This is a genomic window from Natronobacillus azotifigens, assembly GCF_026805325.1.
Taxonomy (GTDB): Bacteria; Bacillota; Bacilli; order Bacillales; family Amphibacillaceae; genus Natronobacillus; species Natronobacillus azotifigens.
On record NZ_JAPRAT010000013.1, the window covers coordinates 1 to 57,671 of the forward strand.

At 36.4% G+C, this 57,671-nt stretch carries 45 protein-coding genes and 2 pseudogenes (1 of these 47 running past the window's edge); 44 read left to right on the forward strand and 3 right to left on the reverse strand.

What is annotated here, in order from left to right:
• The first annotated feature begins 637 nt into the window (after nt 1–637).
• The 5 genes from OWO01_RS07830 to OWO01_RS07850 all read left to right on the forward strand — a co-directional run bounded on the left by OWO01_RS07830 (nt 638) and on the right by OWO01_RS07850 (nt 7,646).
• Entirely contained in the window at nt 638–2,890 is a 2,253-nt protein-coding gene (locus OWO01_RS07830) for a hypothetical protein (RefSeq protein ID WP_268779891.1), read from the forward strand.
• Nucleotides 2,891–2,894: 4 nt separating this feature from the next.
• Nucleotides 2,895–3,326 (forward strand): NUDIX hydrolase, encoded by a 432-nt coding sequence (locus tag OWO01_RS07835; protein WP_268779892.1) that lies wholly within the window; start codon nt 2,895–2,897, stop codon nt 3,324–3,326.
• 388 nt (nt 3,327–3,714) lie between these two features.
• On the forward strand, nt 3,715–4,821 hold the full coding sequence (locus tag OWO01_RS07840; RefSeq protein WP_268779955.1) for a glycerol dehydrogenase: 1,107 nt from the start codon (nt 3,715–3,717) through the stop codon (nt 4,819–4,821).
• 430 nt (nt 4,822–5,251) lie between these two features.
• Nucleotides 5,252–6,616, forward strand: coding sequence for an electron transport complex subunit RsxC (gene rsxC, locus OWO01_RS07845; RefSeq protein ID WP_268779893.1), 1,365 nt, complete (start codon nt 5,252–5,254; stop codon nt 6,614–6,616).
• 1 nt (nt 6,617) lies between these two features.
• The gene (locus tag OWO01_RS07850; RefSeq protein WP_268779894.1) at nt 6,618–7,646 is read left to right on the forward strand and encodes an RnfABCDGE type electron transport complex subunit D; all 1,029 of its coding nucleotides are present in this window, start codon (nt 6,618–6,620) and stop codon (nt 7,644–7,646) included.
• A 125-nt stretch (nt 7,647–7,771) separates the two neighbouring features.
• Here the strand turns inward: OWO01_RS07850 and OWO01_RS07855 are convergent, their stop codons facing one another.
• A complete protein-coding gene (locus tag OWO01_RS07855) occupies nt 7,772–8,488 on the reverse strand; it encodes a YebC/PmpR family DNA-binding transcriptional regulator (RefSeq protein WP_268779895.1) in 717 nt (238 codons plus the stop codon).
• A gap of 671 nt (nt 8,489–9,159) precedes the next feature.
• Here OWO01_RS07855 and OWO01_RS07860 point away from each other — a divergent pair.
• From OWO01_RS07860 to OWO01_RS08005, 30 genes and pseudogenes are all read left to right on the forward strand, one after another.
• Nucleotides 9,160–10,566, forward strand: a complete 1,407-nt coding sequence (locus OWO01_RS07860) for a murein hydrolase activator EnvC family protein (protein ID WP_268779896.1) — start codon at nt 9,160–9,162, stop codon at nt 10,564–10,566.
• 80 nt (nt 10,567–10,646) lie between these two features.
• On the forward strand, nt 10,647–11,354 hold the full coding sequence (locus tag OWO01_RS07865; protein WP_268779897.1) for a hypothetical protein: 708 nt from the start codon (nt 10,647–10,649) through the stop codon (nt 11,352–11,354).
• A 207-nt stretch (nt 11,355–11,561) separates the two neighbouring features.
• Nucleotides 11,562–11,993: pseudogene (tnpA, locus tag OWO01_RS07870) on the forward strand (IS200/IS605 family transposase).
• 675 nt (nt 11,994–12,668) lie between these two features.
• On the forward strand, nt 12,669–15,620 hold the full coding sequence (locus tag OWO01_RS07875) for a TcaA 3rd/4th domain-containing protein (protein WP_268779898.1): 2,952 nt from the start codon (nt 12,669–12,671) through the stop codon (nt 15,618–15,620).
• A gap of 165 nt (nt 15,621–15,785) precedes the next feature.
• Nucleotides 15,786–16,217 (forward strand): annotated as a pseudogene (gene tnpA, locus OWO01_RS07880) (IS200/IS605 family transposase).
• 578 nt (nt 16,218–16,795) lie between these two features.
• A complete protein-coding gene (locus OWO01_RS07885; protein WP_268779899.1) occupies nt 16,796–17,539 on the forward strand; it encodes a plasmid pRiA4b ORF-3 family protein in 744 nt (247 codons plus the stop codon).
• Between the two features lie 250 nt (nt 17,540–17,789).
• On the forward strand, nt 17,790–18,167 hold the full coding sequence (locus OWO01_RS07890) for an iron chaperone (RefSeq protein WP_268779900.1): 378 nt from the start codon (nt 17,790–17,792) through the stop codon (nt 18,165–18,167).
• 1,088 nt (nt 18,168–19,255) lie between these two features.
• Nucleotides 19,256–20,353 (forward strand): AAA family ATPase, encoded by a 1,098-nt coding sequence (locus OWO01_RS07895; protein WP_268779901.1) that lies wholly within the window; start codon nt 19,256–19,258, stop codon nt 20,351–20,353.
• A complete protein-coding gene (locus OWO01_RS07900) occupies nt 20,353–21,576 on the forward strand; it encodes a TadA family conjugal transfer-associated ATPase (RefSeq protein WP_268779902.1) in 1,224 nt (407 codons plus the stop codon). The genes OWO01_RS07895 and OWO01_RS07900 overlap by 1 nt, the downstream gene beginning before the upstream one ends.
• 16 nt (nt 21,577–21,592) lie before the next feature.
• On the forward strand, nt 21,593–22,489 hold the full coding sequence (locus tag OWO01_RS07905; protein ID WP_268779903.1) for a type II secretion system F family protein: 897 nt from the start codon (nt 21,593–21,595) through the stop codon (nt 22,487–22,489).
• Nucleotides 22,490–22,493: 4 nt separating this feature from the next.
• Complete coding sequence (locus OWO01_RS07910) at nt 22,494–23,354, forward strand: type II secretion system F family protein (RefSeq protein ID WP_268779904.1); 861 nt, start codon at nt 22,494–22,496, stop codon at nt 23,352–23,354.
• A 33-nt stretch (nt 23,355–23,387) separates the two neighbouring features.
• Complete coding sequence (locus tag OWO01_RS07915; RefSeq protein WP_268779905.1) at nt 23,388–23,576, forward strand: Flp1 family type IVb pilin; 189 nt, start codon at nt 23,388–23,390, stop codon at nt 23,574–23,576.
• Nucleotides 23,577–23,630: 54 nt separating this feature from the next.
• The gene (locus tag OWO01_RS07920; protein ID WP_268779906.1) at nt 23,631–24,239 is read left to right on the forward strand and encodes a TadE/TadG family type IV pilus assembly protein; all 609 of its coding nucleotides are present in this window, start codon (nt 23,631–23,633) and stop codon (nt 24,237–24,239) included.
• A 30-nt stretch (nt 24,240–24,269) separates the two neighbouring features.
• On the forward strand, nt 24,270–26,621 hold the full coding sequence (locus tag OWO01_RS07925) for a DUF5702 domain-containing protein (protein ID WP_268779907.1): 2,352 nt from the start codon (nt 24,270–24,272) through the stop codon (nt 26,619–26,621).
• Between the two features lie 19 nt (nt 26,622–26,640).
• On the forward strand, nt 26,641–27,231 hold the full coding sequence (locus OWO01_RS07930; protein ID WP_268779908.1) for a hypothetical protein: 591 nt from the start codon (nt 26,641–26,643) through the stop codon (nt 27,229–27,231).
• A 367-nt stretch (nt 27,232–27,598) separates the two neighbouring features.
• The gene (locus OWO01_RS07935; protein WP_268779909.1) at nt 27,599–27,853 is read left to right on the forward strand and encodes a hypothetical protein; all 255 of its coding nucleotides are present in this window, start codon (nt 27,599–27,601) and stop codon (nt 27,851–27,853) included.
• Nucleotides 27,854–27,872: 19 nt separating this feature from the next.
• Complete coding sequence (locus tag OWO01_RS07940; RefSeq protein WP_268779910.1) at nt 27,873–28,466, forward strand: hypothetical protein; 594 nt, start codon at nt 27,873–27,875, stop codon at nt 28,464–28,466.
• 284 nt (nt 28,467–28,750) lie between these two features.
• Nucleotides 28,751–28,966, forward strand: coding sequence for a hypothetical protein (locus OWO01_RS07945; RefSeq protein WP_268779911.1), 216 nt, complete (start codon nt 28,751–28,753; stop codon nt 28,964–28,966).
• A gap of 20 nt (nt 28,967–28,986) precedes the next feature.
• Nucleotides 28,987–29,580, forward strand: a complete 594-nt coding sequence (locus tag OWO01_RS07950; RefSeq protein ID WP_268779912.1) for a hypothetical protein — start codon at nt 28,987–28,989, stop codon at nt 29,578–29,580.
• 217 nt (nt 29,581–29,797) lie between these two features.
• Entirely contained in the window at nt 29,798–30,628 is an 831-nt protein-coding gene (locus tag OWO01_RS07955) for a hypothetical protein (RefSeq protein ID WP_268779913.1), read from the forward strand.
• Between the two features lie 303 nt (nt 30,629–30,931).
• Nucleotides 30,932–31,525: a TadE/TadG family type IV pilus assembly protein gene (locus OWO01_RS07960; RefSeq protein WP_268779914.1), complete on the forward strand. Its 594-nt coding sequence runs from the start codon at nt 30,932–30,934 to the stop codon at nt 31,523–31,525.
• An 11-nt stretch (nt 31,526–31,536) separates the two neighbouring features.
• Entirely contained in the window at nt 31,537–32,046 is a 510-nt protein-coding gene (locus OWO01_RS07965) for an A24 family peptidase (RefSeq protein ID WP_268779915.1), read from the forward strand.
• A gap of 37 nt (nt 32,047–32,083) precedes the next feature.
• The gene (locus tag OWO01_RS07970) at nt 32,084–33,619 is read left to right on the forward strand and encodes a DUF6382 domain-containing protein (protein WP_268779916.1); all 1,536 of its coding nucleotides are present in this window, start codon (nt 32,084–32,086) and stop codon (nt 33,617–33,619) included.
• A gap of 18 nt (nt 33,620–33,637) precedes the next feature.
• On the forward strand, nt 33,638–34,504 hold the full coding sequence (locus OWO01_RS07975; RefSeq protein ID WP_268779917.1) for a PP2C family protein-serine/threonine phosphatase: 867 nt from the start codon (nt 33,638–33,640) through the stop codon (nt 34,502–34,504).
• A gap of 25 nt (nt 34,505–34,529) precedes the next feature.
• Nucleotides 34,530–35,300 (forward strand): PP2C family protein-serine/threonine phosphatase, encoded by a 771-nt coding sequence (locus tag OWO01_RS07980; protein ID WP_268779918.1) that lies wholly within the window; start codon nt 34,530–34,532, stop codon nt 35,298–35,300.
• Nucleotides 35,294–37,234, forward strand: a complete 1,941-nt coding sequence (locus OWO01_RS07985; RefSeq protein WP_268779919.1) for a serine/threonine-protein kinase — start codon at nt 35,294–35,296, stop codon at nt 37,232–37,234. Before OWO01_RS07980 ends, OWO01_RS07985 begins: the two co-directional genes overlap by 7 nt.
• Before the next feature lie 52 nt (nt 37,235–37,286).
• Nucleotides 37,287–37,664 (forward strand): hypothetical protein, encoded by a 378-nt coding sequence (locus OWO01_RS07990; RefSeq protein WP_268779920.1) that lies wholly within the window; start codon nt 37,287–37,289, stop codon nt 37,662–37,664.
• Entirely contained in the window at nt 37,642–43,557 is a 5,916-nt protein-coding gene (locus OWO01_RS07995) for an Ig-like domain-containing protein (RefSeq protein ID WP_268779921.1), read from the forward strand. Before OWO01_RS07990 ends, OWO01_RS07995 begins: the two co-directional genes overlap by 23 nt.
• Before the next feature lie 928 nt (nt 43,558–44,485).
• Complete coding sequence (locus OWO01_RS08000; protein WP_268779922.1) at nt 44,486–44,800, forward strand: YbjQ family protein; 315 nt, start codon at nt 44,486–44,488, stop codon at nt 44,798–44,800.
• A gap of 281 nt (nt 44,801–45,081) precedes the next feature.
• Entirely contained in the window at nt 45,082–45,618 is a 537-nt protein-coding gene (locus OWO01_RS08005; protein ID WP_268779923.1) for a hypothetical protein, read from the forward strand.
• A 401-nt stretch (nt 45,619–46,019) separates the two neighbouring features.
• Here the strand turns inward: OWO01_RS08005 and dhaM are convergent, their stop codons facing one another.
• Both dhaM and dhaL read right to left on the reverse strand, forming a co-directional pair.
• Nucleotides 46,020–46,394 (reverse strand): dihydroxyacetone kinase phosphoryl donor subunit DhaM, encoded by a 375-nt coding sequence (gene dhaM / locus OWO01_RS08010; protein WP_268779924.1) that lies wholly within the window; start codon nt 46,392–46,394, stop codon nt 46,020–46,022.
• Nucleotides 46,387–46,974, reverse strand: coding sequence for a dihydroxyacetone kinase subunit DhaL (dhaL, locus tag OWO01_RS08015; protein ID WP_268779925.1), 588 nt, complete (start codon nt 46,972–46,974; stop codon nt 46,387–46,389). Before dhaL ends, dhaM begins: the two co-directional genes overlap by 8 nt.
• 220 nt (nt 46,975–47,194) lie before the next feature.
• Here dhaL and OWO01_RS08020 point away from each other — a divergent pair, with 220 nt between their 5' ends.
• From OWO01_RS08020 to OWO01_RS08060, 9 genes are all read left to right on the forward strand, one after another.
• Nucleotides 47,195–47,482: an alpha/beta hydrolase gene (locus OWO01_RS08020; RefSeq protein ID WP_268779926.1), complete on the forward strand. Its 288-nt coding sequence runs from the start codon at nt 47,195–47,197 to the stop codon at nt 47,480–47,482.
• Nucleotides 47,483–47,557: 75 nt separating this feature from the next.
• Entirely contained in the window at nt 47,558–48,250 is a 693-nt protein-coding gene (locus OWO01_RS08025) for a serine aminopeptidase domain-containing protein (protein WP_268779956.1), read from the forward strand.
• Between the two features lie 412 nt (nt 48,251–48,662).
• Nucleotides 48,663–49,832 carry a sugar ABC transporter substrate-binding protein gene (locus OWO01_RS08030; protein WP_268779927.1) on the forward strand — a complete coding sequence of 390 codons (1,170 nt, stop codon included), beginning with the start codon at nt 48,663–48,665 and terminating at the stop codon, nt 49,830–49,832.
• A 252-nt stretch (nt 49,833–50,084) separates the two neighbouring features.
• A complete protein-coding gene (locus OWO01_RS08035; RefSeq protein ID WP_268779928.1) occupies nt 50,085–51,605 on the forward strand; it encodes a sugar ABC transporter ATP-binding protein in 1,521 nt (506 codons plus the stop codon).
• 11 nt (nt 51,606–51,616) lie between these two features.
• On the forward strand, nt 51,617–52,792 hold the full coding sequence (locus tag OWO01_RS08040; protein ID WP_268779929.1) for a sugar ABC transporter permease: 1,176 nt from the start codon (nt 51,617–51,619) through the stop codon (nt 52,790–52,792).
• Nucleotides 52,793–53,086: 294 nt separating this feature from the next.
• Nucleotides 53,087–54,070, forward strand: coding sequence for a sugar ABC transporter substrate-binding protein (locus OWO01_RS08045; RefSeq protein ID WP_268779930.1), 984 nt, complete (start codon nt 53,087–53,089; stop codon nt 54,068–54,070).
• Nucleotides 54,057–55,505, forward strand: coding sequence for a sensor histidine kinase (locus OWO01_RS08050; RefSeq protein ID WP_268779931.1), 1,449 nt, complete (start codon nt 54,057–54,059; stop codon nt 55,503–55,505). Before OWO01_RS08045 ends, OWO01_RS08050 begins: the two co-directional genes overlap by 14 nt.
• The gene (locus tag OWO01_RS08055) at nt 55,498–57,033 is read left to right on the forward strand and encodes a response regulator (protein WP_268779932.1); all 1,536 of its coding nucleotides are present in this window, start codon (nt 55,498–55,500) and stop codon (nt 57,031–57,033) included. The genes OWO01_RS08050 and OWO01_RS08055 overlap by 8 nt, the downstream gene beginning before the upstream one ends.
• Before the next feature lie 276 nt (nt 57,034–57,309).
• A protein-coding gene (locus OWO01_RS08060) for a sugar ABC transporter substrate-binding protein (protein ID WP_268779933.1) crosses the window boundary here: on the forward strand, nt 57,310–57,671 show its beginning. The gene runs 703 nt beyond the window's last position; only the first 362 of its 1,065 coding nucleotides appear in the window; the start codon lies at nt 57,310–57,312; its stop codon lies off the right edge, out of view.

The following is a 57,671-nucleotide window of genomic DNA, read 5'->3' on the forward strand; positions in this document are numbered from 1 at the left end:
ATGGAGCGCTCTTCAACAGTCTGTGTTGAGGGGTGTTTTTGTTTGCTTGAAAGAGGAGGAAGGGTCGGTTCGATCCGATCATCTTAGCAAGATTGTATGTGATAGTTTAGGATATTTACTGTGTTTTCTGCATATAGTTTGGTAGGCCCAACTTGGAATGCAATCATGAATTGTTAGAAAAAAGGATATAAATGTGTTTGTTGTTTTGCTATGATAATGGTAGAAGATTATTTAACGAACATAAAATATGCCCTAACAATTTCCGTTCATTATTTTGGAAAGAGAATGGCTTTTCAAAGCAATTTTTTATCCCGGAGCAACCGTCCGTAAGACTCCCACTTCAAAACAACGAGAAAAGCAAGATGTTTAAGTGGGAGTAACGGACGCTAGCACCCCGAATGGTTCAACTAACAATCAGTGGGGGAATATCTAAAAACCCCCACTGATTGAAGTTTCACTTCATCTAGTAGGGCTCATAGCTAAGATTTTATATCTAAGTGCATCCAAAAATCATAACTATTTAAATAGCAGTAACGGACGCTATAATAACAATGGTTGGTTCATTATTTTGAGCTAACAATTTGGATAATAAAAGCGCAAATGATGAAAGTTTCACGTTACAGAGAGGATTTTAGAAATGAAGCAGTTTTTCAAAAAGCCATGGAGTTGGACAGCTCAACGGCTAGTGGCCAATTCAGAAAAAGATCGTACCTATACCATTTGTTGTATGGTTGTTTTTTTGTTGGTGACGACATCAGCTTCAATCATGGTAGCACTGGGCACTCCGACTGGTGCAACGAGTTATACCAATCTATTGGATATTGGTAGAGCTGTCGCAATCAATGGACTTTTATTTTTTATCACAACTATTTTGGTAGGGGTTTTGCTATCTTTTCTACCTTTTTCTACTCCTCGTCTTTTACTTGGCGGCTTAATTTATTCGATTGGTATTATTATTACGGTGTTAATTTATGATAAAAGCGGAAAACTCTTTTCCTTCCTTGTCGGGATAGGGGTTGGTTTAATAAGTCTTTTTATTGGACTTCTTTTTGCCATGCTTTTTTATAGAAACAAGAGAAGAATTGTTGTTTTTCTTATCCTTCCTATTATTCTAGTTATTACTATTTTTATAAGAATTCATGATAATGAGGGCAATAGATCACTTGACCAATCCGAGCTGGTTTTTGCTGACTATACGGAATCGATCTTGGGAGAAAATCCTGGTCAGGAAGGAGACTATTCTTATACATTTTTCACCTATGGAAGTGGGGAAGACAAGCATCGAGCAGAATTTGGTCGGGACGTTACGGTTCAAACGCCAACGGTAGACGCTTCTGATTTTGTCACAAGATGGGGAAACAAAAGAGAAGCGTTTTGGGGATTTGATCAGACAAATTTACCGGTTAATGGACGCACTTGGGTTCCGGAAGGGGTAGGACCTTTTCCTTTAATATTACTTGTCCATGGAAATCATATTATGGAACATTTTTCTACAGGTGGCTATGATTATTTAGGAGAACTACTTGCAAGTCGGGGGTTTCTTACCATATCAGTAGATCAGGATTTTATCAATTTTTCCAATGTATCAGGCATTCCTGATCATAATTATAAATTACGTGCATGGGTGTTGCTGCAGCATTTAGTTCAGCTTCAAGAACTGAATGAAACTCCCGGAAATGAATTTTTTCAGAAAATAGACTTTGATCGAGTAGGTCTTGTGGGACATTCGCGTGGTGGCCAGGCAGTATCGATGGTTGCCGATCATCAGCGATTTTTCAAGAATGTTCGCCTGCGAGAAGAATTAGCAACCATTAATATAGAAGGAGTTGTTGCTCTTGCTCCAACAGATAGAAGAGTGGATGGTAAAAAAGCAAACTTGAATAATGTATCTTATTTAGTCATTCAGGGAGCACGAGATGCTGATGTGAATGATTTTCGAGGGGACCATCAATTTTATCGTACAAATTTTTCTAAAGATGACCAAGGATTTAAGGCTTCGCTTTATATTGCAGATGCGAACCATAGTCAATTTAATTCGGAGTGGGGAAGGATGGATAATAGCTTACCAAGAGGAATATTTTTAAACAGGAAACAGACCATGGATCCTGAAGATCAGCGACGTATAGCAAAAGTGTATCTTTCAGCATTTTTTGAAAGTGTACTACATAATCGTGAAGGTTATGAACAGCTATTTCCTGATCATCAGTATGGGAAGGATTGGCTTCCGGAGACGACCTTCATTAGTAAATATCAGAATTCTAGCTACGTTCCGATTACAGAAGCTAAGCATGCTAGTGGAGAAGTGTTTGGTGGAAGCGAGGCTTTTGTGGAGACAAGTGGGTTTAGAGAAGTTGAAATCCTAAGACCAGAACAGAGAACAGGTAATAACCGCCCGGTAGATGCGGTTCTTCTGGAGTGGAAAGGAGACGCTACGTACACGATTAACTTGGCAGAAGGTTTTGAAAGTGAATTAGGATTGGAAAAGCCAGAACATCTTGTTGTCACGATGGCAAATGTGGCGGAGGACGGGAGTGTTCCTGCTGTTGAGATCGAGTTAGAATCGGTAGATGGTGGGGGTGGTGTAAGATCCTTAGAAGAAATTATGCCGATTCCACCTGTGATTGAAACTGAATTTACCCACTTTGGTTTATTCGATACTATTTTTCGAGAGGGCAAATATGAGAATTCATGGGAACCGGTATTTCAGACGTTTATGATCCCGATAGACTCTTTTTTTGAACCGAGCAGAGGAGAATTAGACTTAGCTCAGATTAACAAGATAAAATTACACTTCAGATCCGAATCAGGCAAAATGCTCTTAGAAGAAGTCGGTGCCTGTCACCGCCCGAATTATGTCGAACGTGGAGAACTCTCTATTAGTAAGAGGTGATAAAATGAAGATTAAATTCTTCAATATAGGTAAAATAAGTGAAAAGGACTTATCATTTGCTGTAATTAGTGCTAATTATAATGGGAAATGGGTTTATGTTAAGCATAAAGACCGAAATTCTTGGGAAATCCCTGGGGGGCATAGAGAACCTGGTGAGAGAATTGACGAAACAGCTAAAAGAGAATTATATGAAGAAACAGGATGCAAAAAAGTAGATTTAGTTCCCATTTGTGACTATTCAATGGACGACTCGATAAATGAAATTTTTGGAAGGTTATTCTTTGCGATTATAAAGGAAATGGGTCAATTACCATTATCCGAAGTGAGCGAAGTGAAACTTTTTGACAACCTCCCTAATAACCTTACTTATTTAGATGTTCAACCGAAATTATTTAAAACAACACTTTCTTTTATTAAGAATTGTGAGCGTATATAAAGTGAAACTTCAATCAGTGGAGTTTTTAGCTTTTCTCCACTAATTGTTAGCCCTAAAGAATGCCCCAAAGGCCCTTGAAACCTTTGGGGGCTAGCGTCTGTTAATCCACAATCCACTTAAATAACTTGATATTCTCGTTGCTTTGAAGTGAGAGTCTTACGGACGGTTGCTCCGAGATAAACGGGGTGTGATGCCACATGAATCATCCAATGAAGAGAGTATCTTGCACAGGATTGATGCTACATACTTTCTTCGGATATCAAACAGTGAGTTTTGTACTTATTTTCTCAATAATGGCGACTATGCTTATGTTTAGTCTTCTTCAGACTGGGTATACAGAAATCAACAATACCAATACTTTTTTTTACAAAACAAAGGAGGATGTTGAATTTTGGATAAGATCTATGGAAGCCCAAGTCGTTATGTTCAAGGGAAAGATTTATTGAAGCGTGCAGGCAAATACATTAAGCCATATGGCGAGAAATTACTCGTATTAGCTGATGAAACCGTTCAAGAAATTTGTGGCGATGATTTGATAAAGCAACTAGAAGAAGATGGGTTCGATATATCAAAGGTAACATTCAATGGTGAGTGTTCCATGAAAGAAATTGAAAGAGTTTCGAAGATTGGTGAAGAGGATGAAGTAGATGCTGTATTAGGGGTTGGTACAGGAAAAGCCCTCGATACGTCAAAAGCTGTCGCAGAGGAGCTAAGTGTTTATATGTTAATATTTAATACGTTAGCTTCCTCAGATGCACCGACTTCCGGTTTATCAGTTATTTATACAGAAGATGGAGAGGTAGAAAAATATCAATTTTATGATAAAAACCCTGATCTTGTGATGAACGATACGAAAATAATCTCTCAAGGACCTCCCCATATGTTAGCATCAGGTATTTCAGATGCATTAGCAACATTAATTGAAGCGCGCGCAACTAGAGAGGCCCATGGTGAGAACATGCATGGTGGAAAACCAACCATTGCAGGTTATGCGATTGCCGAGAAATGTGAAGAAACCTTATTCCAATACGGTATACAAGCATACGCAGCGAATAAAGAAAAAATCGTAACCCCTGCTTTAGAAGCTGTGGTAGAAGCGAACACATTATTAAGTGGACTAGGTTTTGAAAATGGAGGAATCGCAGGTGCACATGCGATTCATAATGGGTTGTCAGCGCTCCATGGTGATATTCATGACATGTCTCATGGTGAGAAGGTTGCCTATGGAATTGTTGCCCAGCTTATTTTGGAAAACCGTCCGATTGATGAGCTAGAACGTTATATCGATTTTATGCTTAAATTGGATCTACCAATTACAATGGAAGCACTACATTTGGATGAAGCTTCAGATGATGACTTGAGAAAAGTAGCTGAATTAGCCGTAGACCCTGATGATACAATGACGAACATGCCATTTAAGGCAACTGCTGATGATGTCGTAGATGCGATAAAAGCTGTTGATGTCTATGTGAAAGATTTTCAAAAAAGAAAGTAACCGGTGCCTGTCACCGCCCGGTTTTTGTCGAATGATGGAGAGTGTGTTGCGCTGGATTGGTGCAATATACTCTCTTTTTTGTATGGTAGTTTTCGAAGGTCGGACGCTTTTTTCCAGTTCTTTCTATGGCTATTTGAAGACAAAATGAGTAAGTGTTGCAATGTTTTCTGCAATGACTATGGTAATGTTTAGTCTTTTTTAGGTGTGGGTATACAAAAATCAACAATACTATTTTTCTAATCTAAAGCGACAAAAGAAGAACCGAAATATTACAAAATTTTTTTTGTATCCAATCATTTTGCGGTATTCAATTGGCGAAAATTGCCGAATTTAAACGAGGTGAGATTAGAAATTGAACTTTCTTTTTAAATAATACCCGATAAATCAATGAAATCTAGCATGTTATGAAACGGTAGAAAAACTCTTCCAAGTGGAAGAAGAATATTATAATTTTTATAGAAAGGAAGTGTTTGCTATTTTTCCAAAGTTAAAATGGAAAAGAGAAGGTGCATACACGGTAGAGAGAAAAGAAAGGACCGAGCATCGACAGATAGAAAACGCCTCTGTACCCTCTGAATTGGTTTATCCGTTAACGATGCATATTGGTAAACCAGCCACTCCAGTTGTTGATGTTGGAGACAAAGTAAAAATCGGTACGTTAATCGCTGAAAAAGCTGAGATGATTTCTGCCAATACGTATTCTTCCGTATCAGGAGAAGTCATCGAAATTGGAGACCATCCCACCATCCAAGGAAATTCTCCCTGTATTATTATAAAAAATGATTTTCAAGACGAATGGAACGCTCCACTTTTCGCTGAAGACGAGAAACTTAGTCCTGAGGAAAAGCTCGAAATAATCGACAAAGCAGGCATTGTTGGGATGGGTGGAGCAACGTTTCCGACAAGTGTGAAATTGTCACCCCCAAAAGACACATCAGTTGATACCCTTATTGTCAATGGTGCAGAATGTGAACCTTATACCACCGCTGATCATCGCTTGATGGTCGAATATGCGAAAGAATTAATCGAAGGGATTCGCATACTCCAAGAAATCCTTCCAGTGAAAAAAGTCTATATTGCAATTGAATCAAACGCTCATGAAAGTGTCGCGGTTATGAATAAAGAGATCGGGGAATCGGAAGCTATCGAAGTTAAGGAATTAGAGACGATTTATCCACAAGGCTCAGAAAAAGTACTAATTAAAAAATTGACGAATCGTGAAGTACCTCCTGGTAAACTACCAGCAGACGTTCAAACGTTAGTGATTAATGTAGGAACAACCTATGCGATTTATGAAGCGATTCATTTAGGAAAGCCACTAACGAAAAGGATTACAACAGTAAGTGGTGAACCCGTAAAAGAACCGAAAAATCTTTGGGTGCGAATTGGAACGCCGATGGAATCTTTGATTAAAGACTGTGGGGGGTTCCGATCAAAACCTGGAAAAATGATTCATGGTGGACCAATGATGGGGCGAACGATGAATTCTGGACTTGTTCCTGTAGGGAAAGGGACAACTACGGTAACATTTTTGGAAAAGAAAGAAGCTGAAATGGATGAGCGATCGCCATGTATTAAATGTTCAGAGTGTTTAAATGTTTGTCCTGTTAGCTTACAACCAATTATGATTAGCAATGCCTATGAAAAAGGAGATCTTAAGAAAGCAGAAAAATTGGGCGCGTTAGATTGTATCGATTGTGGTGCATGCTCTTATATTTGTCCATCGAAGATTCCAATACTAGAAAATATTCAAAAAGCTAAAAGAGAAATTAAAGCGGCGAAGGAGGGGGCTTAGGATGAGTGAAACGATAGATTTGTCCCAAGAACAATTAACAATGTCCAATATTCCTCACTTACGTCAAAAGAGAACTTCGGCTTGGATCATGAAACAAGTTATCATTGCGTTAATGTTTCCAACATTAGGAGCGTTGTACTTTTTTGGTTGGCGTGTCCTACTAATGATCGCGGTAGCTGTTGGTTCTTGTGTGTTATTTGAATATCTCTTTCAAAAACTGACCAAACGTCCAGTTAGAATTAATGATTATAGTGCCGTAGTAACTGGGCTACTGATTGCGTTAAGTTTACCAGTAAGTGCACCATTATGGACGATTGTATTAGGTAGCGGATTTGCGATTCTTGTAATTAAACAATTGTTTGGAGGGATTGGTCGAAACTGGTTTAACCCAGCGGTTGGTGCACGGATAATGCTGTCTGTATTTTTTGGTGAACAAGTTAGTATATGGGTGGAACCAGGTGCAGCGGCTGATGCGACAACTCAAGCAACTCCTTTAGGGATTTTGGCTAGTAATGGTGCAGAAGCGGTTTCTTCTGCAACTTATGCGGATGCTGAAATGCCAGCTTTGCTAGATATGTTTCTCGGAACAGGACTACCTGGTAATGTTGGAGAGACATCAAAGTTATTAATTCTGATCGCTTTTGGATACTTAGTTGTACGTCGAATCATTGACCCACACATTCCACTATTTTTTATTTTGCCAGTAGCGGTTATTCCGCTCGTAACAAGTGGATTTGATCTAGCTTTTATGATGGAACATGTATTGGGAGGAGCACTAATCTTTGCGGCTGTATTTATGATAACGGACTATAGTTCATCGCCCTTTTCCCCACTCGGAAAAATCGTTTTTGCGATTGGTGCAGGTATACTAACTGTCTTGTTCCGGTATTATTCCGATTATGCAGGAGGTGTAGGATTCGCCATCCTAATCATGAATGCAACCGTTCCATTATTAGATAAATACCTACAACCACGTATTTACGGACACAAACGGGTGCCTGTCACCGCCCGAATTTTGTCGAATGGTTAACCAAAAAGAAAGTATGTTGCGCTGATCGTGTGCAACATACTTTCTTTTCGTCTAATAGTTTAGAATGATTACCTGCCTACCCAACTAGATAAAATAGGCTTGCTATTTGCTTACAACTTGATATCTTAATCTAATTCTACGTTATGATAAACATTTTGCACGTCTTCTAATTCTTCTAGTGCATCGATCATTTTTTCGAATTTTGTTAAGTCCTCACCAGTTAAAGTAAGTTCATTTTGCGGTAACATCGTCAATTCAGCGACCGTAAATTCTTCAATACCTTGTTGTTTTAACGCTTCTTGTACAGCATGAAATTGATCATGTTCCGCATAAATAATAACGGCATTATCTTCTTCGATCAAATCACGAACATCAACGTCAGCTTCCATCAGCATTTCTAATATCTCATCGACTGACTGATTTTCCACACCAAGTACAGCAGTTGCGTCAAACATGTAGGAAGCTGAGCCACTAGTCCCCATGTTTCCCCCGTTTTTGTTAAAAGCAGTACGAACTTCGGCTGCAGTACGGTTGACGTTATTCGTTAACGTATCAACGATAACCATCGATCCGCTTGGTCCGAATCCTTCATAACGTAATACATCGAAGTTTTCTTCTTCTCCGCCTTTTGCCTTTTCAATCGCGCGATCAATAATGTGTTTTGGGACACTGTATGTTTTTGCGCGTTCCAAAACGAATTTCAATGCTTGATTCGATTCAGGATTTGGTTCTCCTTGTTTCGCCGCTACATAAATTTCACGACCAAATTTCGCATAAATGCGGCTAGTATTTTTGTCTTTGTTTGCTTTTTTTTCTTTAATATTGTTCCATTTACGTCCCATCATTCAAACTCACTTTCGATTTAGAATATGTATGATTGATTGCTCTTCTATTATACACCATTCTTCGCTAACTGAACTCCATTTTTAAATTCTACAAAAAATGTTGATGCGGAAAACTACAATAAAAGTCTATCAGTAACGGCGAACTAGGTTGTGAAAATTTTCCTTTTCTGTTGCAACTGTCCGTAAGACCCTTCCTTCAAAACATCGAGAAGATTAATGGTGTTTAAGTGGGAGCAACGGACACAAGTATATCGAAGGAAACATCAACCAGTATGGGGAAGATCACCCTGCTACAGATTGAAGTGTCGTTTTTTAAATCGTGACAGATAGTTAATATGTTGTAGCCTTTATTGGGTCGAAATCCCTATTCTATATTAAAAAATCATTACTATGGTGGGAAAATATAGGTTGAATTGAAATGGAACTGAAATAAAAAAACAGGTTTGTAGATGCTATAATAAGTCGAGGAAATCGAAAAAAGAAAGTTATTGTTAAAACAATACGAATGAACTCGAATACATTTAGTAAGCAAGGATCAGTTCAGTTTACTGAAACCCCCTAATATTAGCGACTTTCTCTAAAACTATCATCTTTTGATAATTGGAACTAAGCTTCACTATCGAAGTCTAGTTTCTGTAAATAACACCAACGAATAAAGGAGAAATATTATGCATATGAAGCGTTTAATGGCGTACATAGTTATGTTGATCGTAGTAGTTAGTTTCTTTTTTCCTTATGCAGTATCTGCCCAAAGCATTACCCAACTAGAAGAAGAGTTGGCTGAGTTAGAGGCTGAAAAAAATACGATTGATCGAAATGCTAGTAATGCTGAACAAAAATTAAAAGAAAATGAGCAGAGACAAGCAGAGGTTAATGCAGAAATCAATAACATTACTAACGAACTTGAAGTGACGGAAGCGAATTTAGTGGATAAACAAGTGGAGATTAATGAAACAAGTCAACAAATAGATTCGATTGAATCTTCTATTAGAAAAACAGAAATAGAGATTGAACTGACCGAGAAAGAGATTGTAGACCTTAATGCTGAAATTGATGATTTGATTACTCGTATTGCAGAACGCGATGATCTTATTAAAAATCGAATGCGTTCGATCCAGCAGAATGGTGGAGATGTGAACTATCTACAAGTTATTTTCGGATCACAAAGTTTTGGGGATTTTATCAATCGAGTAGCTGCCCTTACAACAATCATTGAACAAGATCAGTGGATTATTGAATCACAGCAAGCTGATCAAGTAGATTTAGAGAATATGCGTGTAGAGGTTGAAGAGAAACAGAACAAATTGATTGTCGACAAAGAAAATTTAGAAGATGACAAAAACGAATTAGATCGTCAACGAACGAACCTTGTTGCTCAGGAAAAAGAGCTTATTAATCTTCAAGACAGATTAAATGAACAAATGGATGAGCAGTCTAATTTATTGGTAACTTTGGAAGAAGAATTTGAAGAACTGGAAGACTATCAAGTAACTTTGGCCGACTTACAAGAAATCCAACGTCGGGAGGTAACAGCGCTCCAAAGAGCCATTGAGTTAGCAAGAGAACAAGAACGTGGAGGGCAGGGGATAGGTCAACTCTCCCAAGATAGATCAGGCGGAGGACGAGCTGTCTTGGCTTGGCCAGCTTCAACTAGAAGAGTAACTTCTCCTTATGGTTACCGAACTCATCCGATTAGTGGTCGTCAAAGCTTTCACAACGGTATAGATATTGCTGATCCAGGATATCAAGAAATTTATGCAGCTGAAGCAGGTGTTGTAACAGCTACTTTTACAGAATATGATGGAAGAATGAATGGCTATGGTGATGCAATAATGATCACCCATTATATCGATATGAATGGTGATGGGAATAGACAACAAGTTACCACCTTATATTCTCATTTGCGAAGTGGAACCACATTAGTACGAGCTGGCGATCAGGTTCAACGCGGTCAACAAATCGCTACGATGGGGAATACCGGTAATTCAACAGCGCAACATCTTGATTTTGAAGTTCATATCGGTACATGGAACGGAAGAGCAAATTCAGTAAACCCAATGGACTATTTAAATTAAGGTGCCTGTCACCGCCCGGTTTTTGTCGAATAATATACTATAAAGAAAGGTATGTTGCGCTAGATAAGTGCAGCATACTTATGGAAAGATGGTTTGAAGAGGTAGAAATTTTACGAAAATTTGCTGAAGAGCGCCCGAACTATGTCATGACATATTTAGATGATCATTTTGAACTTGGTGATCAGTTTGAATTGACTGTTACTTTTGAAGAGCAGGATAAAGGAACCATTCTTGTTAATGGACGAGATCTTTTTATGTATGAGGGAGTAAATTACGATTCCACTTGGAGTGGAGTTTATTTTGAGTCACTTCCGGTTGTTGTAGAAGCGGTGGCCAATGAAGGCTATCAATTTGTTGGCTGGGGTGATGACCAATTTCATGCAACTGAGGAAATTGTAATTAATCAAGATGTTTGGCTAAAACCGATCTTTGAAGCCTTAGAAACGGATCATTACCGTGAAGAACTTCCTAGTATTAGACAAGCAAGAATATTAAATTATATTCTTTCCTATATCCTTGCCTTTTTCGTTGGAGCGTTAGGTCTGTGGACAATTTGCTATTTTTCTTCAGAGAAAATAAATAAGTTTGTAAACTTGATAGTGGTCGTCACTCTTTTGGTAGCTACTATTTTATTGATCCCAGTAGTTACTAACATAGTAAATGTTGGATTTTCTACATTAACTAATGAAATTTCTTTTAGATTACTAATTTTTAGTTGTACATTAGGCGGAGCAATAGGTATGCGTCTACCTCAACACACAAAAGAAATTAGAGTATTCAAAGCATAAGGTGGCTGTCACCGCCCGGTTTTTGTCGAATTTATACTGTAAAGAAAGGTGTGTTGTACTGGATAAGTGCAGCATACCTTTTTTAAAAAAACACAAAACGATCTAGTTTAATTTCCAAAAGCGTGGTCAAACTCCACCGTCTTTAGACGGTATCCGCTTTTAGCCTTATCTTTTGATCTCCATACTTGAGATGCGAGGTGAAAAAGTATGGATGGATATAAAAAGAACAGTCATGAAGTGTATGATATTAAGTATCATGTGATCTGGGTAACCATATATCCATACAAGTTATTGCACGGCCAAATTGAGATAAGAACGAGAGAATTAATCAGGCAAGGTTGTGAAGAAAGAGGAATCACCATTTTGCAAGAAAGTGTGGGAAAAGAATATATTCATTTATTGTTATCATGTCCACCTAGCCTAGCCCCGAGTAAAATTTTGCAATACTTAAAAGGAAGGTCATCAAGACTGCTTCAAGATCAATTTCCATAATTGAAAAAGAAATATTGGGGTCAACATTTATGGGCAAGAGGTTATTTTTGTGCCTCGGTTGGCAGTGTTGATGAAGAAACGATTAGAAATTATATCGCAAATCAATCGAGTGAAGAAAAGAACGAAACATTTCGGATTGAAGAATGAGTTTAGTCCAATTAAAGGTTGCTTCAGCATCTGATCTTTAAGATGACTTCAGTCGTCGACATTCATGTCCAAATCCACCTGGCTAGGTGGTCGTTTAAGAAAAAAATACTATGAGACTGCTTTGAAAGAAACATAGAGTACAGAAGTGCTTGAATAAATTTATACTCGAGATTGACGTTTATCACGAAAAACTGTCCGTAAGACTCCCACTTTAAAACATCAACGGGGTTAATGGGGCTTATCCGTAAGAAAAATATAAAAGTATATTTCTGAGGTGTTTATCTTTGGAAATAGAAAAGGTAGCCATTTTTTCAATATCTATAATTCATGTAAAACATAGTAGGATATTGAAGGATCATGACTATTTATGGCGAATATATTAATACCAGTATCATTCAACCACTGATAGGATATGAATATTTGATGTTTTTTAATTGTGCCTAGTACTCAGTATTATTTAGTCTAAAGAATAATTGTCTTTGTTAGGAATAATATAGATTTTGGCCTACTTGTTTGATAGTTAAAATAAGATACCTATTTCTAGAATGTAATGCTAACATAACAAAACGGATTAAATGGCCAATGTTATTTTAATCAGTTGATTAATAGGAAATTAATGAACCTATTTGTATTTCTAAAATAAAAATTCAAACTGTATGTTCTAAAGGAGGAACTATGAGATATTTAAAATTTTTAATACTGGGTTTAATGTTTGTGACTCTAAGCTTTTCATTTACACAGACAACACATGCACAAAGCTGGAAAGATGCATATTTTCATGCGATTAAAGATCATAAAGAGCCCATGTTTATAAGTGATCATTATATCAGTCTTGTAGATTTAACTGGATCAGGTTCACCTGAATTATTAATGGGAGCAGATTATAGAACAATTAACTATATGCTAGAAGTTTTTACTTTTGACAATGGCAAGTTAGAACTTTTATCTATTTTAGGAGACGGACAAGGATCGGGCAGTAATGGTTATGCAGAGAACGAACATCTCTATGATATTGGTGGAACGCCTATGAACTGGCCAATTTACCAGCTGAAAAATGGTAATTTATTACTTGCTGATGGTGACTCAAGTTTAATTGCTGCTAGATTGGGATGGTATGAAATTGAAGTAAACATTCCTGAATTAACTAGTAGAGAACGGCTTTATTTTTCTGAATATGATGAGGGAGAGTATCGAGATCCAGAATACAGAATTGAGGGGGAGAATACTGATAGACGACAGGATTATGACAAGGCTTATGAGGCATTAATTGATACAACCATTAAAGAGTTGGATAAAGAGACCGAGAAGCTCGCTTACTTTATGTACGAAGAAGCATTTAGTGACGACAAAATCATTGAATTTTTGAATCGGTTTCAGAGTGATGTAACTATGAATCCAATCATTAATGAACAAGTGACCCAGCCTGATTCAACCCCAGTAAGTTTTGGAGAGGATTTAGGGTTTGATAATATTCTATATCAATGGGATAAAACTACTCGTGAATGGTTTGCCAATCAAATTCTTTACGCCGAACCGTTATGGGAATATGGTTTTCATGCAAAAAATAATTATTATACAGTAAATGAAGTCCCGTTCTTCATTGATGAAGGTAGAAGTGCGCCATTCTTGTTAGATATGAAAACACCGACCGAGTCTGACAGGAAAGCTTTAGGTGATGTTAATGTCACTTATAAACTTGAAAAAGACTACTTGGACGCATTTTTAGATGCATACCTTAATATAAATGTAGACTTAAATGAATACGAAGAAAATGAGTACTATACGTTTCTTGAACATGATGGACATTATTTTTTTGGGTCTGAGTTAGGAATAGGGTATCTCTATGTTCCCATTCCTTTTCTTGAAGCTGTCTACCAACCAAAAGAAGATATTTACTTGATTTATTTTAGCTCATATTACATGGCAGATTATCTGGAAGATTTTAATTTAAATCTTCTTAATGCTGGCTCTGTGTATGATCATGCGGATCCGAGTTCTGATCGACTAGAACATCATGGTTACATTATGTTTCAGTTGTTGGATGATGATGCAGCACATCCTATTCGATTACTAGAAACAAATAATCTTGATCATAGTCCTGATTTATCATTACTTGAACTGTCCAATGAGAACCCTTCCCTTGAGAACAAGCCTAAAAGTGACAGTGATGAATTTGCTACAATTAATGAGGAACCATTAAAGTCAACAACAGAAAATCTTGAGGAAACCACTCAACCAATAAAAATATCCTTACTAATACTATGTATTTTCATAATAATTTCTTTACCTATTTATGCTTATCTAAAGAAATCTTTAACTAAAGAGAACATTCCATATTATTTCCTTCATACCCCAAGTGGGAATGCGGTTTTGGTTTCTTCCGTTGTTACGGTTGGTGTCCTTCTATTTTACCCAGACCCAATTCAAACTATGAGCCAACCTGTAAATATAGATGAAGAAGATGAAACTTTGACACTCGAGACGATTCTATTAGATGAAGATATTGAAAGACTGGGTGCTTTTACTTATAGTGAATCAGGAAAACCTATTGATCGAGATATATTAGAAACATTTTTAAGGTTGATGTCATATGAAGATAGTCGTTACTTTCTATCTATCGCCTCAGAACCAACAAACATAGGTCCTTATCGTATTCAAATAGTAGGAGATGAAATTATCTTCTTAAATCACATTATTCAAATTGATGCTCCTTATCAGGGGGCTGAAATTTATATTAATGATAGTTATATAGAGACTATCGACGAAACAGGACATACTTATGTGGAATTTCTCGCCACGGGCAATGATAAGTTAACAATTAAGTATCAAGATCATGTGACTGGAAGCATTTTTGAAATTGAAGAGATTATTTCTGATATAGACATACAAGATGCAAATGGAGATGATTTGTTTTTTAGCACAGATAACTACTCAATCGAGTATATAAATGTGTCAACAGATTATAATGATGCAGTGTTGTTAGTGAATGACATTGATACAGGAATTACCTTTGAAGCACCAGAAGTGTTCGGCCCTGTATTGCTTGATGGTTCAACACATATAAGAGCAAAAAGAATGGAAAACGGTGAAGAAATTTTTACTGATCCACAATATTTAATTAAAGAAAAAACACATTATTTCTTATCATTTGGTCATGAAGCATTATTAATCGAAGCGAATAGTCAAGAGTTATTCGAAGCGGTCAATCAGCATGTAGCTGAGTGGATGCGAAGTTCTATAGAGCATGATGATCGTTATTTTACAAAGTTAGCACCGAGTTATCGTGCTGAATATCTCGAACGTGTAAATAAAAACTTTAATGATCAACGTGAATCGGGATATCGTTACGAAGGATACGTAGAGAAAGCAACATTTGATCAAGATTCGTTCAAAGTATATGAACACACAGATGAAAGAATTGTTGCTGCGATTGATGTGAAATTTACCTTCCAATCAAACTATTACACAGAGAATCAAAATCAAGATACCTATCCACTAACGGAGGCACATAGTATCTGGACATATGTTTTAGATTATGGAGTTGAAACTGAGGAATGGTTAATTTTGGGTCAGGAAGAGTTAGTTAATTGGAACCCTAGTTCGCCAAAAGATATGTATTTGAACTAGTTACGGTGCACATCGAAATATTTATCCCGAAGCAACCGCTCGTAACAACGAGAATATCAAGTTGTTTAATTTCCAAAAGCGTGGTCAAACTCCACCGTCTTTAGAGGGTATCCGCTTTTAGCCTTATCTTTTGATCTCCATACTTGAGATGCGAGGTGAAAAAGTATGGATGGATATAAAAAGAATAGTCATGCAGTGTATGATATTAAGTATCATGTGATCTGGGTAACCATATATCCATACAAGTTATTGCACGGCCAAATTGCGATAAGAACGAGAGAGTTAATCAGGCAAGGTTGTGAAGCAAGAGGAAACACCATTTTGCAAGGAAGTGTGGGCAAAGAACATATTCATTTATTGTTATCATGTCCACCTAGCCTAGCCCCGAGTAAAATTTTGCAATACTTAAAAGGAAGGTCATCAAGACTGCTTCAAGATCAATTTCCATAATTGAAAAAGAAATATTGGGGTCAACATTTATGGGCAAGAGGTTATTTTTGTGCCTCGGTTGGCAGTGTTGATGAAGAAACGATTAGAAATTATATCGCAAATCAATCGAGTGAAGAAAATAACGAAACATTTCGAATTGAAGAATGAGTTTAGTCCAATTAAAGGTTGCTTCAGCATCTGATCTTTAAGATGACTTCAGTCTTAGCAACGACTTTAGTCGTCAACATTCATGTCCAAATCCACCTGTTTGAGCAGGTGGTCGTTTAAGGAGTGACGGACGCTAGCAGCCCGAATGGTTCAACTAACAATCAGTGGGGGAATACCTAAAAACCCCCACTGATTGACGTTTCACTTTATGCATATAATTCAGAAGCATCAATAACACTGCTTTAAAAGAAAAAGAATAGGAAGAAATTAATTTTAAAAAAAGAAGTTATGTATGACTCAAAAAGAGGAATTTATTACGTAGAGCTATCTATTATGGAGAGAAAAGTCACAGATACACTTCTGACATCAACCAGGGGAAAAATCAATTGTAGGGAGAGCTTCTTGACAGCATCTGTATTACAGTGCATTGAAAATTCGAACTGATTTAGAAGGTGAACAATGTCTGGTACAATAGAATATATCGATAGAAGAATATTAAAATGAATGGAGATATGGGGCGCGAGAGCACTAGATCAGAATCAGATAAATTCATCAATTTCTAAATGGAGGTAATATCAGTGAAAGCATACATGATAAAAATTGAGCTAGAAGAATCCAATCCGCTGATATGGAGAAGAGTTGTCCTGCCAGCTGGAGCTACGTTTAAAAGGCTTCATGATGTAATTCAAAAAGTAACCAATTTTCAGAGTGGTTACCCGGATGAAGGTTATCACCTATATGAATTCAATTTAGCAGAGGTTAACAAGCTTGTTACGGACAATGAAGAAGCTTACCTTGAACATCAGCATTATAAAAAAAATAAAGCGCTATACGAAAAACGATTGAAAACCATTGATCCACAAATGCGGAAATTTGAGGAGCGTTATCAGGAAAGGTTGAAAATTGAAGTCAGAAAACCGACTAGTTTAAAGATTGACGATTATTTAGAAAAGTATAAGGAAATCCGATATACTTATGATTTAGGTGACGGTTGGCACTTCATTATCAAATTAGAGCAAATTGTTGACGATTATTATTTTGGATTCCCAACACTAATTGATGGTGCTGAAATTGCACCGCCAGAAGATGTTGGAGGTCTTTCTGGCTATTATGAATTTTTAGAAGCCTATCGTAATCCAAGACATCCAGATCATCAACAGATGAAAGCGTGGGCAGAGTCTATATATTTCAGAGCGTACGATCCTGCGCGAATTAATGAAATGTTGAAGTACGTTCAGTATAAGAAAACCGAATGGGACAAGATTAATCATGATAATTATACGATTATTGATGACAAGTATCGAAAAAAAACGAATGTATAGCAAGAACTATTTCGTGCATTTGTTTTTTAATTTTTTTCGGTGTAACCATTCGTAAAACTCTCGCTTCAAAATAACAAAAAATCAAAGTTGTTTGTGGTGAAGAAACGAACGCCAGCTCTCAATAGTTCAAGCGTCTTTAGGACTAGCAATCAGTACCGATTATATATTTGATTTATATTTTTACGCAGAATGTACACTCTATTCATGGGTGATAAGCATACTAGGAAGTGCATATAAAACAAAAGAAGGAGTGATCATCGTCGAAGAATTTCAAGATTTTATTGATCAGATAGATCATCCCGAACACAAGGAACGAATGGTGAACACACTAGATCACATCATTACTAATTTCCCAAGGCTAAAAAAAGAATTCAAATGGAACCAACCAATGTTTAGTGATCATGGTACGTTTATTATTGGTTTTAGCGTATCGAAGCAACATATGTCTGTTGCTCCTGAAGCTGTTGCTTTGGATCAGTTTGATGAATCGATTAAAAATGCTGGATATGAGAGAACAAAACAGATTTTTAAGATTAAATGGAAAGATGAGCTAGACTTAGGCTTAATCGATAAGATAATACAATACAATATAGAAGACAAAAAAGATATGACGAAGTTTTGGCGATAATTAGGTTGTTTTTCTAAAAGCTGTTCACGTACATAGTTTTCTTTAACATGGTTACGATAAAAAGTGTATTTGCTTTTTGCTTGTTGTCCCGGAGCAACCGTCCATATGACTCCCACCTTAGAAGAACGAGAACACCAAGTTGTTAAAGTGGGGGGAACGGACGCTAGCATCCCGAGTGGTTCAGCTAACAATCAGTGGGGGAATACCTAAAACCACCACTGATTGAAGTTTCACTTTATCAGAAGTGTACGATCTTGGATTAGTGATAAGCATGAACACAATATCGTAATGATGGGAGGGTATTCTATGTCTGAACATGATAAAGGTAAGCCGAATTTTCAACCAACCAATCCAGATAAAAAAATCCCACTTGAACAACAAAGAGGGAAAGCGAAATCTAATGCAAGAGGAAAGACGCGGTAGGTTTAGTCCTTAGTCATTGATTTCACAGTTAGCTAAAAGTATTTCAGCAATTTTTGCTTGTTTAAGAAATAGAAAAAGTATGTCGAGCGATTAAGCTCGATATGCTTTTTCTATTTTTTTTATCCCGCAGAAACCATACGTAAGATTCCCTCCTTCAAAACAATGAGAATATCAAGTTACTTCCACTTGTACTATTTTGAGAGTCTTGTTGTTTTGCAGATGAACACGATCGTTCTTGTATCAAAAAAATGTGCTATATTTGTCTAATTTTGACGAAAGTGAAAAACTATTGAATTTATATGGTAGTATAAGAAAGATGTTAATTTTTTTACAATTATAAAAACTGGAAATTAACCTCTTGCCGAACTGATAGGAAGGCCAACGACAATGAGCACGTAAGGGATAGTTTAGAGATGAAATTGTTATATTTTCTGAAAGCCTAAATAGTATGGATATTAAAATAAAGAAAGAGAATCAAGCAATTTAGTTGAATAACTAAAAATGAATGACTTATAAATCCTGGAGAAAGAAGTGAGTTTAATGGAAACAGATAAACAAGGTCAACGTATTGTGTTGCTTCTAGTAGTTCTAGGTGCAGTATTTATCCTCGGCGGCGCACTAATGGGTGTTGGAATTATTTAATTCAATGATTGGAGTGGAAAGTGATGGCTCAATTGAAGTTGATTGTTGCAGATCAAGACGAAAAATACATTCAACGCTTAGCTGCCTATCTAAGGAATCATAAAGAGTATAGTAAGCTGGATGTGAAGTATTTTTCGGATAAAGATGCGCTAGGAGAATACATCGGTGCATATCACGATATTGATGTGATTCTATCGGATCATTCATTTGACGAAGTTGTCGAATCGGGAAATCAAGGATTGACATTGCAGTTGGTGAATGAAATAAAAGATGAAATTAATGAAGAGTCGGTTATCTATAAGTATCAGCCGATTGGTAAAATGATGCAAGAAATTATTAATTACTATTATGCTCGAAATAAGAATATAGATAAGAAGTCAAATCAATTGAAAGATATGCGTATGATAACATGCTTATCTGCTTCTGGTGGTACAGGTAAAACAGTGCTTGCGTCTAACTTAGCTGCTTCCTTTGCTAGTAAAGGGTATCGAACCTTGTACTTAAGTTTAGAAATGATTCCTTCAACTTTACTAATGTTTAATAGTCAGCAACATACGAAACCTTGCCCGTTGTTTTACTATTTAAAAACAAAACCAAATGATTTAGAAGACAATCTGGAGGAACTGATCATGAGTGATCCTCATACCGGTATTCACTACTTCCCAATTTTACCGAGTGCAGAAGAGATGCTTGAGTTAGAGCCTGAAAACTTAACGAAGCTTATTGATGTACTAGCCAAGGTAAAGTTATTTGACTATGTCATTTTTGATTTGGACACAGCAATTATTAGCAAAATCGAGAGCTTATTTGATCGAAGCAATCGTATATTGTGGGTACTTAATAATGATCATTTTAGTTTCTATAAATCAAGAATACTATGTGAAGAATTAAAGAGAATGTATAAGAACCCTAATCTTACTGATCATGTCATGTTTATTCTTAATCGAAATATTAATGTCGGAGCTAAAGAACTTGAACAATATGACTTACCGATTGAACACAAATTACCATATATTCCTGATTGGAAGAATGTTGTGAAGCCGATAAGTTTATTAAAAAATACAGTGTTCGCAAAAGAAATTAGTAATCTGGTCACACGTTTAGAACGGGAGATTTTATAATGAGTCAGGAAGTATTGATCAAAGATTTAATTGAGCGAGTAAGAGAGGAATTAAATCAACGACAGGATATGACGGATAGTGAACTAAATGTTTATATTGAGACACTTGTACTTAATTCACTAGAAGAACATCCGATGACATCGAAGCAGATTAGTCAAACGGTTCAACGCATCTATAATGCCTTTAGAGGTTTGGATGTTTTGCAACCATTAATAGATGACAAAAGCATTACAGAAATTATGATCAATAGTGATCGAGAGATTTTTATTGAACAACACGGAAAAACGTCACAAGTTGATGTTGCATTTGAAAGTTCAGAGCGTTTAGAAGACATCATACAAATGATCGTTGGAAAAGTAAACCGAACTGTAAATGCCTCAAGTCCGATCGTTGATGCACGCTTAGAGGATGGTTCGCGAGTCAACATTGTTCTCCCACCGGTAGCTCTAAAAGGACCGACAATGACCATTCGTAAATTTCCTGAGCGTCCGTTAATGATTGATGACTTGATCCAGATGGGGGCGATAACTGAAGAAGTTGCTGATTTCCTACAAAAACTTGTCATCAGTAAATATAATATTTTTATTAGTGGCGGGACAGGTTCTGGTAAGACGACATTTTTAAATGTGTTATCAAACTTTATTCCGAAAGATGAGCGAATTATTACGATCGAAGACTCAGCTGAATTGCAAATAAAGAATATCGCTAACCTGGTTAGCTTAGAAACACGTAATGCGAACACGGAAGGTAAAGGGGAAATCACTATTCGTGATCTGATTAAATCCTCTTTACGAATGCGACCAGACCGAATCGTTGTTGGAGAGGTTCGTGGTAGTGAGGCGCTTGATATGTTACAGGCGATGAATACAGGTCATGACGGTTCTTTGTCAACGGGCCACGCCAACTCAACAAAGGATATGATAAGCCGTTTGGAGACAATGGTGTTAAGTGGAGTTGATTTTCCAATCAATGTCATTCGTCAACAAATCAGTTCAGCAATTGATGTAATGATTCACTTGTCCCGTTTGCGTGATCATTCTCGAAAAGTAGTTGAAATTTCAGAGATACGAGGATTTCAAGATAATAATGTGCAACTAATTCCGTTATATCGTTTTGAAGAAGAAGGTGTAAATGATTATGGAAAAATAATTGGTAGTTTGAAACCGACAAAATATCAACTCCAACAAACGGATAAACTAGAGTTTCGTGGATTATCAATATAGGAAGGGGTGATTTTATATGGAAATTATCATTATTGCTATTGCTGTTGTACTTATTTTAGGGATAATCTTTTTTATTCAAGACAGAAAGCAAAAGAAACAACTAACCGATGAAGAAAGAGAGGATCAACCAGTAAAACAACAAGAGGAAAGTCAGAAGGGAAAAGGTTTACTTGATTATTCAACGTATACTTATTCGATACAAGAATATGTGCTGACATTTGTTATGTCTGGTTCGTTATTAGCACTAATCAGTTATGTTTTCTATCGGAATATCATTCTATCCATCCTTTTTGTTAGTTTTGCTTTTTTCTATACGAAACTCAGAAAGAAAACACTGATTTTAAAAAGAAAACAAGAACTATCGAAACAATTTCAACAAGCACTTTATTCCTTATCTTCTTCACTTTCTGCCGGACGTTCGATTGAGAATGCACTGATAGAAGTCGTGAATGATCTGAATTTGCTCTATCCTGATCCTGACACGTTGATCATTAAGGAGTTGGGCTACATCAATAAGCGAGTCGCAAACCGTGAGCCTATCGAACGCCCTTTGCAAGATTTCGCTGATCGGGCTGATCTGGAGGATATTCGTAATTTCACAGATGTGTTTACGACATGTAAACGAACCGGAGGCGATCTAGTAGAAGTAATTCGTCGAACCTCACATATGATTGGTGATAAGGTAGAAATTGATCAAGAAATTTCGGTTATGATTGCGCAAAAGAAATTTGAATCGACTGCGATTAGCTTGGCACCAATCTTTATGGTTGCATTTTTAAGTTACTCTTCCCCTGATTATGTGGCTCCTCTTTATTCGTGGGCTGATCTGGGGCCTATCGTGATGACAATTTGTTTAGGGATTACATTTTTTTCATTTTGGATCTCAAGAAAAATCATGAATATAAAGGTGTGATGAAATGGTGCCTATAATTAGTGTCGGTATAATCGTAATTTTGTTGCTGATTAGGTTACTCGCAGGTAAGAAATATAATGACTTCCTAAAGCCATTTGATGGTACCTTTCAATTTGCGTTTATTGCGCCAGCATCGCTTTATATTATCGATGCTCTTCAGATTATGAAACGCTTTTCGAATAAGTTATCATCTGTCCAACGAAAAGTAGCTATTGTTTATCATGTGGAAACTAGTGTCCAGGGGTATACAAAAATGTTTATTGCAGAAATGATCTCAACAATTTACGCTATTTTTATCGTAATGGCAATCCTTAATTTGGCTCGACCTGAAGATTTTCGTTTTATAATTTTTGGCTTGATCGTAGCAATAATCATTCCATTGATTTGGTTTCGCAAACTTGATGACCGTGTGGAACGACGGCGGTTATCGATTATCTACGAATTACCGGAATTTTCAAATAAAGTAGCGTTGTTAGTGAACGCTGGTGAAACAGTTACGAAGGCAATTGTAGATTGCGCTCGCATGAAGGAGAATGAGGATCATCCCTTATATGAAGAACTAAATGATATGGCTTTGAAAATTCAAAATGGTGATTCTTTTAATAAAGCGATGGAAATATTCAGTAAACGATGTGGTATTCAGGAAGTTTCTTCGTTTACCACAACCATATTACTAAACTATCGTCGTGGTGGTGAACATTTATCCCTTGCATTAAGAGAAATCTCTCGAGAATTGTGGGAAAAACGTAAAATAATTGCGAAAACCCGTGGAGAAGAAGCTTCATCGAAACTAGTATTCCCTATGGTGCTAACTTTCGCTGCTATTCTAATTGTGATTGCCTATCCTGCTTTAAGGATGTTTTAATCAAATATAAAAAATACAAAGGAGTGTTTACAAATGAAGAAAGTAAAAGAACGATTCATTAGTTTTTGGAAGGAAGAAGAAGGTTTAGGGACACTTGAAATTTTGCTGATTATTGTAGTGTTAGTTGGTATTGCATTACTATTTGGCAGTACGATCCGTGGCTGGGTACAGAATCTCCTTAATAATATTGGTGAGAATATTCCGGAAGTGGAAGTTCCATAGGGGGAAAGTAATGTTATCAAGTGTTATGAAATGAAAGTTGAGGCGGGCTTGATGATGAAAAAACGTCTAAAGCGTTTGTGTAAAGAACAAAAAGGTATGTTTACCTTAGAGGCATCTCTTGTGTTTCCGATGATATTCATCATTACTATTGCACTCGTTCTTTATAGTCTTGTTATTTTTCAACAAGTGCAAATGCACCAGCAAGCACACTTGGTTGCTGATCGAATTGCTGCGTCTTATGACAATACAGCAAAAGATATTGCAACCGGTGAGTTTAGTATTAAAGAATATACAACAATGACGGATGACGGTTTATATTGGCGCACCAATCGAATTGGTGAGAGTTTCCTATCTTTTTTTGTATCGAGTTATGAAAGTGGCTTGTCAGCAAAAAAACGAGTAAGCGGTCAAGAATATGCGGAGTCACGTATCAAAAACGCTGATGTAGAAGTAGTGATTGAATCAAATATTGTTAACCCACAAATTGAGGTGACGATAACAAGTGACCTAAAAGTACCGTCCGTTGTCTTGAATCTATTTGGGGAACCAAATAATTCAGTAACGGCGGTAGCTAAGACAAAAGATCCGACAGAATTGATTCGATTGACGGATTTTGCGATGGATTATGGTCAACAAATCTTAAATCAATTTGGTGGAGAATAATCGGTGAGCGGCTGTTAAGGAGTGAGAAATTTGGGTTTTTTTCGTAGATTAAGAACTGATACAAAAGGTGCAGTATCTCTATTCTTTATTATCATTACTGCGATTGTGTTTGCATTCAATGCCATATTTATTGATTATGCAAGAATCTTAGCAGCCGAACATCGGATAGAGCATAGTGTGCAAAGTGCTGTGCGTTCCGCGTTGGCTGGTTATAACAATGATTTAAGAAGTTATGGATTATTCGGGATCGATCAAGATACAGCAGAAGAAATATTTGAAAAAGTGTTGTTCGGTAATATGACCTTACCTGATGATTTGAAAGAAGAATCTTTTCAATTTGTGCAACCTACGATTGATGATTTCAATGTAACGCTGTCAAGATCACTGACAAATCCTAATGTACTGGAACATCAAATTTTAGAAGAAATGAAGTATAAAGCCCCGGTTGAAATTACGAAACAGCTTATTGAACGGTTTTCATCCTTAACATTGGCGGTAGAAGCAGCTAATAATCTCGTGGATTTAACCGAAGGCATCGAAGAAGATTTTAATAAACGGGAACAGAAGATTGATGAGACAGTTGAAGAGCTTAGTGAAATCTTAGTAATTCTGAATGACTTAAAAGATAAATTTTCTGATGTATCGAGTGTTTCAGAATATGGAGAAATCAATAATTATAACCATATAGTTGAACATTATGCTACATATCAAGGTTGGCTCCTGTTCGATGGAGCATTCGATTGGTTGGTAGACAAAGCTCGTGATAGCATTTTGAACCAATTAAAAGCGTCTCTTGGAACACCAGTCACCGATAGTGTTTTTTCTGGAAATGAATTTTTGGAACTATACATTGATTTAGAAGATTTAAATGATATTGTATCTGAACTTGAAGCGTTGGCAACAGAAGAGGCAATCGAATTCTTAGAGGAAGAAATTCATGATTTGTTCGAGAGTATAAAGAACCAAGGCATAGGTCCGCTTGAAGAGTATCACAATGAATATCGTGACAATGCCAAAGCGTATCTCAGTGATATCATTGATGATTTTAAAGACATCGAAAGCAAACTTGATGATTCGATAGATCGATTAAAGAAAGCAAGAATAAACAATGAGAACATCAAACAAATCATTGAGGATGTTAAAGGCAGCAACGAAGGAAACTATAGTGATATGAAGGAAATTCAGGAGCAATCAGGAACGACTGACGATGAATTGGATAGTGTTACCGAATCTATTGGTGGCGTAATCGATCAAGTAGATGAATATCCATATGATGATAATTACTTTGAAAAATCACTGAGTAGTCTTGAAGCGTTAAAATCAAGAATCGTTAAACAGCATGATGAAATCGAAGAAATGAAAGATAACTTTGATACTGTCGGTAATTCTTTAGTAAATGCAGAGAGTATCAGGGAAGAAATTGAGAGTCTTGCAGAAAAAGTAGATGGTAAAAAAACGGACATAGAAGATCGGGATGGAAAAGACTTTAGTGCAGAAGAAGAAGAAGAAGTAGATGCTGATGGAGAACTAAAAGAATTGGATAACAAACTTGATAATCTATCAATTCTAGAAGACATAAAAAGTGAACAGGCGGATTATGACAAACTTGATGAATATGTGCAAAGTTATCTAGAAGAGGCATTAAGCGAAATGGAAGCAGAAGAATTTGAAACATCAAGTAATGCATTAAAAGCTGCCAAGAGTTCAATGTCACTTGTTAGTACAATGTTCAATGGAATAGGTGAAGCACTTACGAAATCTAGAAATAAACTCTATATAAATGAATACATTCTCATGCACTTTAACTCCACTGTCCCAGAAGGTGGCTTAACTAATTTAGAGAATTATAAGCTCGATAATCGAGAAGTTGAATATATTATTTATGGAAACACAACCCCTGGGATGAATTTCACAAATGCAATAGCTCAATTTACTGCATTTAAATTTGCATTGAATATTGTTGATGCGTTTGCAGATCCATTAATTTTAGCGCTTGGACATCCACTTGCAATTTTAAAACAAGTACTAGTTAGTGCTATAAAAGAAACCAGGTTGAATGTGTTAAATATATCCTCGGGAATTGATAGTAGTTTATTACCGATTATTTCGAAAGGATCGGATGTATTAGATCTGAGTTATCATGAATATTTAAGAATTTTTATGTTTATGAATCCACAAGATGATAACCGTTTATATCGAATTGCAGCAATGATTGACTATAAGGAAAAAGCCTTAAATTTAGTTGATCAAATGACGTATATTGATGCAGAAGTAAAGGCATCAGAATCATTAATTTTCATTTCCAACATCGCAGATATGTTTGATCAGGACATTGATAGTAAAAGGTATCATTTCAATAAAAAAGCAATCCATTCTTACTAAAGATGAAAGGAAGATTTAAATGAAAAAAATACTGTTAAGTATGATTTTATTATTCACAGTGATTGGTTGTAGTAATAACGATGGGGGGGCGTCATCTAATGGAAATGATGAATCAAACGGATCGAACCAAACAACTGAAAACGAAGAAGCTAGAGAATCATCAAATGATTTGGAATTAGAACCAGGGCATGAATCGCATTTAAAATTTGGTGAAAAAGGCGTTATTTATAGTGATGCTACGGGTGCACATTATACAATTCAACATCATAGCTATGAGTTTGTTAATGATAATGGAGATCCTGTGGAAGGTGAGGAAGAGCCAAGTTATATTTTAATCGAAGTTGAGTTTGAAAACTTATCTGATAAAGAATGGGAAGTACAGAGTTATTTGATTTCGAGACTATACTATAATAATGGGACTACAGCAAGAGAAACGAATCATACTGGTAGAAGTGAAGATTTTGAAGTCAAGCTATCTCCAGGTCAATCAATTACGACGACCCTTGAATATAAATACTACGCAGACTTTGGTGGCACAAGTTATATTGCAAAAAATGAAGATCACACAAATATTAGTAACGTTATTTTCTGGAATTTAGATCTTGAGTAGGAATAGGTTCACACTACATGTTATAGGGAAGAGTGTGAGGTTTGAAAGTGATTTTTAAAAGTTTAGATGGGGTTCTTATACAATCGTCAACCTCGTAAGTACAAGCAGACTAGAACGGACATGTGTTGGCTGGATGTTCTATATAGGCTATTCTGCATTTGAAAATCTTAATAACTCAAATCCTATTATTTCCAAGTGAATAAGTTGATGAACAGAGTAATAACTCTGTTCATCGTGAAGGTATATTTTATATACCAATATATCTTCACGATGAGCAGAAATGTCATCAGCATGAAACAATGAAAGAAAAATTGAGCATCACTTAGTTTAGATGACTCAATAGAGACTTCAGAAAAACACAATACATATGTTGAGATTGATTAAGCATTCCAACTTCCTCGAGTTTATGAACCCACAAGACGATAACTGTTTATATCGAATTGCTGCAATGATTGATTTAAAGGAAGAATCACTAAATTTAGTCGATCAAATGACGGATATTGATGCAGAAGCAAAGGCATCAGAAGCGTTAATCTTTATTCCAAACATAGCGGATATGTTTGACCAGAATATTAATAGTAAAAGGTATCAGTTTAGTAAAAAGGCTATACAATCCTATTAAAAGAGAAAGGGAGATTAAAATGAAAAAATTCTTATTAAGTCTAATTCTTATATTTGCGTTGATTGGTTGTAATGATGACGATGGAGCATCACCGACTGAAGATAATGGATCAGCAGAGACAAATGAAACAACAGAAAACGAAGAAAATGGCGAATCAACAAATGAATCAGAATTAGATCCAGGGCATGAATCATATTTACAATTTGGTGAGAAAGGAACTATTAAAAATAGTCAATCTGGTTCACATTATACAATTCAACACCATGGATATGAGTTTGTCGATGATGATGGTAATCCGGTTTCAAGTGGGAAAGAACCGACACATATTTTGATAGATGTAGAATTAGTAAATCTATCAGATGTCGATTGGGATGTAAGAAGTATATTGATTTCGAAATTGTACTATAAAAATGGTTTATCAGTAAATCGTTCTAACCGTACAGGTGAAAGTGAAGACCTTGATTATAATTTAGCACCAGGTGAATCAATTAACACGATTGTTGAATATCGGTATCATGCTGATTTTGATGGTATGGATTATATTGTGAAAAATTTAGAGTTTCAAAGCGTCAGCAACGTTGTCTACTGGGAAATTGATTTCGATTATGAATAGAACAGTGAGAATGATTGGTTTGATAACTTGCAAAAAAAGATAAATTGACATGCATCAAATGTATGTAATAAAAGAAATGCGCTCAATTTTATCAGGAATAGATCGTAAGATGAACGGAGTAGGAGTTACAACTCTGTTCATCGTGAAGGTATATTTTTATTAATAAATATGCCTTCACGATGAGCAGAAATGGCAGAACAACTGTTGCAAATGCAATACACCTGTTGAAATTCTAATAATAAAGAAATTTTATTAGAGCAGAAAATCTATGAATCTTCCTGTTTATGAACCCACAAGATGATAACCGCCTATATCGAATTGCATCCATGATTGATTTTAAGGGAAAATCACTAAATTTAGTCGATCAAATGACGTATATTGATGCAGAAGTAAAGGCATCAGAAGCGTTAATCTTTATTCCAAACATAGCGGATATGTTTGATCAGAATATAAATAATAAAAAATATCAGTTTAATAAAAAGGCTATACAATCTTATTAAAAGAGAAAAGGGAGATTAAAATGAAAAAATTCTTATTAAGTTTAATTCTTATATTTGCGTTGATTGGTTGTAATGATGACGATGGAGCATCACCGACTGAAGATAATGGATCAACAGAGACAAACGAAACAACCGAAAACGAAGAAAATGGCGAATCAACAAATGAATCAGAATTAGAGCCAGGCCATGAATCGCATTTACAATTTGGAGAAAAAGGTACAATAATCGATAACGGTGTGGGTGCACATTTTACAATTCAGCATCATGGTTATGAATTTGTAAATGAAGAAGGGGAACCGATTTTGGAAGAAGATGAACCAAGTTATATTTTAATCAATGTTGAAGTGGAAAACTTGTCAGATAAAGAATGGGAGGTGAAGAGTTTATTGATGTCCAGACTTCACTATGAAAATGGCATGATGCCTAGGGATGGTAATCGTACAGGAAAAAGTGAAGACCTCGAAGTAACCCTTGCTCCTGGAGAGTCGATCACTACAATTGTTGAATTTCCATATCGCTCTAACGCGGGTGGTATGGAATATATTTCTAAAAATGAAGATCAAAGAAGTTTTAGTAATGTTGTCTATTGGGAAATTGATTTCGATTATGAATAAGATATGACCCTATAATGCTGAGTTAAGTTAACATCTAGTAGAAGAAATGACCGCTAGAATTTTACTATATATGAAAAAATGTATGAACAGAAATGTCATCAGCATGAAACAACGAAAGAAAAATTGAGCATCACTTAGTTTAGATGACTCAACAGAGACTTAAGAAAAACACAATACATATGTCGAGATTGATAAGCATTACAGCTTCCACGAGTTTATGAACCCACAAGACGATAACCGGTTATATCGAATTGCAGCAATGATTGATTACAAGGAACAAAATCTTAATCTAGTCGATCAAATGACGTATATTGATGCAGAAGTAAAGGCATCAGAAGCGTTAATCTTTATTCCAAACATTGCGGATATGTTTGACCAGAATATAAATAATAAAAGATATCAGTTTAGTAAAAAAGGCTATACAATCCTATTAAAAAAGAAAAGGAAGATTAAAATGAAAAAATTCTTATTAAGTCTAATTCTTATATTTGCGTTGATTGGTTGTAATGATGACGATGGAGCATCACCGACTGAAGATAATGGATCAACAGAGACAAATGAAACAACAGAAAACGAAGAAAATGGTGAATCAACAAATGATTCGGAATTAGAACCAGGGCATGAATCATATTTACAATTTGGAGAAAAAGGTACAATAATCGATAACGGTGTGGGTGCACATTTTACAATTCAGCATCACGGTTGTGAATTTGTAAATAAAGAAGGGGAGCCTGTCGCGGAAGGGGAAGAACCTAGCTATATTTTAATTGAGGTTGCATTAGAAAACCTGTCTGAAAAGGAATGGGATGTTCAAGCTATGCTGAGGTCCACACTCTATTATAATAACGGAATGTCCAGTAGAGAAGGAAATTATACTGGTGGAAGTGAAGATCTTGACACCATAATTGAATCAGGAGATTCCATTCGAACAACTGTTGAATATCGATATCATGAGAATGGTGAAGGAATGCAGTATATATCTAAAAATGAAGAGTTTAAATCTAACTCCAACGTTGTGTACTGGGAAATTGATTTCGACTATGAATAAGATATGACCTTAGAATGCTGAGTTAAGTTAACATCGAGTAGAAGAAAGAAATAACCGCTAGAATTCTAGCATACATGAAAAAATAATTGGATGAGCAGAAATGGCATCAGCATAAAACAACGAAAGAACAATTGAGAATCACTTAGTTTAGGTGATTTAATAGAGTCTTCCAGAAATAAATGTACATATGCAGTGGTTAAGAAATATGTACCTGGGTGCCGAAGTAACGGCATCAGGATCGTTATACTGTACCTTGTGAGTAGACATTTAAAAAAGTTGATGAGGAGAAATGGAGGGATCTTGTTGAGACAACTATTTAAGAGAGAAACTGGAAGTATCACGCTTGAGGCTTCTATTGTTATGCCGATGTTTGTCCTCTTTGTTGTTTTTTTATTGTATATGATCCAATTTGCGATTGTGGATATTACGATAAATAAGGCACTTTCTGATGCTACAAAAGAAATCGCCACACAAATATATCCAGTCAAAGTAACTGCAGAAGGCATAACGAATTACGCGCAATCTAAATATGATGATATTCCAGAAGAATATCGAGAAAGCATAAATGATTCAAAGGAATTTGTAGAAGAACAAAATGCATATATAGAGGAGGTGCTTGGTGTTGATTTAATAGGTGAGGTAACGGATGGCGTAACCAACACCATTAATACTGCAATTCTTACCACGTTAGTAAGAAAATCCCTAGAAGATCAACAAATACCTTTTATTAATCCTGATGATCTAACTGTGATATCGGGTAGAATGCCTTTAGTTAATTCAGAGGAAGAATATGTAGAAATTATAGCATCTTATGAAATGAATATTCCTATCCCGTTTTTGGAAAAAAAATATGAGATGAGGAAGCGAGTCGTGGAACGAGCGTGGATAGGTAGCTAGGAGGTTGGCTGATGATAATTAATATTGTTCTTATTTTATTTTTATTTTTTGCATTTTATTTTGACGTGAAGTATAAGCAAATCCCAAATAAACTGAATGTATTGGGCGTAAGCATAGGTTTCATTTTATTTATTATTACAGATGGTTTGAGTGGGTTTGGATCAGCACTGTTAGGAATGCTTGTCGTCTTCTTAATTATGTTGCTGTTGTATGCATTTAAGGGCGTGGGAGCAGGAGATGTGAAGTTGTTCGCGGCAATTGGCGCAATCACGGGTATAGAAATGTCACTTTATATTTTATTTTATGCAGTGATTTTTGCAGGTATTATAGGTGTCTTTATTTTATTATTTAATTCACGATTATTAAAGCAAGTGATTGATACATTTAAGCATTGGTTCTTTTCGATTCTATTAAGAAAATCAAAAGACATAAATACTGATAAGCAAACAATGGTACGTTTTCCTTTTATGTATGCTGTATTGCCTGCAGCGATTTATGTCGTTTATTTATATCATCAGTAGAATAATAGAAACACATTATAGAAAGGCAGGAATACAAATGTCAACATTGTATAACGTGAAATATGACTTTGTAGAACAAGATGGTCATAGTTTAGTTATTTATCGAGAAGAAGGAATAAAAAGTAACCAAATCGATCATATTCAAGTAAACATGATTAAGGAAAATCAGATTGATCAATTAGCACCATTACATACAGAGGAATTCAATATGAAAGTCCGATTGTTTTATAAAACAGGTTCTAAACGCTTGTTACATGATCATTTACAGCATAATAAATTAACGATGAAAGAATTCTATCAGCTCTTAAACAAAATTATCACAACGCTTGCGATGAGTGATGAGTATATGTTGGATGCAGATCGATTTGTGCTAAATAGTTCATTTATTTTTGCAGACGATCATTACCGTCAGATTGGACTCGTTTATTTACCGATTGCTGACATCGAAAAAGATCCCCTTCATAAAGAGTTAAAAGAATTAATCTTCGAGTTGGTATCACATGTGTCAGAATTAACGGGAAACGGTGTCCAACAATTAACGACAATGCTTCAACAAGAAAACGTTAGCCTTGAACAAATGAAAAAAAAGATAGAAAACCTAATTGCTCAATTGGGCAATAATCAACCTCAATCACATAAGATGCATACAGAACAAGTGCGGGAAGTAGAACCAAACACTCCACCATACCAAGAGCAAGTGAGCACAAATCAGCAACAACGAAATAATAATGAACCAGTAATTCAACAACAAGCACCACCGTTAAAAAATACAAATCAAGCTCAACAACGACAACAAACTCAAAGAAAAAAACAAGTGCAAAACCGCGCAAAACCGCAAGCTAGTCAAACACAACCACCGGTTCAAGAGGAAGAAATCAAAAAGCCCACACCAGTTATCTTAGGTTGTATTGGTGCAATAGGTGTGATGTTTGCATTATGGATGTATTTAAATTTAGCTGTGGAGGGCGTCAATTTTATTGCAGCTGGTGTGGTGTTTCTAACCGTTGCGCTTGTTTACTATTTAGGTAAGGTAAAACCAACCAATGACCAAGCGAAAATTAACGCACAAACCATAGAAACAACTCCAAAAAATACAACGATTGAAGAAGGAATTCGATCCTCTAATGAAGATGTTGCACCACTTAACTATGCTCAAGCAGGACAAGTCAGCACAAAACAGTACTATGAAGATCTCAGTAATCAAACAACAATCTTAGGGCATGAAAACAGCGATATCCAGGAAGAAAATCAAACAGCGTTGCTTAATGAAGATGATAACGAACCAAAATATTGGTTCGAGAAAATAGCAATGAATAAAACGGAAACAATCGAATTGAATACATTCCCTTTTGTCATCGGGAGAGACAATAATGCTGTAGAGTATTTGGAAGACTCTGTGGGTGTATCAAGAAGACATATTGAAATAAATGATCAGTTTGAAGTGAAAGACTTAGGCTCTAAGAATGGTACGAAACTAAACGGTGAAAAACTTGTTGCTTATAAAACATACTCATTGCAACCCGAAGATAAGATAACGATCGGAAAAGTTGATTTTATTTTTAAACAGAAGTGATACAGGAGTTGATGTCGCTTGTTTCAATATGGAATAGCAACTGATAGAGGAAATGTAAAAATGGTAAATGAAGACCATGCCTTTTTAAGAGCATTTACAGACAAGACGGGATTGCAGTTATATCTAGCTATCGTTGCTGATGGTATGGGGGGGCATGCAAGAGGTGATTATGCAAGTCAATGGGTAATTCAACAACTGAACGAAAAAATTGAAGCAACACAGCAATATTTTTTTGCTGTGGAACATCCCTTCATTTATCTAGAGGAAGCATTAAAAAAATGGGTTCAGTCAATCAATACAAAGCTATATAGAACAGGAGTTAGATTGAAGCAGCAAATTGGTACAACTTTATCCGTATTGGTATTGTTTAAAGAACGATTTTTACTTATTCATGTTGGAGATAGCAGGATTTATCAACGCACCCGTTTCATGGTAAATTCCGCACAAGACACAATGCCACTATTTGAAGCGAAGGATGAAACAGACACATTGGTCTCACCGTATCTCTTAAAACAATTAACGGAAGATCATACCTGGGTTAGGGAAAAAGTGAAAAGAGGGGAATTAAGAAGAGATAAAGCAAGATTACATCCGAAAAGTAATTTGCTGGTAGATTGTATAGGGATCACTGATAAGGTGATGCCACACATGGAAGAAGGCCGATTTAGCATGGATGACATTTTTGTTCTTTGCACGGATGGGTTCTATGAAAACTTTACGGATGACCAGATCTTAGCTGATCTCACAGATAATGATCTTAATAGCCAAGCTGAATATTTGGTAAATAAGGCGAAAAGTGCTGGCACGAGAGATAACATTACCGTGCTCCTGATTAAACCTGGGGCGGATGGAAGAAAACGCAAGAAACGATCCATATTTAATTAAACACCAGTATTGTGGAGGTTAGACAATGTCTTATCATTCAAGCTACTACACTTCAAAAGGAAATAATAAAGTTGTGAATCAAGATAGTTTTCTAATTAAAGAAGGAACAAGAGAAGGGTATTCCATTGCTTTTTATGTTGTTTGTGATGGAATGGGAGGCCTTTCCAGCGGGGAACTAGCAAGTTCGACAACGATTCATTATTTATCACAATGGTTTGATCAATATGTCAACGATTGGATAGAAAAAGGAAGCCAACTGAATCTGTTGAAAAATGCATTGTTGGCAGAAATAGAAAAAATTAATCATCTAACAGTAACGTATGGACAAAAGCGTCATATACAGTTAGGTACAACACTTACTGCTATGTTTATTTGTGATGAAACCTATCTTATTGCACAAATTGGTGATAGTCGTGCTTATCAAATTACCCCTACATACAATCAATTGACCGAAGATCAAACATTTGTACAACGTGAGATTGACCGTGGTCGGCTAACAATCGACCAGGCCGAAAATCACCCTAAACGTCATGTGCTCCTGCAGTGTGTTGGTGCTGTTGAAACGATTGAAATTGCTGTGCGCTCAGGGGAATTGAATGGAACGGAGAGTTTCTTAATCTGTTCTGATGGCTTTTCAAATAAATTAAATCAAGATGATCTACCTTTACTCAAACAATCTATTTACGATCATGAGTCTGCAGCAAAAATAACGGACGAGTTAAGACAAAGAGGAGAAACGGATGATATTACGTTTATCTATGTTGATGTAAATGACCAAGGGGCGATCTCATGCTAAAACCCGGTACAGTGATTGATGGACGATATGAAATTCTAAAAGAAATAGGTCGAGGCGGGATGAGTATTGTTTATCTTGCCATGAACACACGACTGAACAAATCATTGGTCATTAAGGATATTCGTAAACGGTCAAGCAGTAATGATCAAATGTTGATTCAAAGCTTGAAAATAGAAGCGAATATGTTAAAGAAACTTGAACATCCTGCATTACCACGTATTTATGACATCATTGATTCAAAAGGCGATATTTATGTGGTGATGGACTATATAGAAGGCCAGTCATTAAAAGAAATTCTAAGTGAAGAAAAGAAGATTTCATCTGAACGTGTCATTGATTGGGCGATTCAAATCGCACAAGTATTGAATTACTTACATGGTCAACAGCCTAATCCTATAATTTATCGTGATATGAAACCAGATAATGTCATGTTAACACCAGATGGTAGTATACGATTAATTGATTTTGGAATCGCACGGGAATATAAAATAGAAAATGCATCGGATACGGTTAATTTAGGTACAAAAGGCTATGCAGCACCAGAACAAGAAGCAAATTTACAAACTGATGCTCGAACAGATATCTACAGTCTCGGAATTACGCTTTATCATCTTGTGACGGGTAAGTTTATTAATGAACCACCATTTGAATTAAGACCAATTCGAACGTGGGATCCAAGTTTACCAGAAGGTTTGGAACACATTATTGAAAAATGTACCGAACAAGAACCTAGTGATCGTTATCAGACTGCTGAGGAACTATTGTTTGACTTAATGAACATTGATAAATTGACAAAAGGATATCGTCTTTCATTAATTAAGAAATTGGCTGTATTTGTGGTTCCTCTTATGATGTTTTTTGTGTTTTCTTTTGTAAGTGTATCTGGATATCAAGGAATGCAACGGGAAAACTTTCAAAATTATATGGCAATCATGAATGAATCAAGACAAGCGTTGATTGAAGGTGATGACTCGCGTGCCATTGATATTTTAGAGGACGCGATTGACTTTGATGCAAGCAGATCAGATGCATACGTAGACTTGATAAATATATATATTAATCGTGATGAAACAGAAATAGGTCTTGGACGTATGGAGTCTTATATAAATAATCGCTATGGAAATGTTCATCGTAATGATGAAGTCTTGTATAAAGTGGGAATGACGTATTTTGATCATTTGCGAGATTATAATGTGGCGTTGAGGTATTTTCGAGAAGTTGATCCCGAGGTAATCGAAGATGTTACCTATTATCAGACCTTAGCTCTCACGATGGGAAGCTTAAATATCAATTATGAGGAGTTTTTCGAAGAATTGTTAGCTTTTGAAGCTTATAACGATAGTATCGGTAATAACACGAAAAAAGTTGAAAATTATTATGTATTAGCCAATGTTTTTATGTCCTATCGGTCACAAATCCCCGAAGGTGCGAATCACGCGATTCGGATTTTAGAAAAAGCTAAAAAAACGTTATCAATAATGGATGATGCAAGTTTAAACGTAGTCTATGAAGTGGGAATCATCAGACGTCTAGCTCGAGCGCATTATAGTTATGGTCTGCTTTCAGAGCAAACAGAAGCATCACATGCGGCTTTAGATCAGTCGATACATTATTATTCGGAGTTAATGTACATGCAAGATCAGGATCATTCTGATATACGCTTAACGATCGCAAATATCTATCGTCTGAAAGAAGAGTATCCTCAAGCCATTCAATATTATGAAGAAATCATTCAAACAGATGCTGATTATGTAGATGCATATACGCAGCTTGCTAATTTATATATCGACCTAGAACTAGAAAAAGATCCAGAATATCGAAACTTCCAACGGGTACTTCAAATCTATGAAGATGTAACTATTATAGATAAGGCAGATCAAGCAGATAATTATCAAAAACTACGTAATCGCATGAAACAATTATCGTTGTTATAAAGGAGGGTTTACTATCTATCAATTCATGTTTTATGGTGGGTTAGCCATTGCGTTGATCAATTTACTTATCGCAATCATTACCTTTGTTAAATTCAATATTAAAGCGACAATTTTAGATTTGATTGGCAAAAGATACAGCTCTCCTATTACAAAACAAACAAAATCACCAAATCGAATTGAAACTTCCGGGAAAATTGAGGTCAAAAAGGTTTTTGAAGATACAACTACAGATGAGTTAGTCAGTAAGGAAATTGCAGCAAGTGATGATACTGTTTTACTTCAAGATTCAACAACTCTACTTCAGGAACAGGTCGATGAAACAGCACTGTTGGTCGATGGTTTTATTTTGACGAAAAATATCGTGCATAAAACAACAATTAAATTTATTGGAGAAGAGGCCGAGTTATATGAAACAAATGAATCTATCTAATTACTTTCGTTGGTCAGTTGCAATAGGTATACTAGCTATTGGCTTGGTACTGGGGGTTAATGTATTCACTTCGCAACACTTGGATATATCCATCCGTTTTCAAGGAGAAGAGTGGAGGACAGTTGATGGCTATGTAAGTCAAGAATCATGGTATACCACGGAAAGTGAGCTTGAGTTTATTATTAATGTAGAATCATATATTGATACTAAAAATGAAATTACCGTTGATATGGATATAGAAGAATTATTTGTTTTAAGTTTCACTTTCAATGAGGAACCGTTGAGCGAAAATGAAATAATAATAGAACCTCTATTTAAGGATGATTATTTTATCGGTGAATATATTATCCATCTACCCAAACTAGAAACTGATGGGATCTTAAATGGTGAGCTGTTCATTCATGAAGAGAACCAGTTTGAAATTCCGACGACAGAAGAGATCGTTCGGTTTGAAGTCATTAAAGATACCGTTCAACCCGAAATATCATTTACTGGTATTGAGAATAATACTGTTATTTATGAGTTAGCAGATGACGAATTAACCCTAATGATTGATATTGAAGAAGTTAATTTCTCGGAGGAAAACACAACTGTTTTTGTGAATGAGATACAAGAAGAGGTGGTGTTTGAATCCATTGCAGAAGCTATTCACCGAACAAAACTCCATTTTTCAGAAGATGGTAGTTATGAAATAGAAGTTATCACAGAAGATCCTGTAGGACATATTGTCACTGAATCATTCGTTTTTCATATTAATCAACAACAGGTAAGTATTGAACAAATGCATCTTGATGGTGATGAACTAAGTGATCAGCACTATTTGAGTGGAGAGACTTTAACGTTTGAAGTGCATAGTGGTATTGCGATCGAAGAACTAGAAGTTAAGGTTCTTTTCAATGAGGAGCCGTATGAACCGGAGTTAGAAGTTAAGCAGATGGATGAAAAAAGCCAAGAAGTTATCATTGATTTTAACAAAACTGGTCATTATCAAATCGATGTAGAAGTGACCGATCGTTATAGCTTACGGTCGACTGTACATCAAGTACTAGATAGAGTGATAGATTTAGAAGCACCAAAACTTCGGATCTCAGATCAATACAGTCAAGAACTTAAATCAATTTATAAGGAGCCGATAAGTATCGAAGTGGAAATCACTGATGCTTACCTAGAAAATCATTCTATTGTACTCATGAAAGGCGAAAAAACGATAACAAGCACAATTGTCGAAGATACAGCTACCAAGCGTCTTGAACAATTTGAGTTAGAAGAAGATGGCGTCTATGAGTTAAAAGTTGAAGCAATCGATAAAGCAAATCAACAATCTTCTCATGAGCAGACATTTGTCATTGATCGTGAAGGATTGCATGTAGAGTTTGTAGATGATAATGGGGAAGCTCTTGTCTCTACTTATCTCGAACCTATAACCGTTTCGCTAGATGTGTTTGGGTTAACCCTCAATCATGAAAAAACCGTATTTAAACTGGAAAGATTTGATCAAGACGAAGCATTATGGGATCTTGTCATAGACCAAACGGATTTCGTTGAAAAAGAAAAAGGCTATCATTTAGAGAAATCATTATCAGATGGTAAATATCGAATGTTTTTTTATGCGGAAGATAAGTTATCACGTTCTCATGAAGAGAGTCATGAATTTATGATCGATTCTAAGGACCCAATTATTCATGTTAAGAAGTTTATTACCCATCCTGTTCAAAGTGAATGGATAAATGAAGTAACACTAAATAACTATGTGGAATTCTTTGTGGAAGATGAGTTTTTAGAGGCGGCTGATTTAGCGATTCGTTATTCATCTTCTGAGGATGAAGTGAGTGAAGAAATTGATGTTTTAACATTTGGTTCTTTTAATGATGAAGGCGAATTTGAGTTTGAGGAGAACTTTGTTTTTCATGAAGGCAAGTATACTTTCACGATTAATGCAATAGATCAAGTAGGCCGAGAAGCTGAAGAGGTAATAAAGGAGCTTGTGGTTGATGATACAGCCCCTGTCATTACGATAGAAGGTATAGAAGATGGTATGTACTACCAAGATTCACAACAAGCAACCGTTACTGTTGAAGAAGCAAATTATGATGAAGCAGAAGTAACGATTACACTGGAAGGAAAAGACGGACTAGGAAATTCGATTGAACGAGATGAGCCAGTACATTTTAAAATGGACCAATCAATGGTTGTTAAAACGGTTGATTTTCCAACTGAGGGTCGATATCAACTGATAATTGAAGCGATAGATAAAGCGGGAAATGATAGTGAACAACGGATGGAGATAGTAATTGATCAGAATGCTCCGTTGATCAGTGTAGACGGTGTGTCAGATAATCAACATTATAATCAAGATCGTCCATTTGAATTAGTAGTTGAAGATTTCTTTCTTGATGAAACGACGTTAACTGTCTTAAAGGATGATCAACCATATGATATAGGAGTATTGACTTCCAATCGTCCAAATAATGGTTTGCAGGAAGACCGTATCGCATATGATTTCACGGAGGAAGGGGATTATGAGGTTTTCATTGAAGCAACGGATCTAGCAGGTTATAAAACTGTAAAATCCCTTAAGTTTGTAATTGATAAAACGGCACCAGTAGTAACGTACAGTGGAATAGAACCAAGCAATTACTATGATAAGCCACAAACACTGATTATCGAAGTAATAGAACAGTATTATAAAGAAAATAATGTCCAGCTTAATGTGAAGCATAATGGTGAAGATATAACAGAGACACTAGAAAACTATACATTAAATGATAGTGAAGTAGCGACACTTACACATCTTTTTGAAGAAGATGGTTATTATGAAATTGCGTTAACGGCAGAAGATAAAGCGGGAAATAAAATAAGTCCAATTTCTTTCTTTTTTGAGATTGATCAGACGAATCCTGTTATTATTATTAATAACTTAGAAGATGGGAAACATTACAATTCAAACAGAACGATGTCTTTAGTTATGGAGGATCAACATATTACCTCTTACGATGTGAAAGTAGAAAAGGATAACAAGGCTTACGTATTACCAGAGCTGGAGGTTAGCCATTCAAATTATCAAGGATCAACTGCAATGCTTGATTATACATTTAAAGAAGAAGGAGTCTATCATATTGCTATTGAGGTGACTGATGCATCAGGAAACAAATCTGAGCGGACGAAAAGTTTTACTATTGATAAGACACCTCCAGTGATTAATAGTGACCCTTTGATAGAATCTTATATTACCTATTCAGACATTGTTGCAGCTACAATTAATCAATTGATTCCCATTGAAGTTGTAGAACGTCATATTGATCGTTTAGCTGTAACCGTTCGAAAGGAAACTTCAGGAGAGGTTACTACGCTTAGTGGGGATACAGTTGGACAATTTGTGAAAGATGGCAATCGTTATACGTACGAATTTAATCAGTCAATTTTTCAGGATGATGCAAACTATCAGGTGCGTGTACATGTTCAGGATATTGTTGGTCATGAGGTAGAAAAGTCGGTGAGTTTTACGGTTGATAACACAAAACCAGTAATTTCTCACAGTAGAGTGCCAGCATACAATAATTCTGATGTTATTCAAGAAATTGAGGTAAAAGAACTCAATTATAATACAAATAATGTTTCCATTGATGTTTTTAGAAAAAATACTAACGGGTCTTTTGTCCGTTATAACCATCCGTCGATAAGAGAATGGAAAAACAATGGTAAAGTGAGTAAACTATCATTACTATTTAATGAAGATGGTGATTATAGAGTAGTTACTAACGCAACGGATCGCGCTGGTAACACAGCAACAGAAAGAGTGTCGAACTTTACTGTTGACTACATTGCTCCTGTGCTTAGTTTTAGTGGCTTTGAAGATGGTTCCCATTACAATTCAACACGTCGTGTCGTTGTAAAACAAACAGATCAAAATATTGATTTAAACCGGACATCTTTAATTATTCAACGCCGGTTAGGGCCAAATGGTCGGTTTAAGGCGCTAAATTTTAATGAAAAATTTGTTCGTCAAGGTAATGATGCGATTTTAAATAAACGCTTTAACACAGATCTTGAGGGAACTTTCCGATTATTATTTAGCGCGACCGATCGAGCAGGCAATCAAGCCCTGCCGATTAATCAGACGTTTACGATTGACAAAACCCCCCCTGTCTTAACAGCGTCAGGAGTTGAAGATGGATCCTATTACTCTTCACCAAGACGTGTGACATTTGGTGTAGACGAGGTCAATTTTGATACGAATCATGTAGGTTTCCATGTGACCAAAAATGGTTCTGAATACACCGCAACAGTTGAAGGAGATACGAATGGAAGTTGGAGAAATAGAAGTCGCCAATCTCGTTTGAATTATACGTTCGATACTGATGGAACATACACGATTAAAATGGATGCAAAAGATAAAGCGAACAACCAAGCTATACCTGTAAACAAGACATTTACTATTGATCAGACTGCTCCATCAATAGCAATTACAGGTGTAGAAGAGGATAGCTACAATAATACGAATGTTAATGTGAATGTTACAATTGAAGATGTGAACTTCGATAAAAATACTATTTCCGTAACCAAAGACGGCCAACCTTACAATGTAGGCACATTCCAAGTGGAAAATAGGCAGTATCAAAATTCGATTGCGCGATTGAATTACCTTTTTTCTGAAGAAGGTAATTATACGATAACGGTTCAATCCATCGATCTTTCTGGAAATCGAGCAGAAGAGAATATCTCTTTTGTCATTGATAAGACACCGCCTGTTATCACACCGAAAATGGATCAACAGACAGTGATAGAAGATGGAGTATATATAAATAAAATCTTCACACCGATATTTGAATTAGATTTACCTGAGGATGACACGATTGATTATGTGTCTTTAAATGGCGGACCAAATATTGCGGGAAGAATTCCAGCTGCCACGAGTGAAGGAGTATATAACTATGAGGTTATTGCTTCAGACCGCGCTGGAAATACAACAACCTTAAATATAGGATTCACAATTGATACAACCCGTCCAGAATTAACGATTTCTGGGGTGGTTGATGGTTTCTTTAATAATCGAATATCACCAATAGTTACTTATGATGATATTCATTTGGATGAAGAGAATTCATTCGTTACATTAAATAACCAACCATTTACAAACGGCACTACCATTAGTGAGGAAGGACATTATCAATTAAAGGCACATATTCGAGACTTAGCTAATAATGTTTCCGAGCGGACAATCATTTTTACGGTGGATAAAACGGCACCTCGCATTCAGTTTGTAGAAGCTATTAATGATCAATACTTTAATCATGCATTGATCCCTGAATTTATAATAGAAGATATGACTGGATATGAAATCATTGAATTAACACTGAATGGAGAACCATACAACATCGGTGATGAAATAAGCGAGGATGGGAAATATGTCCTTTATTTTGAAGCAATTGATCAAGCAGGGAATTTAAAGCAACTAACAATCGAATTTATTATTGATACAAAACCACCACACATTATTTTTGATGGTATTGAGGACAATCAACGCTTCACGGAGTCGGTGAATTTATCGATTAGTCTTGAAGACTATCAGGACATGATTAAATTTGTAAGTGTTAATGGTGAAGATTTTGTCGGTGAAATTATGGAAACGGAATTTGGTCAAGAAGTTATGATAGAGTTTACAGACATTTCACCATATGAGGTTGAAGTTCTTGCCGCTGATATGGCTGGAAATGAAACAGTTCAGACATTAAACTTTGAAATTACAGAGAAGAGCATATTTGTCAGAGTATCAGAAAACACACCATTACTCTATTCATTAATGGGCGGAACTGTTTTCCTCCTAGTTGGTGGCGGATATGTTTTTATCAAGTCAAGAAAAAAACCCGTTGATGCACCGAGAGAAGAGGAATAACTTACGTAAGAATGAATAGTTTCATCCCATAAAGAATCTCCTCCGCTTATAGAAATCGGAGGAGATTCTTCTTTTGACACGAACTAATACTTGCTTACGTTCATCCATTTTCGAATGATAAAAAGAAAACGGACAAATAACTTGCAGATTTTCACAATCCGTTAAAGACAGTTCCACACCTATAGTATTTGTCGAATCATTTAGTGGGAATATGAACAAAAGAGCCGATCAAAAGTGATCTACTTATGTCAAAGAAACATACGAAATTGCATCATAATCCTGAGAAAAAAGCAAAAGATGAGACGACCATCAATGATTAATTGTTTCCCCAGAAGCTTGATATTAGTGAAAACACGTAAAAGAAGACTACTGCAGAAAGAATTATTAAAAGTACGTCGAGATAAAGAAGGTGTTCAAATACGAAAGAAGATGCCTTGAGAGAGTATGCAGGTGGATATTTTGTGATCCTCTCCAAAGAAGTAAATGCCCCCCTCAAAGCACTTTCTCTCTATCAGGTAAATCCAGTATAGATAGTTGAGTTTCAGCAGGATACAGGTTTCATCTAAATTATTGTTAAAGGACAAGCGTTTTGTCGAATTTACCATATTCATTTACCTATCTTATATCGAAAAGAAGATGCTAGAAACCAACCTGTTTGAGCAATGCACTGTTCAAGGATTAGAAAGACGCGGTAGGTTTAGTCCTTAGTCATTGATTTCACAGTTAGCTAAAAGTATTTATTAAATTTTTGCTTGTTTAAGAAATAGAAAAAGTACGTCGAGCGATTAAACTGACATGCTTTTTTTCATTTTTAAGATACTTTTTAAAACATAGTGCTTCTCTTTTAAACATAAGATATGGTGTATTCTGGAATATAGTCATATAATATATATGTTTATATAAGACGAAGAAAAGAGGAGAAGAGAGAATGATTATTGTAACGACAGATTTTGTTCCAGGTAAAGAAATTAAAGAATTCAAGGGTTTGGTTAGGGGTAGTACCGTTCAGTCCAAACATATTGGTAGAGATATTACCTCGTCATTTAAGACAATCGTCGGAGGAGAAATTAAAGCTTACACGGAAATGCTAGACGATGCTAGAAAAAAAGCACTAGAACGAATGACGGCAGAAGCGGAAAGTCTGGGAGCAAATGCCATCATTGCGATGCGATTAGAATCATCTACCGTAATGGGAGCAGCATCAGAAATCATCGCATACGGCACCGCAGTAACAGTAGAATAACCGGTGCCTGTCACCGCCCGAATTATGTCGAATCGGGGGAAGCCCTACATTGTAGGGTTTTTTGTGTTGGGTAAGTTGGGTTATTCCTGTGACCTAGGCAATTAGAGGCGATATCAAATACTATACTTATACTTTCATGTTTCGTTTTGTAGCAATTGTATTACTATTAAATCGAGTGAAAACATGTAGGTGATATTAGAAAAAAGTTATTGTGTATGTTAACTTAAAAATGAACCACTTCAATAGAACTTAAACATTTCAAGAAGGGAAGATCAGTTATAATGGTATTCAGCTATAAAAACTTTCGCGGAGATACGTATTATTTACATTCTACACAAACAAAAAAAGGCAATCCAAGATACCATTTTGCAAAGAAAATAGATGAATCAACCAGTGAAGACAAGTTCCCCAAAGGATACGAAGTCTATGAAGAACCCAACGGCAAAGTATATGCGAGGAAAAAAACGAAAGCAATGTTAAATCCGGCAGAGATTAGCATAATAAGTGATGGTATGAAAAAATATAGTGAGGTTAGTGATTTTAAACTAGATATAAAAAAGAACATTGTATCTATTTATGCAAATGAAAGTACCGAGGAAGAATCACTTATCCCACTTTCATTGAAACATAAGTATTATGAGGCGAAAATGCGGTTTATTCTAATTGACGAAGAAGCACGGACTTTTGTGGTTGAAAGATTTTGCTATTTAGGGAGCGTTGATGATTGGATTGACTTAGATTGCTCTGATGACTTAAGCGAGTTAGTAAAGGAGTATGTACAACATATTGGAAAAGAGTCATTCTATGAATTGATGTAGTATGAAGAAAAATTAAATGCAGAAGCAGGAGAATTATTCCCTGCTTCCTTAATTCTTACCGCCATCGTAAAAGATAACGTTCAATTTGAGCAAATAGTGTCATAACAATTGTTACGATAAAGCCGATGAACATCGGTGCCTGGCACCACCCGAATTATGTCGAAATGAGCGCGAATTTTTGGTGGATTGAAAAGGAAGTACAGTTGTTGACGTGTCAACATTTGTACTTCCTTTTATCCTGTAATAACCGTTCGTATGACTTCCGCTTCAAAACAACAAGAAAATCAAAGTTGTTTACTGGGGAGAAACGGACGCTAGTACTTCGAAGACTTCAACGAATAATCAGTGGTGCAACACCTAAAAATCCCTATTGATTGAAGTTTCCCCGTGCTCAACATTTCTTATTTAATTTTGAGTGGTGTTAGTTGTTTATCAATTGCCTCTTTTTCATTGCCACCATTAATGAGCACACTAGCAGTAAATGCTCCTTCAATAAAGGCGCAATCAACAATTTCAATGGACTTGTCACACATCTCACTAACCATTTCTAAGGTCATTTTAGCACTTCCTAAATCATAAAAGGCATAAATGTGATCTGCTTCGTTTTCTTCGACAGCTTGCATGATTTTATCAAAACTTGAACCAATATTACCTTCATCTGTACCACCAGCATATGTCAGCGGTGTATTCGTGGCACTTTCTTTTAATAGTTTGTAGACCCCAAAGGCGAGTTCTTCCACATGTGATGCTAACAGAACTCCAAATGGCTTACTCATTCACATCAACCTCCTCTAAAAGCGCGAAGAAAAGATAACTACTTGAAACGGAACCAGGATCTAGATGTCCAATTGAACCTTCATTTAAATAAGACGCTCGCCCTTTCGTTGCTTTTAATTCTTTCGTTGCTTCAACCGATTCATTAATGACATCTTTGGTTAATTTTTTCTCCTGTAATGCCTTCACTACAGGGGCCCACATATCGGCCATCGTTTTCTCATCCGCATCTGCCTTGCTGCGTTTTTTGACGCCATCAAGTCCTGCCGCAAGAACGGTAGGTAACTCTTCTGTATCGATCACCTTTGCCATTTCTAAGAATGCGGTACCGTACAATGGTCCTGATGCTCCACCAACTTTACTAACCATTGCCATTGCAGCTTTTTTCAAGATCTCACTGGCAGGTGTATGATTCTCATTTTTTATCGCTTCTTCAACTGCATGAACACCTCGGGCCATATTCGATCCATGATCCCCGTCACCAATCGCTTGATCTAAGTCATTTAAATCTTGCTTCTTTTCCTGGATTTTTGCGCTGAAATTAAGCAACCAAGCGCGTGTTTGTTTACCTGTTAATTTCATTCATATTCCTCCTCATAGTTTTCCCTCAAGAGCCGAGGCAAAAGAACCTATCTCTATAATAAGATAAAAGCGCTTCAATTTAAACGGATATTCTTTTAGAGCTGTCAGAAATACAACGTATTTTACTATTCAAATGATAAACAATTAAGCTAAAATACAAATAAGTGATCAAATGGAAACAATCATTAATTCAAAATTTAAGCTGAAGGAGTGGTTTACGATGTTAAACGAATGGATCACATCAGCAGACGGTACACTGATTTATCTCTACTATTATGATGTAAAAAATCCAAAAGCAGTCTTACAATTTGCTCATGGAATGGGAGAACATGCGGGCCGATATCATGATTTTTTCACATTTTTACAGTCAAAAGGGATAAGGGTTGTTGCTAATGATCATCGGGGACATGGTAAAACCGGTGAAAAAATGGGTGTGATGGGGTTTTATCCCGGAGCAACCGTCCGTAAGACTCCCACTTCAAAACAAGGAGAATCACAAGTTGTTTAAGTGGGAGTAACGGACGCTACCACCCCGAATGGTTCAACTAACAATCAGTGGGGGGATATCTAAAAACCCCCACTGATTGAAGTTTCACTTTATGCGGAAAAAGCAGGTTTTGAAACCGCGGTTGATGACTTGCGGTTGATTCATAATCTTCTCCAGCAGGATCACCCTTATGTTCCTCATATTATGATGGGACATAGTATGGGGTCTTTTCTTGTTCGTCGGTACATGCAAAAATACTCTGATGATAAGCAAGCGGTGATTTTATCTGGAACAGGTTATCATCGAGGATTGGTTGGTAAAGCTGGCATGATGCTTGCAAAACTTGAAACGATTATCTTCAGTCCAACACATAAAAGTAAGTTGATGAATAAGTTGAGCTTTGGACAATATCAGAAACATTTTCAGTCTGGAAGCTGGCTTAGTCGCGATAAAGCAGAAGTTTCCCTATACAATGAAGACCCATTTAGTGGTTTTATTTCTACAAGCCAGTTTTTTGTTGATCTATTATCTGGTATTGACACGTTGCATAAACCGTCAGAATTAAAGAAAGTAAATACAAATACCCCCATGCTTTTTATTAGTGGCGCTGAAGATCCTGTAGGCAACTTTACTAACGGAGTAAAGAAAGCGATTCGTGACTATGAACAAGTTGGCGTTAAAACAATCGATGTGATTTTCTATGAAGACGCTAGACACGAACTGACCTTTGAGAAAAATCGCGATGAGGTCATTAATGATATCTATAACTGGATCAAAACGGTTTACTAGCAGATTAAGCGGTGCCTGTCACCGCCCGAATTATGTCGAATGGTAGAGGGAGCTAACATTTTGAATCCTTCAAAGGCTTAATCAGCGATTGGTGTGAATAAATCAGTGAAATACACCCTAAATACCCTAAAGCACCAATCAACTGATAGAAGTTTAACATGATGCTAACTTTTCCTTCAACCAAGTTCTTCTCTAGACATCCTCCTTATTTATCCTCGAAATCCTAAACATGCCCTGTAACATTTCTCCATCTAAGTAACAGTTCAAATACTAAGAATAATCGCAACTTTTTCCTCACGTTAATTTTTTACCCTTCATGTTAAAAATTCACCCGTGAATGCGCTTTCTTGTGTAAGCGTATTCAAATATACTCAAGTTGTAAGACAAAACAAGTTTCGAGAGGGGTTATACCATGTTAAAAAGAAGTAAATTTTTATGGGTATTATTAATTGGAGCATTTGTAGGTTTTCTACTTGTAGGTTGTACAGAGGATCCAACATCTAGTGACGGAAACGATAACAATAATACAGGGGAAACGACAGATGAAGGCGGTAATGGTTCAGGAGAGATTAACGTAGGGATTGTTCTTCCTACACGTGACGAGCCACGTTGGGTTCAAGATGAGCAACGATTTAGAGATGCACTTGCTGATTCGGATTATACAACGGAAATTTTATTCAGCCAAGGTTCATCCGCTAACGAACTACAAAACGTTCAAACACTTATTAACCGTGGTATTGACGTATTAATTATAAGCCCGCATGATGGCGATGCTGCTGGTGCCGCTGCTAGAGCAGCAAGTGATGAAGGTATTACAGTAATCTCTTATGATCGCTTAATTACAAATACAGATGCGGTAGATTATTATGTAACATTTGATAGCTTTGCAGTAGGAGAAGCGCAAGGGCAATACTTAATTGACCATGCAGAAGGTACTGGAGTTCCATTATATCTATATGCCGGTGCTTCTTCAGATAACAATGCGTTCTTATTCTTTGAAGGTGCGTGGTCTGTATTACAACCAAAAATTGAAGATGGTACATTTGTGATTGCGAACTCAAGTGCTGCCGAAGAATTATCGGATAAAAATGAATTATCTCGCGATGAATTAGGACGTATTTTAGGTCAAGTTACAACAAACTGGGATCCAAATGAAGCGATCAATAGAGCGCAAACACACCTTACATCAGCATCTGAAGATTTAAAGGGTGATGTTTCGATTCTAGCACCAAACGATGGTACAGCACGTTCAATCGCTGATATCTTTGGTGGCGATAATGAGATCACAAGCTATGTCATTACTGGTCAAGATGCAGAGATGGCATCGATCCAATACATTATTGATGGTAAACAATCCATGACGGTATTCAAAGATGTACGTCTTTTAGTTGAAGATGCAATGGGAATGGCCGTTTCCATTCTTGATGGTAATACACCAGAAACAACTGGATCTTATGATAATGGTTCTGTTGATGTAGCAGCAATGCAATCAGAGGTTATCGTAGTGGATCAAGAAAGTGTTCAGGAAGAATTAATTGATTCTGGCTATTATGATGCAAGTGATTTTACTGGTTTAGAATAAACAAAAAAAACGGAAGTGGCTACGAAATAGTGATCTTTGTTCCGAAGCAACCGTCCGTATGACTACCACTTCAAAATAACTAGAAAATTAAAGTTGTTTAAGTTGGGGTAACGGACGCTAGTATCTGAATGGTTCAAGAGTTTTAAGCCATCCTTTTGGACTATCAATCAGTGGGGAATTATTTGAAACCCCCACTGATTCACTGTATCACTATTTCGTCCATTTCTAGTGTGCAATGAAGGTGGAGTGATTATGGCGAAAACAATATTAGAAATGCATAATATCACGAAAACATTTCCCGGTGTAAAGGCATTAAGCAATGTTAATTTTAAGGTTGAAGAAGGTGAGATTCACTTTCTCGTTGGAGAAAATGGAGCGGGTAAATCAACCTTGATGAAAGTACTTAGCGGGGTATACCCATATGGGGAATATGATGGCGACATTGTGTATCAAGGTAAGGTGCAACAATTTAATAAGATTAATGATAGTGTTGATGTTGGGATTGCAATCATTTACCAAGAACTTGCACTCTTCCCAGATTTACCGGTTTATGAAAATATCTATTTGGGCAATGAGGTTAAACAGAATGGTGTGATTAATTGGAATCAAACCATCGTCAAAGCGAAAGAAATGTTAAAGAAGGTAAATCTAAAAGTAAATCCTGAGGTTTTAATTAAAGATTTAGGTGTAGGGAAACAACAATTAATTGAAATTGCAAAGGCATTAAGTAAAGATGTGAAATTGTTGATTTTAGATGAGCCCACAGCTGCTTTAAATGAAGACGATAGTGAAAATCTATTGGAGTTAATAAAGGAACTAAAGAAACAAGGAATTACGTGTATCATGATTTCTCACAAGTTAAAAGAAGTTGTCGCAATTGCGGACAAAGCGACGGTCTTGCGTGATGGGGAAACGATTTGTACCCTTGATGCGAAAAAAGGAGAAATTAATGAACGAACGATTATTAAAAACATGGTTGGTCGTGAAATGAACAATATTTACCCGGAGCGGGAAAATAAGAAAATCGGCGATACCATATTAGAGTTGCACAATTGGTCAGCATATGATTCCCAACTTGGTCGTCATGTGGTGAAGGATGCCAATTTGCATTTACGAAAAGGGGAAATAATCGGTATTGCTGGATTGATGGGAGCTGGAAGAACAGAACTCGCCCTCAGTATGTTTGGTAATCCGAAACAATATAAATTAACTGGTGATTTAATCGTTAATCAACAAAAGAGAAACTTTAAACACACAAGTGATGCGATTAAGGAAGGCATGGCTTATGTGACCGAAGATCGGAAAGGTAATGGTCTATTTTTACTTCAAAATATTACGAATAATGTCTCTGCAGCTAAATTAAAAGGGATCGCCAATAGCGGGATCATTAATGATAACGAGGAAATAAAAGTTGCCGAACACTACAAAAAATCGCTCCACATTAAAGCTTCTTCGATTGAACAAATGGTAGGAAAGTTAAGTGGTGGAAATCAACAAAAAGTATCTTTAGGAAAGTGGTTGTTTGCAGGCCCAAATATATTAATCCTTGACGAACCAACACGGGGGATCGATGTTGGTGCAAAGTTCGAAATCTATTCTGTGATGAATGAATTGATTGATCAAGGCTTAAGTATTATCATGATTTCTTCTGAATTAGGTGAAGTTCTAGGAATGAGTGATCGTGTCTACGTTATGGCCGAAGGAGAAATCAAAGGTGAACTAAGCGGTGAAGAGGCGGACCAAGAAAAGATTATGGAACTTGCAACACAATAGGAGGCAGAATGATGAAAATTTTGAATGAAGCAAGTACATTAATAAAAGAAAATATACGTGATTATGGGATGTATATCGCTTTATTTGTGATCATGGTGACCTTTAACATGATGACAAATGGTGTGTTTATGTCTTCAAGAAATATTAGTAACTTACTAGATTCAGCAGGCTATATTGCTGTCCTTGCAGTTGGGATGACGCTCGTTATTGTGATTCGTCATATTGACTTATCGGTCGGTTATGTGGCCGGTTTTTTAGGGGCAATTGCAGCAATCTTATTGATGCAGCAAGGTTTACCAGTTTATATCGTTATTCCGATCATTTTGCTTTTAGGGATTGTGATTGGTTTAATGAATGGCTTCTTGATTGCTCAGTTGGGTATTCCCGCTTTCGTTGCTTCACTAGCAGGGATGTTGATTTTTCGAGGGGCTCTTTTGCAAGTAACAGAAGGTACCGGAACGATTATTGTGCAAAATGCTGCTTTTAACGCATTAGGAAATGGGTTTATCCCATCTCTAGGTCAAATCTTAGATCGTCATCTATTGACCTTGATTGTTGGTGGAATCGGTATAATATTCTATATTTATAGTGAATTAAGAACACGACATGACAAAATGAAATATAATTTTGAAGTAGTTTCGATAGGGATACTTGCTTTAAAGTTGGCGTTCGTATCAACTATTATTGGTTACATTACCTGGGTTCTTGCTGGCTATAATGGCTTTTCATGGACATTGATGATTGTCTTGTTTGTTACGATTGTTTATCACTTCATCTCCAATAGAACAGTACTTGGTCGTCAAATTTACGCTGTCGGTAGTAATCCCGAAGCAGCACATTTAAGTGGTATTAACGTAAAAAAAGTTACCTACTTAGTCATGGCGTCCATGTCGATGTTGGCTGCCTTATCTGGTATTCTTTATACCGCGCGTTTACAGTCTGCAACAACAACTGCAGGTATGTTGTTTGAGCTAGACGCGATTGCTGCAGCATATGTTGGTGGTGTGTCTTCTGCTGGTGGTGTTGGTAAAGTTACTGGTGCAATCATTGGTGCGATTGTTATGGCATCCCTAACAAATGGAATGAACTTATTAGGTGTAGGTATCTCGTATCAATATATGATTCGCGGTGGTGTATTAGCAGGCGCGGTAATCTTTGATGTATTGACACGAAAAAAAGGTAAATAGTAGAGGCGAGGAGTCGGTGGATTCCTCCCTCTTTTTGTAGTTTAGTAAGAGCTGAAGTTAACCGTTCATATGATTTCCTAACCAAAGCGGCAAGAAATGAATTGTTTAAAGGTACTACACCGGAAGCATCAATTGGTGGGAGAAATGTTTAATGTCACCCAGATGTAATGGGGCTGACCTTTTTTTAAAAAACATTAATCAACAAGTTCTTAACCAAATGTGAAGCGTTTACAGACTTGTAGGAATAGATATGGTAGAATATTTGTATTCTAGTGGAGTGAGGAGCTTATTATGATGAAAAAATATTTAACTACGATGTTTATGATTGTTTTTATCGGATTAATTTATTTTACAATAAGCTCATTTGCACGTGTACTAACTTTTGAATGGGAAGAACCCGCTCCGTTGAACAACATGGCAGAAGAAAAACGTCTTGTTTTGATAACTCAAGATATGGATACTCCGTTCTGGGGTTCCGTTGCTAGTGGGGCTAGGGCTCAAGCGGAAAGAGAAGGTGCAACAATTGAAGTACTTGGAAATTATGGACAAAACGATGACGATTTTTTGCAAAATTTAGAACTAGCGATTCATGCTAAAGTTGATGGCGTGATCATTCAAGGCCTTGATACAGAAGCGTTTAAAGAACTAACAAAAATTAAAGCGGCTTTTTATAGCATTCCGGTTATTACTATCGCTCAGGATGTACCCATGGAAGAGAGTTTACGTCGAACCTACGTTGGATCGAATCAATATGAAGCTGGACGACTATTAGCAGAACAAATGATACAGGACTTGAATGATCAAGCAGAAATTGTCCTCTTCTATGATAAGACCCTACCTTTTTTTCAGCGGGAGCGAATTCGAGGAATTGAATCTGTTCTATCAGCTTATGAGGATATTCATGTGATAATGGCAGAAACACCGAATCAAACAGATGGAATTATAGAGACTACACAACACGTGTTAAATCAATATCCATCGCTCGAAGCGGTCATCTCTGTTGATGCTAGTTTAACCGGAGGTGTGGTACAGGAGATTAGTCGGAGACGACAAGTAGATTCTGTTGGGATCTATACTTTTGATGAACATCAAGAGATTGCCCCTTTATTAGAAGCAGGGAAAATCAATGCACTCGTTAAGCAAGCACCAGAAGAGATGGGCAGATTAAGTGTGCAATTAATCTTTGAATGGTTGAATGGTGAAACCGTACCACTTGATTTTAACGGCTATCATACATCGATTGAGATCGTTATAGGAGAAAAAAATGCGCTCGATTAAACAAAAAGTACTGACACTAGCAGTGGTTGTCGTTTTGATTTTGCTGATCATTTGGACGTCACTTGCTTTTTCTAGTCGGCAAACCCAAAAACAATATAATGTTATTCTTGAGCGTTATTTGGTATTAAACGAAGTTAATACAGCAAGCCAACAAGTGATTACAGAATTAAACAATTTTCTAACAAATACAGAGGATGAACAAATACCCCGACTTAATCAATCGTTGCGTACGTTAACTTCTTTGGAAGATCAAATATTGACATTAGGTCACCAAGAGAATCAATATCAACTTAACAATTATCTTCATTTAATGGATAGTTTAGTTGAATCCGTTGAGCGAGCAATCAGCCTTCAACATCAACAGGATTTTGATCAAGCGCGCATTGAATTTACAGATGCGACACGGATTCAGAATTATATTTCAGATACGACCTTGTTTTTGCTTGATCAAGAATTAAGAACGTATGATAGTTTTTACCGAAGTATTATTGAACAATCTCGTGAATTAAATCAGTTTGGTATTTGGTTGCTATTGTTGTTAATATTCACAATGATCGTCGTCACGTATTTGTTTCAACGAAGTATTACCCATCCGATTCATCAATTAACAGAAGCAGCTAACGCACTTTCGCGAGGTGAACTCGACCAAGAGGTAAAGGTTGACGCGAATGATGAACTTGCTTTTTTAGCAAAAACATTTAATCGTATGCGGCTAAATATTAATCAATTAATTACGGAAATTCAACAAACAGCGCAACTCGAAAAGGAACTTCAAGAAAACAAACTATTATTACAAGAAAGTCAATTCAGAAGTTTACAAAGTCAGATTAACCCGCACTTTTTATTTAATACCTTAAATACAGTATCAAAGAAAGCATATTTGGAAGGGGCAATGGAGACAAGTGATTTGTTAGTTAATATTGCAGACTTATTGCGTTATAACTTAAAAAAGTTGGACCGTTCTGTTACGTTACGTGATGAACTCCGTTTGTTGAGACAATATATCGATATCCAAAAAGCTCGCTTTACGGATCGATTGATTTATGAAGAGTTGGTCGACGAAACGTTATTAGATACACCGATCCCTGCTCTTACCTTACAACCAATCATTGAAAATGCAGTAATTCATGCAGTAGAGCCATATGCTAGAGGCGGAACAGTGGCGCTCCGAATTTTTCAAGAAGGAAACAATGTTAGGGTGGAAATCAAAGATGATGGACCTGGAATGAGTGACGAGAAACAAACAGCATTATTGGAAGGGGAAATTGTTCCGAAAGAAGGTCATTCAACGGGGATTGGTTTTACTAATGTTATTAAACGGCTGCGCTTGTTTTTGAAAAAAGAAAATGTTGTCTATATTGATAGCAAAGAAATGGTGGGTACGAAGATTAGTTTATTATTGCCGCTGAACAAAGGGGGAGATAGTGATGATTAAACTGATGATTGTTGATGATGAAGAAGTGGAACGTTTCAGTATGGAACAAATTTTAACCCAGGGTTTTCAAGACATCAACATTCTCCAAGCGAGTAACGGTATTTCAGCGATTGAACTTGCGAAGAAAGAAGCACCTGATGTTATTTTAATGGATATTAAAATGCCAGAAATGAATGGGATGGATGCAATTAAGGCCATTAAAGCTATCCAACCGACCGTTAAGTTTATTATGGTCACTGCTTACGATACGTTTAGTTATGCAAAGGAAGCCATTAAGCTTGGTGCAAAGGACTATATCTTAAAGCCAAGTAAAATCAGTGAGATTCTCTCTACGGTAGGTGAAGTAATTGAACTTGTTGAAAACGAACGGAAGCTGCTAACAATAAAAGAAGAACAAATACGCCAGTTTGAACAGTCCAAACGAGTGATGGAACGGGATTTAGTCACGCAATTATTATTCGATCATGTGCATGATGTTCATGTATCTATGTTATTGGAATTACTAAATTTAGATGCTCCGGAGGAACTGTTTGTTTTTTTAGTGGTACTGGAAGAAGATGCGAGTGAACATTATCAAACGATTGTTGAACAAGTAAAAGCAATGGACAGGGTGTTTATTGGTTCTTTATATAAAAAACAATTACCGGTCATCGTATTTAGAAATGACCAATCCTATCGTGCACAGATGATGAGAATTGCTAAAGAACTTAAACGTTTATTTGAAAGCAAACTAAACGTCCATGCGATGATAGGTGTTGGAGGCGTTTTTCAACAGATCGATCAAACAAAACAATCTTATCGGGAAGCGTTAATTAGTGCGATGCGAGCGCAACGTAACTATCAAGTCCTGTTTCATCATGATCTTCCGAAAAGTGAGCAGCACTGTGAGAAAGTGTTTGATGATTACATTTCAGAACGTTTTTTTGATCAAGTTAGCTTAGGAAAGTGGGAAGAAATTAAAGAAGAGTTGACGAAGGTTATCGACTGTTATGAGACGGAACTCATGCCCCTTAATGAAGTGGAAAAACGTTTATTACAGCTTTTTTGGGTAATGGGCCGGACTTTAGAAGAGATGAATGTAGAGATTGATTGGGAGAAATATAGTTTTTCCAGTGATGATTATCAAACATTGGTGCAAGAAGTTCAATTGTACTTTGATCACTTGAATCGTGAGTATAAGAACTATTATCGGGAAAATGAAGTCGACAGCATGAAGAAAATTAAGCATTATATTATGCAACACTCAGATGAGGATATCTCGTTGGAACGTTTGAGTGAGCAAGTTCAATTAAGCCCAATCTATATTAGTAAAATGTTTAAAGAACGTCTCGGTATAAATTATATTGATTTTTTAACAGAATGTAGAATCAATAAAGCGAAACAATTACTGTCAGAAACCGAGTTAAGTATTAAATCGATCGCACTTGAGACGGGGTATCAAGATCCAAATTATTTTGGAAAAGTGTTTAAAAAGTTTACTGGTCTAACACCGAAAAAATATCGGGAAGCACTAATTCATAAACGGTAATTTTACTGTCTCATCGATTTTTGTTTGATTGATGAGCAAAGGTCTGTAAAACTCCCACTTCAAAACAACAAGATCAAATGAGTTAAGTATGAGCAACGCATGTCCGCATACTGGATGGTTCAACAAACAATCAGTGATGGGATACTTAAACCCTCCCCATTGAAATTTATGGATGCACGTAAGAGTATTGAGTTATGACGAATGATCTGTTTATTGATTGAAGTTTTACGGGTGATGAAATGGGCTAAACAGCAACGATGAAGAGGTGAAGAAGCATTGAAAAGGATAACATTCTTATTATTCGCGTCACTAATCGCAACTGTATTTTTACTGGGGTGTGAAGAGAACACGAAACCGAATGATTGGACGGATCAATCTGAAGTAGATCCTGAAGCTTCTACGGATGAGAAGCGACAAATTACTATTGGTTTATCGATGGATACGTTAATTGAAGAACGTTGGGAAAGAGACCGAGATATGTTTAAAGAAGCTGTTGAAGCCCAAGGTGCTGAAGTTGTGGTAAAAGCAGCAAACGGGAATGACGCCCTTCAGATTGCCCAAGCAGAAACGATGATCAGTCAAGGAGTCGATTTGTTAGTTTTAGTTCCGCACAATGCAGAAGCAGCAGCAACCATTGT

What these genes read in the sequence shown, in the direction of transcription:
- OWO01_RS07830 (WP_268779891.1), top strand. Translation starts at nt 638, where the DNA reads ATGAAGCAGTTTTTCAAAAAGCCATGGAGTTGGACAGCTCAACGGCTA.
- OWO01_RS07835 (WP_268779892.1), top strand. Translation starts at nt 2,895, where the DNA reads ATGAAGATTAAATTCTTCAATATAGGTAAAATAAGTGAAAAGGACTTA.
- OWO01_RS07850 (WP_268779894.1), top strand. Translation starts at nt 6,618, where the DNA reads ATGAGTGAAACGATAGATTTGTCCCAAGAACAATTAACAATGTCCAAT.
- OWO01_RS07855 (WP_268779895.1), bottom strand. Translation starts at nt 8,488, where the DNA reads ATGGGACGTAAATGGAACAATATTAAAGAAAAAAAAGCAAACAAAGAC.
- OWO01_RS07860 (WP_268779896.1), top strand. Translation starts at nt 9,160, where the DNA reads ATGCATATGAAGCGTTTAATGGCGTACATAGTTATGTTGATCGTAGTA.
- OWO01_RS07865 (WP_268779897.1), top strand. Translation starts at nt 10,647, where the DNA reads ATGGAAAGATGGTTTGAAGAGGTAGAAATTTTACGAAAATTTGCTGAA.
- OWO01_RS07875 (WP_268779898.1), top strand. Translation starts at nt 12,669, where the DNA reads ATGAGATATTTAAAATTTTTAATACTGGGTTTAATGTTTGTGACTCTA.
- OWO01_RS07895 (WP_268779901.1), top strand. Translation starts at nt 19,256, where the DNA reads ATGGCTCAATTGAAGTTGATTGTTGCAGATCAAGACGAAAAATACATT.
- OWO01_RS07900 (WP_268779902.1), top strand. Translation starts at nt 20,353, where the DNA reads ATGAGTCAGGAAGTATTGATCAAAGATTTAATTGAGCGAGTAAGAGAG.
- OWO01_RS07905 (WP_268779903.1), top strand. Translation starts at nt 21,593, where the DNA reads ATGGAAATTATCATTATTGCTATTGCTGTTGTACTTATTTTAGGGATA.
- OWO01_RS07910 (WP_268779904.1), top strand. Translation starts at nt 22,494, where the DNA reads ATGGTGCCTATAATTAGTGTCGGTATAATCGTAATTTTGTTGCTGATT.
- OWO01_RS07915 (WP_268779905.1), top strand. Translation starts at nt 23,388, where the DNA reads ATGAAGAAAGTAAAAGAACGATTCATTAGTTTTTGGAAGGAAGAAGAA.
- OWO01_RS07920 (WP_268779906.1), top strand. Translation starts at nt 23,631, where the DNA reads ATGAAAAAACGTCTAAAGCGTTTGTGTAAAGAACAAAAAGGTATGTTT.
- OWO01_RS07930 (WP_268779908.1), top strand. Translation starts at nt 26,641, where the DNA reads ATGAAAAAAATACTGTTAAGTATGATTTTATTATTCACAGTGATTGGT.
- OWO01_RS07935 (WP_268779909.1), top strand. Translation starts at nt 27,599, where the DNA reads ATGTTGAGATTGATTAAGCATTCCAACTTCCTCGAGTTTATGAACCCA.
- OWO01_RS07940 (WP_268779910.1), top strand. Translation starts at nt 27,873, where the DNA reads ATGAAAAAATTCTTATTAAGTCTAATTCTTATATTTGCGTTGATTGGT.
- OWO01_RS07945 (WP_268779911.1), top strand. Translation starts at nt 28,751, where the DNA reads ATGAACCCACAAGATGATAACCGCCTATATCGAATTGCATCCATGATT.
- OWO01_RS07950 (WP_268779912.1), top strand. Translation starts at nt 28,987, where the DNA reads ATGAAAAAATTCTTATTAAGTTTAATTCTTATATTTGCGTTGATTGGT.
- OWO01_RS07955 (WP_268779913.1), top strand. Translation starts at nt 29,798, where the DNA reads ATGAACCCACAAGACGATAACCGGTTATATCGAATTGCAGCAATGATT.
- OWO01_RS07965 (WP_268779915.1), top strand. Translation starts at nt 31,537, where the DNA reads ATGATAATTAATATTGTTCTTATTTTATTTTTATTTTTTGCATTTTAT.
- OWO01_RS07970 (WP_268779916.1), top strand. Translation starts at nt 32,084, where the DNA reads ATGTCAACATTGTATAACGTGAAATATGACTTTGTAGAACAAGATGGT.
- OWO01_RS07980 (WP_268779918.1), top strand. Translation starts at nt 34,530, where the DNA reads ATGTCTTATCATTCAAGCTACTACACTTCAAAAGGAAATAATAAAGTT.
- OWO01_RS07985 (WP_268779919.1), top strand. Translation starts at nt 35,294, where the DNA reads ATGCTAAAACCCGGTACAGTGATTGATGGACGATATGAAATTCTAAAA.
- OWO01_RS07995 (WP_268779921.1), top strand. Translation starts at nt 37,642, where the DNA reads ATGAAACAAATGAATCTATCTAATTACTTTCGTTGGTCAGTTGCAATA.
- OWO01_RS08000 (WP_268779922.1), top strand. Translation starts at nt 44,486, where the DNA reads ATGATTATTGTAACGACAGATTTTGTTCCAGGTAAAGAAATTAAAGAA.
- OWO01_RS08005 (WP_268779923.1), top strand. Translation starts at nt 45,082, where the DNA reads ATGGTATTCAGCTATAAAAACTTTCGCGGAGATACGTATTATTTACAT.
- dhaM (WP_268779924.1), bottom strand. Translation starts at nt 46,394, where the DNA reads ATGAGTAAGCCATTTGGAGTTCTGTTAGCATCACATGTGGAAGAACTC.
- dhaL (WP_268779925.1), bottom strand. Translation starts at nt 46,974, where the DNA reads ATGAAATTAACAGGTAAACAAACACGCGCTTGGTTGCTTAATTTCAGC.
- OWO01_RS08020 (WP_268779926.1), top strand. Translation starts at nt 47,195, where the DNA reads ATGTTAAACGAATGGATCACATCAGCAGACGGTACACTGATTTATCTC.
- OWO01_RS08030 (WP_268779927.1), top strand. Translation starts at nt 48,663, where the DNA reads ATGTTAAAAAGAAGTAAATTTTTATGGGTATTATTAATTGGAGCATTT.
- OWO01_RS08035 (WP_268779928.1), top strand. Translation starts at nt 50,085, where the DNA reads ATGGCGAAAACAATATTAGAAATGCATAATATCACGAAAACATTTCCC.
- OWO01_RS08040 (WP_268779929.1), top strand. Translation starts at nt 51,617, where the DNA reads ATGAAAATTTTGAATGAAGCAAGTACATTAATAAAAGAAAATATACGT.
- OWO01_RS08045 (WP_268779930.1), top strand. Translation starts at nt 53,087, where the DNA reads ATGAAAAAATATTTAACTACGATGTTTATGATTGTTTTTATCGGATTA.
- OWO01_RS08050 (WP_268779931.1), top strand. Translation starts at nt 54,057, where the DNA reads ATGCGCTCGATTAAACAAAAAGTACTGACACTAGCAGTGGTTGTCGTT.
- OWO01_RS08055 (WP_268779932.1), top strand. Translation starts at nt 55,498, where the DNA reads ATGATTAAACTGATGATTGTTGATGATGAAGAAGTGGAACGTTTCAGT.